General features: G+C 50.3%; 51 protein-coding genes (1 of these 51 running past the window's edge). 20 read left to right on the top strand and 31 right to left on the bottom strand.

Annotation, left to right across the window (positions count from 1 at the left end; all coding sequences use genetic code 11):
- Positions 1-951, top strand: the 3' portion of a protein-coding gene (locus Q9291_RS05200; RefSeq protein ID WP_306388966.1) for a sulfate/molybdate ABC transporter ATP-binding protein. Its footprint begins 27 nt before the window's first position; 951 of the gene's 978 nt are visible here — the last part of the coding sequence; the start codon falls outside the window, past its left edge; the stop codon is at positions 949-951.
- A gap of 67 nt (positions 952-1,018) precedes the next feature.
- Here the strand turns inward: Q9291_RS05200 and Q9291_RS05195 are convergent, their stop codons facing one another.
- The 4 genes from Q9291_RS05195 to ribA all read right to left on the bottom strand — a co-directional run bounded on the left by Q9291_RS05195 (position 1,019) and on the right by ribA (position 4,874).
- Positions 1,019-1,960: a hypothetical protein gene (locus Q9291_RS05195; RefSeq protein WP_306388965.1), complete on the bottom strand. Its 942-nt coding sequence runs from the start codon at positions 1,958-1,960 to the stop codon at positions 1,019-1,021.
- A gap of 3 nt (positions 1,961-1,963) precedes the next feature.
- Positions 1,964-2,602, bottom strand: a complete 639-nt coding sequence (locus Q9291_RS05190; RefSeq protein ID WP_370530741.1) for a Fe(II)-2OG oxygenase family protein — start codon at positions 2,600-2,602, stop codon at positions 1,964-1,966.
- 282 nt (positions 2,603-2,884) lie between these two features.
- On the bottom strand, positions 2,885-4,156 hold the full coding sequence (locus Q9291_RS05185; protein ID WP_306388963.1) for an O-acetylhomoserine aminocarboxypropyltransferase/cysteine synthase family protein: 1,272 nt from the start codon (positions 4,154-4,156) through the stop codon (positions 2,885-2,887).
- A gap of 118 nt (positions 4,157-4,274) precedes the next feature.
- Positions 4,275-4,874 carry a GTP cyclohydrolase II gene (gene ribA / locus Q9291_RS05180; protein WP_306388962.1) on the bottom strand — a complete coding sequence of 200 codons (600 nt, stop codon included), beginning with the start codon at positions 4,872-4,874 and terminating at the stop codon, positions 4,275-4,277.
- Positions 4,875-5,050: 176 nt separating this feature from the next.
- Here ribA and Q9291_RS05175 point away from each other — a divergent pair, with 176 nt between their 5' ends.
- From Q9291_RS05175 to Q9291_RS05165, 3 genes are read left to right on the top strand one after another with little or no spacing between them, the layout of a single operon-like run.
- Positions 5,051-5,377, top strand: coding sequence for a PepSY domain-containing protein (locus Q9291_RS05175; RefSeq protein ID WP_306389020.1), 327 nt, complete (start codon positions 5,051-5,053; stop codon positions 5,375-5,377).
- The gene (locus Q9291_RS05170; protein WP_306388961.1) at positions 5,377-6,042 is read left to right on the top strand and encodes a response regulator transcription factor; all 666 of its coding nucleotides are present in this window, start codon (positions 5,377-5,379) and stop codon (positions 6,040-6,042) included. The genes Q9291_RS05175 and Q9291_RS05170 overlap by 1 nt, the downstream gene beginning before the upstream one ends.
- The gene (locus Q9291_RS05165) at positions 6,039-7,364 is read left to right on the top strand and encodes a sensor histidine kinase (protein WP_306388960.1); all 1,326 of its coding nucleotides are present in this window, start codon (positions 6,039-6,041) and stop codon (positions 7,362-7,364) included. The genes Q9291_RS05170 and Q9291_RS05165 overlap by 4 nt, the downstream gene beginning before the upstream one ends.
- 25 nt (positions 7,365-7,389) lie before the next feature.
- Here Q9291_RS05165 and Q9291_RS05160 read toward each other — a convergent pair whose 3' ends face one another.
- Positions 7,390-7,725, bottom strand: a complete 336-nt coding sequence (locus Q9291_RS05160) for a PepSY domain-containing protein (RefSeq protein ID WP_306388959.1) — start codon at positions 7,723-7,725, stop codon at positions 7,390-7,392.
- Between the two features lie 210 nt (positions 7,726-7,935).
- Between Q9291_RS05160 and Q9291_RS05155 the strand changes: the two genes are divergently transcribed.
- A complete protein-coding gene (locus Q9291_RS05155; protein ID WP_306388958.1) occupies positions 7,936-8,208 on the top strand; it encodes a hypothetical protein in 273 nt (90 codons plus the stop codon).
- A gap of 10 nt (positions 8,209-8,218) precedes the next feature.
- Here the strand turns inward: Q9291_RS05155 and Q9291_RS05150 are convergent, their stop codons facing one another.
- The 3 genes from Q9291_RS05150 to Q9291_RS05140 are packed head-to-tail and all read right to left on the bottom strand — an operon-like array spanning position 8,219 to position 11,426.
- Positions 8,219-8,674 (bottom strand): response regulator, encoded by a 456-nt coding sequence (locus Q9291_RS05150; RefSeq protein ID WP_306388957.1) that lies wholly within the window; start codon positions 8,672-8,674, stop codon positions 8,219-8,221.
- Positions 8,671-10,653 carry a hybrid sensor histidine kinase/response regulator gene (locus Q9291_RS05145; RefSeq protein WP_306388956.1) on the bottom strand — a complete coding sequence of 661 codons (1,983 nt, stop codon included), beginning with the start codon at positions 10,651-10,653 and terminating at the stop codon, positions 8,671-8,673. The genes Q9291_RS05150 and Q9291_RS05145 overlap by 4 nt, the downstream gene beginning before the upstream one ends.
- 2 nt (positions 10,654-10,655) lie before the next feature.
- Positions 10,656-11,426: a response regulator transcription factor gene (locus Q9291_RS05140; protein WP_306388955.1), complete on the bottom strand. Its 771-nt coding sequence runs from the start codon at positions 11,424-11,426 to the stop codon at positions 10,656-10,658.
- Between the two features lie 148 nt (positions 11,427-11,574).
- Between Q9291_RS05140 and Q9291_RS05135 the strand changes: the two genes are divergently transcribed.
- From Q9291_RS05135 to Q9291_RS05125, 3 genes are all read left to right on the top strand, one after another.
- A complete protein-coding gene (locus tag Q9291_RS05135) occupies positions 11,575-11,862 on the top strand; it encodes a hypothetical protein (RefSeq protein ID WP_306388954.1) in 288 nt (95 codons plus the stop codon).
- A 132-nt stretch (positions 11,863-11,994) separates the two neighbouring features.
- Positions 11,995-13,584 carry a SulP family inorganic anion transporter gene (locus Q9291_RS05130; protein WP_306388953.1) on the top strand — a complete coding sequence of 530 codons (1,590 nt, stop codon included), beginning with the start codon at positions 11,995-11,997 and terminating at the stop codon, positions 13,582-13,584.
- A 32-nt stretch (positions 13,585-13,616) separates the two neighbouring features.
- Positions 13,617-14,261 carry a carbonic anhydrase gene (locus Q9291_RS05125; protein ID WP_306388952.1) on the top strand — a complete coding sequence of 215 codons (645 nt, stop codon included), beginning with the start codon at positions 13,617-13,619 and terminating at the stop codon, positions 14,259-14,261.
- 61 nt (positions 14,262-14,322) lie between these two features.
- Here Q9291_RS05125 and fdx read toward each other — a convergent pair whose 3' ends face one another.
- The 10 genes from fdx to Q9291_RS05075 form a co-directional block, all read right to left on the bottom strand.
- On the bottom strand, positions 14,323-14,664 hold the full coding sequence (gene fdx / locus Q9291_RS05120) for an ISC system 2Fe-2S type ferredoxin (RefSeq protein ID WP_306388951.1): 342 nt from the start codon (positions 14,662-14,664) through the stop codon (positions 14,323-14,325).
- 1 nt (position 14,665) lies between these two features.
- Positions 14,666-16,555 carry a Fe-S protein assembly chaperone HscA gene (hscA, locus tag Q9291_RS05115; protein ID WP_306388950.1) on the bottom strand — a complete coding sequence of 630 codons (1,890 nt, stop codon included), beginning with the start codon at positions 16,553-16,555 and terminating at the stop codon, positions 14,666-14,668.
- 34 nt (positions 16,556-16,589) lie between these two features.
- Positions 16,590-17,102, bottom strand: coding sequence for a Fe-S protein assembly co-chaperone HscB (gene hscB / locus Q9291_RS05110; RefSeq protein ID WP_306388949.1), 513 nt, complete (start codon positions 17,100-17,102; stop codon positions 16,590-16,592).
- A gap of 98 nt (positions 17,103-17,200) precedes the next feature.
- Positions 17,201-17,524 carry an iron-sulfur cluster assembly protein IscA gene (gene iscA / locus Q9291_RS05105; protein WP_306388948.1) on the bottom strand — a complete coding sequence of 108 codons (324 nt, stop codon included), beginning with the start codon at positions 17,522-17,524 and terminating at the stop codon, positions 17,201-17,203.
- A 1-nt stretch (position 17,525) separates the two neighbouring features.
- Positions 17,526-17,909: a Fe-S cluster assembly scaffold IscU gene (gene iscU, locus Q9291_RS05100; protein WP_306388947.1), complete on the bottom strand. Its 384-nt coding sequence runs from the start codon at positions 17,907-17,909 to the stop codon at positions 17,526-17,528.
- Positions 17,910-17,920: 11 nt separating this feature from the next.
- On the bottom strand, positions 17,921-19,138 hold the full coding sequence (locus Q9291_RS05095; RefSeq protein ID WP_306388946.1) for an IscS subfamily cysteine desulfurase: 1,218 nt from the start codon (positions 19,136-19,138) through the stop codon (positions 17,921-17,923).
- Positions 19,139-19,164: 26 nt separating this feature from the next.
- Positions 19,165-20,313, bottom strand: coding sequence for a cysteine desulfurase family protein (locus Q9291_RS05090; RefSeq protein ID WP_306388945.1), 1,149 nt, complete (start codon positions 20,311-20,313; stop codon positions 19,165-19,167).
- The gene (locus Q9291_RS05085) at positions 20,313-20,783 is read right to left on the bottom strand and encodes an Rrf2 family transcriptional regulator (RefSeq protein ID WP_306388944.1); all 471 of its coding nucleotides are present in this window, start codon (positions 20,781-20,783) and stop codon (positions 20,313-20,315) included. Before Q9291_RS05085 ends, Q9291_RS05090 begins: the two co-directional genes overlap by 1 nt.
- 141 nt (positions 20,784-20,924) lie before the next feature.
- Complete coding sequence (gene cysE, locus Q9291_RS05080) at positions 20,925-21,659, bottom strand: serine O-acetyltransferase (protein ID WP_306388943.1); 735 nt, start codon at positions 21,657-21,659, stop codon at positions 20,925-20,927.
- A 138-nt stretch (positions 21,660-21,797) separates the two neighbouring features.
- Positions 21,798-22,535, bottom strand: a complete 738-nt coding sequence (locus tag Q9291_RS05075) for an RNA methyltransferase (protein ID WP_306388942.1) — start codon at positions 22,533-22,535, stop codon at positions 21,798-21,800.
- 99 nt (positions 22,536-22,634) lie between these two features.
- On the opposite strand from Q9291_RS05075, the gene Q9291_RS05070 reads away from it, so the two are divergent.
- Positions 22,635-23,447: an inositol monophosphatase family protein gene (locus Q9291_RS05070; RefSeq protein WP_306388941.1), complete on the top strand. Its 813-nt coding sequence runs from the start codon at positions 22,635-22,637 to the stop codon at positions 23,445-23,447.
- 58 nt (positions 23,448-23,505) lie between these two features.
- On the opposite strand, the gene Q9291_RS05065 is transcribed toward Q9291_RS05070, so the two are convergent.
- Complete coding sequence (locus tag Q9291_RS05065) at positions 23,506-24,708, bottom strand: MBL fold metallo-hydrolase (protein WP_370530740.1); 1,203 nt, start codon at positions 24,706-24,708, stop codon at positions 23,506-23,508.
- A 246-nt stretch (positions 24,709-24,954) separates the two neighbouring features.
- Between Q9291_RS05065 and mutS the strand changes: the two genes are divergently transcribed.
- The 3 genes from mutS (at position 24,955) to Q9291_RS05050 (ending at position 28,577) form a co-directional block, all read left to right on the top strand.
- Positions 24,955-27,501 (top strand): DNA mismatch repair protein MutS, encoded by a 2,547-nt coding sequence (mutS, locus tag Q9291_RS05060; protein ID WP_306388940.1) that lies wholly within the window; start codon positions 24,955-24,957, stop codon positions 27,499-27,501.
- Between the two features lie 10 nt (positions 27,502-27,511).
- Positions 27,512-28,111 (top strand): nitroreductase family protein, encoded by a 600-nt coding sequence (locus tag Q9291_RS05055; RefSeq protein WP_306388939.1) that lies wholly within the window; start codon positions 27,512-27,514, stop codon positions 28,109-28,111.
- A gap of 97 nt (positions 28,112-28,208) precedes the next feature.
- On the top strand, positions 28,209-28,577 hold the full coding sequence (locus Q9291_RS05050; protein ID WP_306388938.1) for a thioredoxin family protein: 369 nt from the start codon (positions 28,209-28,211) through the stop codon (positions 28,575-28,577).
- Positions 28,578-29,536: 959 nt separating this feature from the next.
- On the opposite strand, the gene Q9291_RS05045 is transcribed toward Q9291_RS05050, so the two are convergent.
- Complete coding sequence (locus tag Q9291_RS05045) at positions 29,537-30,013, bottom strand: Lrp/AsnC family transcriptional regulator (RefSeq protein WP_306388937.1); 477 nt, start codon at positions 30,011-30,013, stop codon at positions 29,537-29,539.
- Between the two features lie 162 nt (positions 30,014-30,175).
- Here Q9291_RS05045 and leuA point away from each other — a divergent pair, with 162 nt between their 5' ends.
- On the top strand, positions 30,176-31,867 hold the full coding sequence (leuA, locus tag Q9291_RS05040; protein ID WP_306388936.1) for a 2-isopropylmalate synthase: 1,692 nt from the start codon (positions 30,176-30,178) through the stop codon (positions 31,865-31,867).
- A gap of 52 nt (positions 31,868-31,919) precedes the next feature.
- Here the strand turns inward: leuA and Q9291_RS05035 are convergent, their stop codons facing one another.
- The 11 genes from Q9291_RS05035 to purB form a co-directional block, all read right to left on the bottom strand.
- Entirely contained in the window at positions 31,920-32,267 is a 348-nt protein-coding gene (locus Q9291_RS05035) for a hypothetical protein (RefSeq protein WP_306388935.1), read from the bottom strand.
- A gap of 132 nt (positions 32,268-32,399) precedes the next feature.
- Complete coding sequence (locus Q9291_RS05030) at positions 32,400-33,278, bottom strand: peptidoglycan DD-metalloendopeptidase family protein (RefSeq protein ID WP_306388934.1); 879 nt, start codon at positions 33,276-33,278, stop codon at positions 32,400-32,402.
- Positions 33,275-33,910: a protein-L-isoaspartate(D-aspartate) O-methyltransferase gene (locus Q9291_RS05025; RefSeq protein ID WP_370530742.1), complete on the bottom strand. Its 636-nt coding sequence runs from the start codon at positions 33,908-33,910 to the stop codon at positions 33,275-33,277. Before Q9291_RS05025 ends, Q9291_RS05030 begins: the two co-directional genes overlap by 4 nt.
- 47 nt (positions 33,911-33,957) lie before the next feature.
- The gene (surE, locus tag Q9291_RS05020) at positions 33,958-34,707 is read right to left on the bottom strand and encodes a 5'/3'-nucleotidase SurE (protein WP_306388932.1); all 750 of its coding nucleotides are present in this window, start codon (positions 34,705-34,707) and stop codon (positions 33,958-33,960) included.
- Positions 34,708-34,788: 81 nt separating this feature from the next.
- The gene (locus tag Q9291_RS05015) at positions 34,789-35,163 is read right to left on the bottom strand and encodes a DUF2069 domain-containing protein (protein ID WP_370530739.1); all 375 of its coding nucleotides are present in this window, start codon (positions 35,161-35,163) and stop codon (positions 34,789-34,791) included.
- Entirely contained in the window at positions 35,160-35,885 is a 726-nt protein-coding gene (locus Q9291_RS05010) for a HugZ family pyridoxamine 5'-phosphate oxidase (protein ID WP_306388931.1), read from the bottom strand. Before Q9291_RS05010 ends, Q9291_RS05015 begins: the two co-directional genes overlap by 4 nt.
- Before the next feature lie 36 nt (positions 35,886-35,921).
- On the bottom strand, positions 35,922-36,512 hold the full coding sequence (gene wrbA, locus Q9291_RS05005) for an NAD(P)H:quinone oxidoreductase (RefSeq protein WP_306388930.1): 591 nt from the start codon (positions 36,510-36,512) through the stop codon (positions 35,922-35,924).
- The gene (locus Q9291_RS05000; protein WP_306388929.1) at positions 36,509-37,333 is read right to left on the bottom strand and encodes an NYN domain-containing protein; all 825 of its coding nucleotides are present in this window, start codon (positions 37,331-37,333) and stop codon (positions 36,509-36,511) included. Before Q9291_RS05000 ends, wrbA begins: the two co-directional genes overlap by 4 nt.
- A gap of 15 nt (positions 37,334-37,348) precedes the next feature.
- Entirely contained in the window at positions 37,349-40,624 is a 3,276-nt protein-coding gene (locus Q9291_RS04995; RefSeq protein ID WP_306388928.1) for a translocation/assembly module TamB domain-containing protein, read from the bottom strand.
- A 53-nt stretch (positions 40,625-40,677) separates the two neighbouring features.
- Entirely contained in the window at positions 40,678-42,438 is a 1,761-nt protein-coding gene (locus Q9291_RS04990) for an autotransporter assembly complex protein TamA (RefSeq protein WP_306388927.1), read from the bottom strand.
- 129 nt (positions 42,439-42,567) lie between these two features.
- The gene (purB, locus tag Q9291_RS04985) at positions 42,568-43,941 is read right to left on the bottom strand and encodes an adenylosuccinate lyase (RefSeq protein WP_306388926.1); all 1,374 of its coding nucleotides are present in this window, start codon (positions 43,939-43,941) and stop codon (positions 42,568-42,570) included.
- Between the two features lie 207 nt (positions 43,942-44,148).
- Here purB and Q9291_RS04980 point away from each other — a divergent pair, with 207 nt between their 5' ends.
- The 7 genes from Q9291_RS04980 to Q9291_RS04950 form a co-directional block, all read left to right on the top strand.
- Complete coding sequence (locus Q9291_RS04980; protein WP_306388925.1) at positions 44,149-44,823, top strand: transglutaminase-like cysteine peptidase; 675 nt, start codon at positions 44,149-44,151, stop codon at positions 44,821-44,823.
- A gap of 119 nt (positions 44,824-44,942) precedes the next feature.
- Positions 44,943-46,871, top strand: coding sequence for a bifunctional diguanylate cyclase/phosphodiesterase (locus Q9291_RS04975; protein WP_306388924.1), 1,929 nt, complete (start codon positions 44,943-44,945; stop codon positions 46,869-46,871).
- A gap of 134 nt (positions 46,872-47,005) precedes the next feature.
- A complete protein-coding gene (locus Q9291_RS04970; RefSeq protein ID WP_306388923.1) occupies positions 47,006-49,150 on the top strand; it encodes a type I secretion system permease/ATPase in 2,145 nt (714 codons plus the stop codon).
- Positions 49,151-49,157: 7 nt separating this feature from the next.
- The gene (locus Q9291_RS04965) at positions 49,158-50,570 is read left to right on the top strand and encodes an HlyD family type I secretion periplasmic adaptor subunit (protein ID WP_306388922.1); all 1,413 of its coding nucleotides are present in this window, start codon (positions 49,158-49,160) and stop codon (positions 50,568-50,570) included.
- Positions 50,571-50,575: 5 nt separating this feature from the next.
- Positions 50,576-51,256, top strand: a complete 681-nt coding sequence (locus tag Q9291_RS04960; protein ID WP_306388921.1) for a LuxR family transcriptional regulator — start codon at positions 50,576-50,578, stop codon at positions 51,254-51,256.
- Between the two features lie 217 nt (positions 51,257-51,473).
- Positions 51,474-53,279, top strand: a complete 1,806-nt coding sequence (locus Q9291_RS04955; protein WP_306388920.1) for a TolC family outer membrane protein — start codon at positions 51,474-51,476, stop codon at positions 53,277-53,279.
- 222 nt (positions 53,280-53,501) lie between these two features.
- Positions 53,502-57,671 (top strand): beta strand repeat-containing protein (locus Q9291_RS04950; protein WP_306388919.1); only part of this gene is annotated, 4,170 nt, incomplete at its 3' end.

Below are 57,671 nucleotides of genomic sequence, written 5' to 3'. Positions count from 1 at the left end.
AAAGGTTTCGGCCAGTTTAGCGCCTTGCGCGATATCAACCTGCAAGTGCCTTCAGGGGAGCTGGTGGCGTTGCTAGGGCCATCAGGTTGCGGTAAAACGACCTTGCTACGGATCATCGCTGGCCTGGAAACCCCTGACGGCGGCCAGGTGCTGTTTGATGGCCAGGACACCACACATACCGATGTCCGCGAGCGTCAGGTCGGCTTTGTGTTCCAGCACTATGCGTTGTTCCGCCATATGACCGTCTTTGAAAATGTGGCATTTGGTTTACGCGTGCGGCCCAAAGCCACGCGCCCCAGCGAGGCCGAGATCAAAAAACGCGTACATGATTTGTTAAGCCTGGTGCAGCTGGATTGGCTGGCAGACCGTTATCCACCACAATTGTCCGGTGGTCAGCGGCAACGGATTGCGCTGGCCCGCGCGCTGGCGGTTGAGCCTAAAGTCTTGTTGCTCGATGAGCCTTTCGGTGCACTGGATGCCAAAGTGCGTAAAGACCTACGCCGCTGGCTACGCCGCTTGCATGATGAGTTGCATGTGACCAGCGTGTTTGTCACGCACGACCAGGAAGAAGCGTTGGAAGTGGCTGATACCATTGTCGTCATGAACCATGGTCAGGTAGAGCAGGTGGGTTCGCCACAAGCGGTTTACGATAATCCAGCCACGCCGTTTGTGTATGAGTTTTTAGGCAACGTAAACGCTTTTGAGACCCCACAAGGCAAAGGCTTTGTGCGACCTTATGAAATCGCCGTCAGCCGCGAGCCTCAGGAAAACAGCATTGCTGGCGCACTGACCTATGTGCATTCGGTGGGCTCTCTTGTCAGGCTGGAGATCAAGCGTGCTGACAACGCGCAGTATGTGGATGTTGAACTGGGACGCGAACAGTTTAACCAGTTGAATTTTCAGCAGGGTGAGACGGTGTACCTGAAACCGTCACAGTTGCGGGTGTTTTAGCTCCACCTCAACAGCAGAAACTTTATTGATTAGGCCATTTCCATACGGGAATGGTTTTATTGGCTTATCAATACTCGTTGTTATCATCTGCCATCATATCTCGAATATGATCATCGAGATCGACATCAAAATACTCTAGCGCATCATAGTGAGATGTGGAGATATACGTATTCCCTAAATCGGCAGCTCTTAGTTTCGAGTACCCATTTATCTTTAGACCACACGCAACGCATTGAAAAGTTTCTGGTCGCATCACTTGTCTTTCGATAATGCCGTCATCAGTAACTTCTTTCTTAGCTTCGCCAGCTGACTTTCCCTGTAATAAAGCGATGCTGTTGCATGCTGGGCAATTCACACGATGGCCATAATGCCGAAGAGAGACGGTCTCTGCTTGCTTTCGAGCTTGCTCCTGCTCTTCGAGGTTTTTATCATTCCAAACAGTTTTATGAGCATTAATAGTGTCATTAACTGTATTGGCAGTATCGTCTTTAAATGCAGATATTTCCTCTTTAGCTTGTTCAGCCACAGTGTTTCCGAACAGTGATTCAAGTGACTCGCCAATTTCGTTAGCAAGTATTTGAGAAACGGTGAAGAAGTTAGGAAGCCATGAGGCTGTTCCTAAGTTTTCAAAAGGCATATTTCCAGAGTGAACTTCACTATTCCTTCGCGCTACTTGGTTTGCACAGAAATTTGAATGCTCTCTTGTAAATCCGTCAATTAAGTCTTCAACTCTTTGTATCAGTTCTGTTATTGACGCAGATTTTGCGACGAATTTTTGCTTTTTGGTTGGTCTATCCAAAGCGTGGAGTAGGTTATTCCAATCTTTGCTATCAGCAAGTAATACTGGAGATACGTTTGCAATTGCGGCACGGACTAGCATTTCAAGCACAAAGGCTGACCACAAACCAAATTGCCAATTACTGTCTTGATTTTCAAACATTACTTCAGCGTAAAGTTGTGCTTTTGCGAACAAAGACTCTTTTGACCATTCATGACTTGTTTGCTTCATTAATTAACCTTTAAGTCCAGATAAGTAGAGCCGTTCAAGTTTTCTATTCATACCTTCAGAAGTAACGGCAGATCGCGCATGGAAGGTTTGCCAATTATCGATCAGAAGACATTGGTTAGAATAACCTAAAACTATCGCTTCGTAGTTTGCATTTGCTAGCCGATCTATAATCCTTGAACGCAACGATACTCCTAGTTTATTTATTGGTTCAATATAAAGAGAATCCCATCGGTAAAAGTCACCTTCAAATAGTCGAAGATGGGATAAACGCCCATTAAGTCTTCGCCGGGGTCTGAATAATGCTCGGCGCAAATCATTTGTTTCTTCTCCTTCAAAAATCTGTTCTGATTTCACTATTCGTGTTTCTACAGAAATTGCAGGTACCCGGCAGCAAAGTAGCAAATATCTTGGCGGTTGAAACCAATGGGCCATATCACTATGAAAAGGAAACTCTTCTAGACCATAGTTGCCGCTATAACTACTTGCTTCCAATGAAGCTCTATTTGAGGGTGTCAATTCTTGAACTGTTTTTATGATAGGTAGAGTGATCACCATCCCGATGTTCGTGCCAATCTCCATAGTGCTATTGCCAAAAGGCTGACCATCAAACTGAACATAGCCATATTCTGTTAGTTTCTGCAAGAAAGGGCTCATTTGTCGGGGGCTTAATAACACTAATTTAATTCAAGTAGGGTGGACAACTAGTTACCAAATATAACAATACCAAAATTAAGCATTGAAAGTACGTTGATTCGATAACAACGAATTTAACTCGTTGACAAGATGTTGCCCAACTAGTTAGTTGGACAGAAGTTTGAAACTCCTGCGGATATGACTCGACTATAGATGAAAAAGCGCAGCATCGCTGCTGCGCTCGCATAGTTTTCTTTAGCAGAAAAACCGACATGGCCGGTTTTGGCAGTCTTAAACGTTAGCCAACGCCTGCTCCAAATCTGCAATCAAGTCATCGATATGCTCAATCCCGACCGATAACCTGACCATATCCGCCCTCACGCCAGCGCGTGCCAGTTCTTCGGCATTGAGTTGACGGTGGGTGGTGGTGGCCGGGTGGCAGGCGAGGCTTTTGGCATCGCCAATGTTGACCAGGCGCGTAAAGAGTTGCAAGGCATCAATAAAACGCGTGCCGCCCTCACGCCCATCTTGCACGCCAAAGGACAGGATGCCAGAGGCGTGACCATTCAGGTATTTTTTGACCAGTGCATGGTCGGGATGGTCTTCAAGCCCAGCGTATCTGACCCATTTCACTTTCGGATGATGTTTCAGGTAGTTGGCGACTGCCAGGGCGTTGTTGCTGTGTCGCTCAATTCTCAGTGCTAGCGTTTCCAGGCCTTGCAGGATGAGAAAGCTGTTAAATGGGCTGATGGCGGCACCGGTGTTACGCAACGGTACAACACGGGCACGGGCGATGTAGGCGGCGGGCCCCAGGGCTTCTACATAATTCACGCCATGGTAGCTGGGGTCCGGGGTGTTGAGACTGGGGAAGCGGGCTGCATGTTCGCCCCAGGGGAATTTGCCGCTATCGACGATGATGCCGCCTATCGAGTTGCCGTGACCGCCTATGTATTTGGTCAGCGAGTGCACCACAATATCCACACCGTGCTCGAATGGACGAGACAGAATCGGTGTGGCGACTGTGTTGTCAACAATCACCGGTACACCATGTTTGTGGGCGGCAGCACTGATGGCGCCCAGATCAACCACATTGCCCAGCGGGTTGCCTATGGTTTCGGCGAAGACCAGTTTGGTGCGACTGTCGATCAGTTTTTCCAGTGAGGCCGGATCGCGATAATCAAAAAAACGGACTTCAATGCCTTGCTTGGGCAGGGTATGTGCAAAAAAGTTATAGGTGCCGCCATACAGCGTCGAGACAGAAACGATATTATCGCCTGCCTCGGCAATGGTCTGAATCGCATAGGTAATTGCGGCCATGCCAGAAGCCAGTGCCAGCGCGCCAATACCGCCTTCCAGTTGTGCCAGGCGCTCTTCGAGCACGGCGGTGGTCGGGTTCATGATACGGGTGTAAATATTGCCTTGGACTTTGAGGTCAAACAGGTCTGCACCATGCTGGGTATTGTCAAACGCGTAAGAGGTCGTTTGGTAAATGGGCACCGCAACCGCCTTGGTGGTGGGGTCCGGGTGATAGCCGCCATGGATCGATAGGGTCTCTTGCTTCATCTCGTCGCTCTCCTGCTTATGATTATTGGAAAAAGCAGTATAAACCCGAAGCAAGCAGGGGGTTATAACATTTGGTATGCGGCTTATAACCGTTATTTATGAGCGAAAAGGCAGCAAATCACAGGTCTGGAATCAAATGCCCAAGCTTGACCGACTTGGTTTTCAAGTACTTAAGATTTTCTGTAGTAGGGGTGGTTAGCAAAGGCACTTGCTGATGGATGGTAATACCTAACGTTTGCAGGGCAGTGCGTTTTTCCTGGTTGTTGGAAAGCAGGCGTATGCTGTTGATTGCAAAGTAGCGCAGCATGTCTGCCGCACTTTCATAGGTGCGTGCATCGACTGGCAGACCAAGGGCGATATTGGCTTCTACGGTATCCATGCCGTGGTCTTGCAGGGCATAGGCACGCATTTTATTGGCGAGGCCTATGCCACGCCCTTCATGATTTTTTAAATACAAAATCAAGCCCTGGCCAGTTTCCTGAATCAGGCGTTGCGCATGATGCAGCTGTTCACCACAATCACAGCGTGTCGAGCCAAACACATCGCCTGTCAGGCATTCCGAATGTACTCTCACCAGCGGGTCGTTCGCGCCTTGCACATCCCCATAGGCTAGCGCGACATGCTCCACGCCATTGCGGCTGTCAGTGAATACGTGGATATCAAACTCACCAAACTGCGTGGGTAATCTGGCACTGGAGGTATGGGATAGAAATTGCATGTCAGCGGGGTGATTAAAGGCTCAGTTTTATATTGTAGCGGTTGCAAGGTTTTTAAAGTATCCCTGCTTAATTAATCTGAACTTTTGATGCTGATGGCGGCTTGCCTTTAAGCTTGGTTTAAGATGAATGCTGTTAAACTTTGGACATCTCTACCATTTTCAGGAGCTTGATGTACATGTTTTGGACCAAACGCCGTGTATGGATGGGCTGGTTTGCCTTACTGGTTTTGCTGGCAACACTGTCTTTATTAGCGTGTGCCGATTCGGGTGAAAGTGCGGCCAACGCTGGCCGCTTATCTGCCAAAGGTGAAATTCTGAGCCTGGAAAAAATCTCGCAAAAAGCCAAATCCTATAAAGCTGGTGAAATTCTTGAGGTGGAGCTTGAGAAAAAGCATGGGCGTTATGTGTATGAGATAGACATACTGGATGCCAGTAGCCAGGTGTGGGAGCTGAAGCTGGATGCCAAAACCGGACAGTTGCTGAAAATGGAGCAGGACGACTGATGCGTTTGCTGTTGGTGGAAGATGATGCCTTGCTTGGCACGCAGACCCAGCAGGCGCTCAAGGTAGCGGGGTATGCGTGCGACTGGTTGCAGGAGGGTATTGAAGCTGGCATTCAAGGCGCATTGGAGCCGTACGATTTGGTCATACTCGATTTGGGTCTGCCGGGGCGTCCTGGGCTGGAAGTTCTGGCTGAATGGCGAACCAAAGGGCTGGCGATGCCGGTGATCGTACTGACGGCACGCAGCAGTTGGCAGGAGAAAGTCGAAGCCTTTAATCTGGGTGCGGATGATTATGTGACCAAGCCTTTTCATATGGAGGAGTTACTGGCGCGGATCAGTGCTGTGCATAAACGCACGGTTGGGGTTGTCAGTGGCGGTCTGGTGGTTGAAGATTTAAAGCTTGATGAGCATACGCAAACGGTATGGCAGGGCGAAGCGGCGCATGTGTTGACCGGCACCGAGTTCAGGCTGTTGCGTTACCTGATGCTGCACCCTGGTCGCATTTTCTCTAAAACCGAGCTCACCGAGCATGTGTATGCCTATGATGCCGATAAGGACAGCAATGTGATCGAGGTCTATGTGAACCGCCTGCGGCAGAAAATAGGGGCGGATAGGATACTGACCAAGCGCGGTCAGGGGTATGTGCTGGTGAGTGCAACAGCATGAAGTCGTTGCGTAAGCAATTATCGCTGGGGTTGACGCTCAGCCTGGTCGGACTGCTGACGCTGCAATGGGCGGTGGTGACTTTTACCATAGACCACATGATCCAGTCGCAGATGGCGGCACGCATGCAACAGGAAGCCGAAGGCATACTCGCTGGCGTCACTGTGAATGGGCGCGGGCAACTGGTGTTGGCGCCGCATGTGATGACGCCTTCATACCAGCGTCCTTTTTCTGGACGCTATTTCATTGTGATGCTAGGCACGCAAAAAGCCCAGTCACGCTCGTGGTGGGATGTGGAATTGCCGGTCAGCGCGCTCAACGTGGGTGAAGAGCAGGTCACGCATGTGACAGGCCCTGAATCCCAGCCACTGTTGCTGTTGGGGCATGGTTATCGCAAGCAGCAGCAAACCGTTACGATTTATATCGCTGAAAGCCTGGTCGAAATGCAGCAAAGTTTGCGCATGTTTCACTGGCTGTATGGGGTGTTTTCCTTACTAGGCTTGCTGGCGCTGCTCGTCTTGCAGCGTTGGATCGTGGTGAATACGCTGAACCCATTACAGCAAATCAAGGAAAACCTGGCAAAAGTGGCGAGCGGCGAGCTACAGCAGATTCATGCCAGCGGACCCGCCGAGGTGATGCCGCTGGTGAATGAGTTTAACCGTATTCTCAAAAGTGCCAGCCATAAAACCCGGCGCTCGCGGTTGGCCATTGGCAATCTGGCCCATGGGCTCAAAACCCGTCTCGCCCAGCTACAGTTATTGTCTGCGGATGCCACGGCAGAAAGTGATGCCCAGTTACGGCAAATGGTACAAAGTTGTAGCGCTGATATTTATCAAGATGTGGAGCGCGAATTAAAACGTGCACGCTTGATGGGGGATGTGTATAGCAGTCAAACGACGGATCTGGAAGTAGAGCTACCTAAGCTGGTGGCGACACTGCAAAAAATTTACAGTGAAAAGACCGTGGCTTTTGCCTGGCAGCACGACGGCCAGGCGCGCGTGATGGTAGACCGTGAGGATATGTTGGAGCTACTCGGAAACGTGCTTGATAACGCGTTTAAATGGTGCCGCAGCCAGGTGCAATTAACGATTTCCGTCCACAGCGCCATACACATTACCGTAGAGGACGACGGCCCTGGTAGCCATGCGCCAGCGCTAGAAACCTTGCTGCAGCGTGGCATGCGGATGGACGAATCCAAACCAGGTAGTGGCCTGGGGCTGGCGATTGTGCAGGACATTGTGCAACATTACCAAGGCAATGTTGTACTCACGCATTCCGAACGTTTGCGCGGCTTGCGTGTACAACTCACATTGATGCCTGCCTGAGGCAGGCATCTTGCTTAAGCGCGCATTAGAACCAGTCACGGTTGACGCTGTTGACCTTGCCAGTCTTGGCGTCAATCAGCACTTCCCACTCCTTGCCATCGGCGTCCACAATTTCAAATTCGTAATCCCAGCCGGATTTGAATTTTCTGTTCTCCAACTCCGCTTCCTTGACCATGCCCGGTTTGGCGGCCAGGGCTTTCTTCTGGGCATCTTCCAGTGAAATCAGGCCAAAGGTTTTTGCCATTTCGGCGATTTTGGCCGGGTCATCGTCATCATCAGCCCAGGCTGGTTGACTCATCATCAAACCACATAGCAGGCTGAGGATGAACAGGCTGGCAGGTTTGCGAATAGATATGCTCATCGTGATCTCCGTATTAATGTATTGAGTTTTCACAATACAGAGCGTGTCTTAATTCAAGCTGAAAAAAACGAAGGGATCTGTGAGAAGGTCTGTTCAGCTTGGTGAAAGGGTTTTGAAAGACTCGTGTAAGACATGTGCGCTACATTGAACATCATAAAATCCGTCTCAAAAAGGCGGCAACAACGAAGTCTCAATTACAAGGAGCGTGCGATGAAAACAGTAACAATGTATGGCGTCATGAGTTTGGCTGCAATGATGTTTGCCGGGTCCGCCCTGGCAGATCAGGCGGCAGGTAATCAGAATATTGCAAAGCGACCTTTGGTTGGTCAGGCGGCAAATCAGGCCTGGGAAGGCGCCAGCTTGCAAATAGACAAGCAACCTGCGGCACATCAGGTGGCCGAGCAAAAAGAGCAGTTTCGTAAACAGCTCAATCTGCAATATGCGAGCAAGCGCCCCTACGTGAAGCCTGACAGCGCCGAGTAGGCCTGCCGGACTATGACGAATAACCTGGTAATTGCAGGTTAGGCTGGTGTTGTTTGAGTTGCGTAAATAACCAGCGTGTCTCCAGCAGTATCCAGACGCGCAGCATGGCCTCCATCGGGTCAAAAGGCTTGGTTAAAAAGTCTTTTGCACCCAAGGCCAGCGCTTTGCGACGCGTTGCAATGGTAGCATCTGCTGTGAGGACCAGCACGGGCAGGTATTCGTTGGCGCCAACATGGTGGGAGAGTTGATCGAGTACGGCAAACCCATCCAGCACCGGCATCATTAAATCCAGCAGAATCAGATCTGGCTGGAAGGCATTGACCAGGTCCATGGTTTTGGTGGGGTCGGCGGTACTGATGACCTGCTCAAACCCCTCTTTGGTTAACAGCTCTTCGAGCAGCCGAAGGTTGGCTTCGGCATCATCAATAATCAGGATTTTTGAAGCGCGTAGTTGATCGATATTCATCTGGTGGACTCTAACAGTAAGTGTTGCAAATGCTGGTTAAATGCGGCGACATTGACCGGCTTGGTAAAGTATTGAGAAATCCCCATCTGTTGTACCCGTGTGATGGTTTCCGGCAGGGCATCTGCGCTCAATACGATAATGGGCACCTGTTGCATGTCCGATCTGGATTTGACATGCTCAATCAGTTGCTCGCCCGAGCCATCTGGCAGGTTCAAATCAACCATTAATACATCCGGGGTCATGTCCCGTAACCAGATCATGCTTTCCTGCATGCTGTTTGCCAGATGCAGTTTGATCCCTTTGTGCCTGCTCATGATGGCTTCCATCAGCGCACGATTGCTGGCGTGGTCTTCAACATACAGCACATGCTTTTTCTGGTGAGCCTGCGAGGCGGCTGGTGGTGGCATCAATGCTTTTTCTGTGGAGGCGGGCGCCAATGCCGGTGCAGTTGAACCGTCAGCAGTGCATGCCGGCAAGCTAATCCAGAACATGCTTTGCGTGTCGGCCACACCTATTTCGCCACCCATGGCATCCATCAACTGCTTGCTGAGAACCAGCCCCAGTCCGGTGCCTTCTGTCATGGTGCGCTCCGCACCCAGACGGTCAAACGGGGTAAACAAACGCGAGCGCAGTTCAGTGGGAATCCCGTTTCCGCCATCCATCACCTCAATGCGAATATGGTCGCCAGCGAGATAGGCGTTAAAAGAAACTGTGGTGTTTTCAGGGCCGTATTTGAGGGCATTGGCCAGTAAATTGAGAATCACTTGTAGCAGACGCTGGCGGTCTGCGCGCACATAGAGATGCTCTGCGAACTGCGTTTTAATCTGCATGTCGCGCACTCTGCCTAGCGGTTTGATATAGTGAGTCGCTTCCTCCAGTAAGGGGTTGAGTGCCATGACTTCCAGTGACATGGCAATGTCACCACTTTCAATGCGCGAAATATCCAGCACTTCATTAATGAGCTTCAGCAAGTGTTGCCCTGCGTTGTAAATCAGAGTAGCACTGTCTTTCTGCCTGCCCTCTGGCAAATCATTCTCAAGAATCTGAGCAAAGCCCAGAATGGCATTGAGTGGCGTGCGCAGCTCATGACTGGTTCGCGATAAAAAGTTGCTTTTGGCAGCACTGGCCTCTTCGGCTTCAACTCTCGCCTGGTGCGCTTCCTGAGTGCTTTGGGCAAGCAATTGCGAGGCATGGTCCAACTCTTCCGTTAACTCTCCCAGTTCATCCCGGCTGATTCTTGGCAGTGCCAGCGGTTCGCCTTTCACCAGATGGTTGGCGCTGTCACGGATGGTTCTGACCCTGGCAACAATGGTGTTGGAAAAAATCCACACGCCGATCAAAGAGCCCAGAACTCCTGCGATGACTGCCATGATGGTAATTTGAAAGTTGCGCTGCCGTTCGTGTATCACGTCCTGTTTGTCTTTTGTGACTAGGCTGGCTTCCCGGTCACTCATGCTTTGCAGATCCTCTCGCAGCCGGTTCAGGGCGTCGCTCTGAGATAAAAACTTGCGAATGAGTTGCTCATTGGCCTCATGTGAGGTATTGCTAGCGAGGGTGGCCAGATCGTCGAGGTTTTTTTGCAGTAATGGATGTATCACATGCAGCAGTTGCTGTTGTGCTTCATCGTCGAGCTTCTGCTCCAATGTGTCCAACAGGCGTGGCATGGTCAGTTTTGCATGCTGGTAGCCAGATAAAAATTGCCGATTGCCTGTGAGTAAAAAGTCCCTGACACCGGTGGAGGCCTCGAGGAGCTGGGTTTGCAGAGTTTGAATGTCCTGCTGAATCTGCAATGCATTTTGTACGCGCATTTCCAGCAATGCTGATTGCTGTTCACTTTTGAAAATTAAAGCGAGAGAGGCCAGCAAGACTGTTAAAGGCAGCGCGTTGAGCACAATGCCTTTAATCGTCAGTGGTAGATCCTGCCATTGACGCCTGAGTGGCTCGCTTAACTGCAAATAGGCATCCCGCAATTTAGGCATGGCTACAGACCTTCGCTTTTGAATCCAGCCTCGACTGCTTTGACTGCCGCTTGCGTACGGTCATTTAAATTTAGCTTGCTCAAAATACGTTCAATGTGAATTTTAACGGTGCCTGGGGATATTCCCAGTTTAATCGCAAGTGTGGCATTGCTGGCACCCGATGGCAGTAATGCGAAGACCTCTCGTTCTCTTGGCGTGAGCTTTTGCAGATAAGTATCATCAATTTTGGATGCAGCCTGGGGTTGGCCGTAGAGGGCAAATCCGAGCAATCCGCAAAAGCTGTATAGCGTGTTCAACTGGCTTTGGTTGAGCGGCGTGCCAGAGAGCAAAGCCAGCAGCCCCACAGCCCGTTGCTGGTAAGCGATCGGCAAATGTACACAATACATGCCATGATCGCCCTGATTCGCGGTTAACGTCCACAGGCTGGGCACATATTGTGTGCGTGGTTCAAAGCGCAGGGGTTCTTTCAGCCACATGGCCAGCGCCCCCAGCATGGGAATGCGTGCGCCCACCGGATAGGACTTGCCGCGCTGCGCCATGATTTTTAAGGCACCTGCATGTTGCTGCGCGATCAGCCCATGTTGCGCACCATATTGCATGCAAAGCGCGTCCAGTAGCCACTGGCACAATTCTTCTGACCAACCCGTGTTGAACAGTTGCTGACCAAGGTGTTCAAATAAACGGTCCTGAGCCACTTGTGATTGGGTTTGCTTGAGTGCATTGCGTAACGCAAACGCACTCTCGGCTTGCTGTGGTGTGCTGTCATTTGGCATATGCCATTTAGTATATACCGATCTACCTATAATGGGAGACTTTTTATTGGAGCGTGCACGGGATAATGACAACCATAGTCAGTAGTTTGAAACGCTTTATCAGATGCACGCCAGTTCTGGAGATGCGCGGTGAAGCATAAGGAGCGAGATGATGCGTAAATTGTTAGTTGCAGTATTGGTTTATATGGGGCTGATAGTCGTGGCACATGCAGCAGAGGTGGCAGAGCAGGGCACGAATATCCACAATATTCATAAACAAAATTTTCATGGTCAGCGTGCTTATAGTAAAGAGCCAGTTGCACAAAAAGAAGGCGCTGATGCCAAGTGGGAGGGGGCTGGTATTGTGACCGATCAGGCGCCTGAAGACAAAGGCTTTGACAAGCATCAGCAGTTAAGATTACATTTTATTGGTAAGCGTCCATATACAGCAGAGTAACGCTGTATCCATTTGAAATAGACGCTTCTTCTCCCTGTTGGGGTGTCTATTTTGTACCATGGCCGTATTTCCAATCTTGGGCGCAGCGCATAATCCTAAAGGCTGCGTCTTTTTTTGTCTCCCGGAGTATTAATGACACCTTTAAACACTACAAAGTCTAATCACATCGGATTATTCCAATATTTTAATCGCGATTTTCCTGCATCGATTGTTGTCTTTTTTGTCGCATTACCCCTCTGTCTGGGCATTGCGCTGGCATCGGGCGCACCGCTGTTTTCCGGAGTGATTGCCGGCATCATTGGTGGTGTTGTGGTTGGCTTGGCCAGTGGCTCACAACTCGGCGTAAGTGGTCCAGCAGCCGGTTTGGCTGTGATTGTGCTGGCCGCCATCAGCAGTCTTGGCTCTTATGAGGTCTTTTTGTCCGCAGTAGTGCTTGCTGGTATTTTTCAGTTTTTGCTTGGTCAATTTAAGGCGGGCTTTATTGCCTACTTCATTCCCACTTCTGTGATCAAAGGCATGTTGACCGGGATTGGCTTGTTGATTATCTTGAAGCAAATTCCACATGCGTTGGGGTACGATGCTGATTTCGAAGGCGATGAAGCGTTTGAAGAGCACGGCGGTCATAATACCTTTAGTGATATTTTACAGTCGTGGGATTTGTTAACCCCAGGTGCTGTGCTGATTGCTGTTATTTCGTTTGCAATTTTGATTTTGTGGGACTCTGTGTTAACTGAAAAACACAGGATTTTCCAAATACTGCAGGGGCCCATTGTTGTGGTGCTTGTCGGTATTGCATTGAATTGGGCATTTATACACGATTGGTTACAGTTTAAATTGCAGGCAGACCAAATTGTACGATTGCCGGTTGCCAGCAGCTTGAGTGACTTTGCAAGCTTTTTCACCTATCCTGATTTTAGTAAGATAATGCAGCCGATGGTGATTAAAACCGCACTGGTGATGGCGATCATAGCCAGTCTGGAAACCTTGCTCTGCGTGGAGGCGACTGACAAGCTTGATCCGCTTAAACGTGTCACACCTACTAACCGTGAGCTCAAGGCGCAAGGTTTGGGCAATATTGTTTCAGGTATGATAGGCGGTTTGCCAATTACACAGGTGATTGTGCGCAGTAGTGCCAATATTACCTTTGGTGCACAGAGTAAACTCTCGGCTGTTCTGCATGGTTTCTGGTTATTATTGAGCGCCATGACCATTGCCAGTTTCCTGAATATGATCCCGCTGGCAAGTCTAGCTGCAATTTTGATTATGGTAGGTTACAAGTTGGCGAAGCCTAGCTTGTTTAAGCAAATGTATGATCTGGGTTGGGAACAGTTTGTACCGTTTATCATCACCATTGTGGCGATTGTACTGACTGACTTATTGACAGGGATCGGCCTGGGTTTGGTAGCCGCAGTGTTTTACACATTACATCACAGCTACCGCAACTCGCACTATGTCAAAAAAATACATTCGAATGAAGAGGGGCGTGCGGTTCATCATCTGGTCTTGGCCGAAGAAGTCTCGTTCTTTAACAAAGCCAGCATTTTAGAGGTATTGGAAAATATTCCGGCTAACAGCAAAGTCATTATTGATTGCACCCATAGCAAAGCGATTGCTTACGATGTGGTGGAGTTTATTCATGATTACCAGCTGCACGCCAAACTTAAAAATATTGAAGTAGAAACCATACAGTTCAACCCACCCAAGCATTTGCTTGGGCATTAATTAGTCTTACCGATTTAACAAAGGCATACAATATGTACAAACATCCTTTACTTGACCGTGACAAAATGTCTCCTCTTGAGGCACTGCAAATTTTAAAAGAGGGCAATCAACGTTTTACCTCAGACCGTGAAGAAGATAAAGATTTCAAATCACTGATTCAAATCACCAAAGACAAGCAACATCCGTTTGCCTCATTCCTGAGTTGCAGTGATTCGCGTGCGCCGGTGGAGCTTTTGTTTGATCAGGCCTTGGGCGATATTTTCAGTGTACGTCTGGCGGGTAATATTGCTTCCGATAAAGCGATAGGCAGCCTGGAGTTTGCCAGCAAATATCTGGGCAGCAAGCTGATTGTGGTGATGGGGCATACCTCGTGTGGTGCGGTTAAAGCAGCCTGCGATGACTTTAAGGATGGGCATATTGGTGAAATCATTAACCTGATCAAGCCTTCCATTCGTCATGAAAAATCGATTACTGACCCGGCACAGCGCACCTCAAAAAATAGTGACTTTGTCGAGAAGATCTGTGCGTTGAACGTGAAGTATCAAATTGACACCATTATCCGTTGCAGCGATATTGTCGATGATATGCTCAACAGTCAGGAAATTGGTATTGTGGGTGCGGTATATGATATTGCCAACGGAAAAGTCAACTTTCTTCAAGAAACCTTTGTCGGGTGATCGCAATGCTTATCAAAAAGCCGGCGTATGTGCCGGCTTTTTTTGTGTGCGTGAAGGCTTCCTAGCGATGGCCTTCCTTGGCCATATTGATGCTGTATTTGGGGATTTCGACCACCAGATCAGTGTCTTGCACAATGGCCTGGCATGACAGGCGCGAAAGCGGTTCCAGCCCCCAGGCCTTATCCAGCATGTCTTCTTCGTCCTCGTTCATCTCGTTTAGACTGCGAAAGCCCTCTCTGACGATCACATGACAGGTGGTGCAGGCGCAGACGCGGTCGCAAGCATGGTCAATATCGATATCATGCTTCAGCAAAGCATCGCAGACAGAGCTGCCTGTTTCGGCCTGTATCACTGTCCCTTCCGGGCAAAGCTCAACGTGTGGGAGAACAATAATCTGTGGCATATTACATTTCCAATGAATTCAGGTTTTTACCCGCCAGCGCCTTTTGCACCGAGGCGTCCATACGGCGGGCAGCAAAGTGTTCTGTTGCCTGGTTAAGTGCTTCTGTGGCTTGTTTCACCGCCTGGCTGTCGCTGCCCTGGCAAAGTGTGTTTAGCATCGTCACATGCTGCGCAATCGTATCGCGCTCTTCCTTGCTCAGCAAGGTTTCACCATCCTGAGCCAGTGCTGCCTGAATGGCTTCGATCAAACGCTGTGCATCTACTACGGCTTCGCGCAACATGCGCGCCTGCTTGTCGGTTTCTGCGGCACCATACGAGGCTTTTAGCGTGGCAGTGATCTCTTCTTCGTTCAAGCCGTACGAAGGTTTTACAATAATATTAGATTCGGCACCGCTGGTTTGTTCACGTGCGCTGACTGAGAGCAGGCCGTCGGCATCCACCTGAAAAGTCACCCGAATGCGCGCTGCACCTGCCGCCATCGGCGGAATGCCGCGCAGTTCAAAACGCGCCAGCGAACGGCAGTCAGAAACCAGCTCGCGCTCGCCCTGGACTACATGAATTGCCATTGCAGTCTGACCATCTTTGTACGTGGTAAAGTCCTGTGCACGTGCGATCGGCAGGGTGCTGTTGCGTGGAATGACTTTTTCTACCAGTCCGCCCATGGTTTCCAGACCCAGCGACAGAGGCGTGACATCCAGCAGCAGCAGAGCATCGTCCTGACGGTTGCCTGCCAGTATATTCGCCTGTATCGCCGCACCCAGTGCCACCACTTTGTCGGGATCGAGGTTAGTCAGCGGTTCCTGTTTGAAGTGCGCCTGCACGGCATGACGAATATGCGGCATACGCGTTGCGCCGCCTACCAGCACCACGCCGTTAATATCAGTAATACTTAAGCCCGCATCACGCATGGCTTTGCGCATCGGCCCCAGTGTTTTGCTGACCAGTGTTTCGGTGAGGCTGACAAATTGTTGCACCGTCAGGGTTTCATCCACCAGCGTGCCATTGCTCAGTTTGCACAGGAGATTAGCTTCATGATTGTCAGTCAGCCATTCTTTGGCCTGACGGGCCTTGGTCAGCAATAAACGCGTATCTTCTTCTGTAAGCGGGCTGAAATTTGGTGTTTTGCTGCGGACCTGGTCTAGCACCCAGCAATAAATGCGATGATCAAAATCGTCACCACCGAGTGCTGAGTCGCCATTCGTCGCCAGCACTTCAAACACGCCTTTGCTCAGGCGCAGGATGGAAATGTCAAAAGTCCCGCCGCCGAGGTCATAAATCACATAAATGCCTTCTGAGGCATTATCCAGGCCGTAAGCTACCGCCGCAGCCGTGGGTTCATTGAGCAGGCGTAGCACATGCAGTCCGGCCAATCTGGCCGCATCCTTGGTCGCCTGACGTTGGGCGTCATCAAAATAGGCGGGCACCGTGATTACCGCACCGGTCAGTTCGCCGCCCAGTGCTTTTTCAGCGCGGGCTTTCAGAGTCTTTAAAATTTCGGCAGAGATTTCTATCGGGCTTTTCAGGCCGGCACGTGTCTTCAGTTCGAGCACACCATGCGAAGCATCGTTTTCCACAAAGTGGTAGGGGATATGCGCGCGGTCAGTAATATCATGCAAGGCCCGACCCATAAAGCGCTTCACCGAAATAATGGTGTTTACCGGATCCATGCTTTGTGCGGCCTGCGCTTCGTGACCGACTATGACCGCATTTTCAAGATAGCGTACGACAGAAGGCAGCAGAGCGTGACCATGTTCGTCATGCAAGACGGTACTCATGCCGCTGCGTACCGTCGCGACCAGGGAGTTAGTAGTGCCCAAGTCTATTCCCACCGCCAGCTTGTGCTGGTGCGGCGCGGGAGACATCCCGGGTTCTGAAATCTGTAATAAAGCCATTAAAAATCAGTCTTCCAGGTCAATCTTGACCCAATCAATCTTCAAGGGTTGCAATGAGCTGGTTAACATCCTCACTCACCTTGTCTATGAATCTTAGTTTCCTTACCGTCAGTGCGGCGCGTGCGGGTTCGTTTGCCAGCGCTGTTGCCAGTGTTTGCTGCAAGTCTCTGGCCTGGGCACGCATGTCTGCCAGTAATTGATCCAGTGCGTTCACATCTTTTGCATGTCTGGCATCTTCCATGGCTTCGCGCCATTCCATCTGCGCCATCAGAAAATCAGCAGGCATCGCCGTATTGTTTTCCTCTTCAGTCTCCACCCCTTGTAATTGCAGCAGGTAGCGTGCACGTGCCGTCGGGTGTTTCAAGGTTTGATAGGCCTCGTTTGCCAGTGTGGCCATTTGCATGGAACGCATGCGCTCGGCAGGGGAAGCATTCACAAACTTATCCGGATGCACCTCTGCCTGCAGTGAGCGATAGTGCGACTCCAGTTGCGACAGGTCGAGTGTGAATGTTTGTGGTAACTGGAACAGCTCGAAATGGTTTTGCATGGTCAATAAGACTCGTACGTGCTCAATGTGAAGACGAACGGGTGATGACGCATGCAGAGAACTGCTTCACCCACCCGCCAGTTTCACCGTGCCACAGATTAAACAGTAAACGACTCACCACAACCACACTCATCCTTGACATTCGGGTTGTTGAACTTGAAGCCTTCATTCAGGCCTTCTTTGGTGAAGTCGAGTTCTGTGCCGTCGATATAAACCAGGCTTTTCGGATCTACAATGACTTTCACGCCAAAGCTCTCAAAAGTGACGTCATCCGCTTGCAGATCGTCCACGAACTCGAGTGTATACGCCATGCCCGAACAGCCCGTGGTTTTGACGCCCAGTCGCAGGCCTACGCCCTTGCCACGGTTAGCTAAAAACTTTTCTACACGCTGCGCTGCGGTTTCGGTCAGGGTAATTGCCATCTTATTTTGCCTGTTTGGATTTTAAATCGGCAATCGCTGATTTGATTGCATCTTCGGCCAGTACTGAGCAATGAATCTTCACAGGAGGCAAGGCCAACTCCTCGGCAATCGCCGAGTTTTTGATTTCCTGTGCCTGATCCAGTGTTTTGCCTTTCAGCCATTCGGTGACCAGTGAGCTGGATGCAATGGCTGAACCGCAACCATAAGTCTTGAATTTGGCATCTTCAATCATGCCTGCATCATTGACCCTGATTTGCAGCTTCATCACGTCACCACATGCAGGTGCACCGACCATGCCGGTGCCTACATTAGGATCATTTTTGTCCAGTGAACCCACATTACGCGGATTTTCGTAGTGGTCTAATACTTTATCAGAATATGCCATGATAGAACTCCTTAGTGTTCGGCCCATTCAACCTTGGACAGGTCGATGCCGTCTTGAAACATTTCCCATAGTGGGGATAATTCACGCAATTTGCCAATTTTGTTTTTCAACAGGTCAATCGTGTAGTCAACATCGGCCTCAGTGGTAAAGCGACCAATGCTGAAGCGAATGGAACTATGGGCCAGCTCATCAGACCGGCCAAGTGCACGCAACACGTAGCTGGGCTCCAGGCTGGCAGAGGTACAGGCCGAGCCGGAAGAGACGGCAATGTCTTTGATTGCCATGATCAGCGATTCGCCTTCAACAAAGTTAAAGCTGATGTTCAGGTTATGCGGTACCCGGTGGTCGAGGTCGCCATTGACATAAGTTTCTTCAATGTGTAACAGGCCATTGAGCAGGCGGTCGCGCAACATGCGGATACGCTCGTTTTCTGCCGCCATTTCCTCACGTGCGATCCTGAATGCTTCACCCATACCCACAATTTGGTGGGTGGCCAGTGTGCCTGAACGCATGCCGCGCTCGTGACCACCACCATGCATTTGTGCTTCAATGCGGATACGTGGTTTGCGGCGCACATATAAGGCACCAATGCCTTTGGGGCCGTAGGTCTTATGCGCAGAAAAACTCATCAGGTCTACCGGCAGTTTTTCCAGGTCAATCACCACTTTGCCAGTGGCTTGTGCGGCATCCACATGAAAAATGATGTTATTGGCACGGCATACATTGCCCAGCGCAGTGATGTCCTGAACCACACCAATTTCATTGTTAACCAGCATGACAGACGCCAGCACGGTATCCGGACGAATAGCCGCCTTGAATTTTTCAATGTCAACCAGGCCGTCAGGCTCAGGTTGCAAATAGGTCGCTTCATAGCCCTCACGCTCTAGTTCGCGCACGGTATCCAGTACTGCTTTATGCTCGGTGGACACTGTGATGATGTGTTTGCCTTTGCCCCCTGCATAAAAATGGGCGGCGCCTTTAATGGCGAGGTTGTTGGATTCTGTCGCCCCGGAAGTCCAGACAATTTCACGGGGATCGGCATTGACCAGTTTGGCCACTTCTTCTCGCGCTGTTTCTACCGCTTGCTCCGCAGTCCAGCCGAACGGATGGCTACGAGAGGCCGGGTTGCCAAAATCCTCGGTCAGAAACGGAATCATTTTCTGGGCCACGCGCGGGTCTACCGGTGTGGTTGCAGAGTAATCTAGATAAATCGGTTTTCTATCGGACATATGTCATGCTCTTTCAAAAAATACAGTTATGCCGCAACGGCATGTAATCCTTTTAATCGCTGCACTTCCTGCTTCAGTGCCGCTAAAAATCCTGCAATCTGTGCTGCGGTGTTATGTTCACCGAGGCTGACGCGGACAGCGCCACGCGCCAGATCCGCTTCCACCCCCATCGCCAGTAATACATGGCTGGGCTCTGTGCTGTCACTGGAACAGGCCGATCCACTAGCCACGGCATAGCCCGCTTTGTCGAGGGCGATGACCAAGGTTTCGCCATCAATATTCGCCACAGCAAAAAAACTGGTGTTCGGCAATCGTTGCGCCTGCTGAGCAAATACAGATACACCCAGCGCGCGCAGTCCTGTTTCCAGCTGGTCGCGAAGTCCGGACAAATACTCGCTGCGCGTTGCCACGGTTTCAACCGCCAGTTGACAGGCTTTGGCAAACCCGACAATGCCTGCCACATTCTCTGTACCGCTGCGTAGCCCGCGCTCTTGACCGCCACCGTGCAGCAGCGGGGCAATATCCACGCGTTTGTCGAGCACCAGGGCACCTATACCAATCGGGCCGCCAATTTTATGGCTGGAAATGGTCATGGCATGAACACCCAGGGCCGTAAAATCCAGCGAAATTTTTCCCAGTGCCTGCACTGCATCTGTATGCACCAGCGCCTTGTGGGCTTTTGCCAGTGCGGCGAGTTCTGCAATGGGCTGAATCGCGCCGGTTTCATTGTTCGCCAGCATGACCGAAATCAGGCCGGTTTTTTGGGCCTGTAATTGTGCAGTTGCATCTGCCATGTCCAGTACCCCTTGCGCATTGACTTCCAGGGTGCTGATTTGCCAGTCATGCCAGGCCAGTGCAGCAGCAGCACGCGAAACACACGGGTGTTCAATTGCGCTGACTAATACCTGTGAGGCGGCAAGGTTGGCTGTGATGCCTTTCAGCGCAAAATTGTTGGCTTCCGTACCGCCGGAAGTAAATACAATTTGCGAAGCCTGTACGCCGACAGATGTTGCAACCTGTTTTCTGGCTGTTTCAACCGCTTCACGTCCCAGTCGTCCAAACACGTGGCGGCTGGTCGCGTTGCCATGTTGACCTTGCAGCCAAGGCAGCATGGCATCCAGCACTGCAGGGTTCAGTGCTGTGGTGCTGTTGTGGTCAAAATAAACCGTATTCATCAGGCTGCGATAGTAGTTTCAGGCTCTGTTTTACGCGAAGCAAACACCACCGTGTTGCTGCCTTTTTTATGTTGCAGTTCTACCATGTCAGCCAAGCTGATGCCGGACAAATACTCCAGAATTTTGCCATTCAGCGCTGCCCACAGGTCATGCGTCATGCAGCGACCTTCTTCGTGGCAGTTTTCATGGCCACCGCATTGTGTCGCATCAATTTGTTCATCAACAGCTGTGATAATGTCGGAAACCGAAATTTCGTGATGCGATTTAGCAATGCGATATCCGCCGCCGGGCCCACGCACGCTCGACACCAGGCCTTGTTTACGCAGGCGGCTGAACAATTGTTCCAGATAAGACAGAGAGATACTCTGGCGCTCGCTGATACCTGCGAGTGTCACTGGCTTGTCTGCTTCAAAAAGCGCAATATCCAGCATTGCCGTGACTGCAAAACGTCCTTTGGTAGTTAAGCGCATGGGGTCAAAACCTTATTAAACAGCATTGAATTCTATAATAACCTACTGTTTTAGTCAATTATTATTAGCTAAAAGTTCAATGTGTTAAGGGTGCCTCCATTGAGCGCGCGAAGACTGCTTGCTGTGGCCGGTTTAAACCACTTATTCGCTTTTTTTGGCGAATGCCTCACCTACGCCGGATTCGGTTTCGGCATCACTCAGTTTTGATAGTCTGGATTTGAGCTCAGTGATTTCGAGATCCTGTTTGTGTGCGTGGTCAAGCAGGCTGTTAATGGCTTTAATCATGGGATCATTTTCGTCATTGCCAACTGCGTAGGCACTGAATCCCATATTTTCAGCCGATGCCTGGCGTTTTTTGGCTTTTTCCTCTTCCAGAATGCGCGCCGGAATACCAACAGCCGTCGCACCCTCTGGCACATCTTTGACCACGACGGCATTCGACCCTATTTTTGCATTCTTTCCAATCGTAATGGGCCCCAGTACTTTTGCACCGGCGCCAATCACGACGCCGCTTTCCAGTGTGGGATGCCGCTTGCCTTTATTCCAGCTGGTGCCACCCAGGGTGACGCCGTGATATAACGTGCAATCATCGCCAATGATAGCGGTTTCGCCAATCACCACCCCCATGCCATGGTCAATAAATACGCGCCGACCGATGGTCGCGCCGGGATGAATTTCGATGCCGGTAATCCAGCGGCCAAAGTGAGACAGCAAACGCCCCAGCCAATACAAACGAAGCGACCAGAGCCAGTGGCTGAAGCGGTGGATAATCAGTGCGTGGACACCAGGGTAAGTGGTGAGAATTTCAAAGTGTGTACGCGCTGCCGGATCACGGTCAAATACAATCGAAATGTCTTCTTTAAGGTGCTTGAACATATTTATATTATGCCATAAGTTGGTGGGGCCGCAGCGGGGCAGGAGTCGGGGGTAGAAAGCAGTTGATCTGTTGATGCAGGGGGGGGGGGGCTCCACGCTGCACTGTAAATGCACCATCACTAATGGTAAGAATTGCTTTCAGTACTTGCTGTGCTTTTTAGGGCTCACCGTCAGCGTCAAAATCCCGCGGAGCAGATTGACCTCTTCTTTCTCCAGGCGGGTACGGCCATATAACCGGCGCAGCCGTTCAAACAGCTTTTTGGGTGCGCGCGGATTGATATAGCCAATATGTTCAAGCACTTCGCGCATGTGTTCATAAAGGCGCTCCAGATCCTCTTGCGTCGCCAGTTCCACAGGTTTCTCGCTGTAATGCAATTCGCCGGTGGTCAGTGCCATGCGCACTTCGTAAGCCATGATTTGTACTGCCTGTGCCAGGTTCAGTGAGGTGTATTCAGGATTGGCCGGAATCGTCGCCAGCACATGGCAGCGGTCAGCTTCGGCATTGCTGAGCCCGCTCATTTCTGTGCCAAATACCAGGGCTACCTGGCTGTGGCTGGCCATGGTTTTGACTTCCTGGGCGGCTTCGCGCACCGTCATCACCTGTTGCGAGAGCGAGCGTTCCTTGCCACTCACTCCTATCACGAACTGGCAGTCGGCCAAGGCCTGCTCCAGTGAGTCAGTGACCATCGCGTGCTCAAGTACATCACTGGCATTCACGGCCAGCGAGGTCGCTTGCGCATCAGGAAAAAATTTGGGATTGACCAGATACAAGCGGTGTAATCCCATGGTTTTCATGGCGCGTGCGGTCGAGCCGATATTGCCCGGGTGGCTGGTATGGCAGAGTACAACGCGGATATTGTCAAAAAGTGAGGTCATGGTGGTGGTTGACGCAATTCACAAAACGCGTAATTCATTTTGTGAACGCCTGATAAAACGTTAAAATGCTATTTTATCAGTTGAAACCTCAATCACAGCATGCATCCAATCTTAAATGTTGCCATCAAAGCCGCGCGTGAAGCTGGCAAAATCATCAATCGTGCTTCACTTGATATCGGTGCGCTCAAAATCGAACACAAAGACACTAACGACTTTGTCAGTGAAGTCGACCGTGGTGCCGAGCAAGCCATTATCAATGTGCTGAAAGATGCCTACCCCAATCATGGTTTTTTTGGGGAAGAAAGCGGCAAAACCAATGCAGAAGCAGATAGCATCTGGATCATCGACCCACTGGATGGCACCACCAACTTCCTGCATGGTTTTCCTGCGTACTGTATTTCGATTGCCTTGCAGGAAAAAGGCGTATTGACCCAGGCGGTGATTTACGACCCGGTGCGCAACGATCTGTTTACGGCTACCAAAGGTAGCGGTGCCTTTTTGAATGACAGACGCATCCGCGTGACCCAGCGCAGCAAACTGCAGGAGGCGCTGATTTCAACCGGCTTCCCGTTTAAAGACTTCAGCTATTTTGAAACCTATATCGATATCTTCCGCGATATGGCGAAAAAAACGTCCGGTTTGCGCCGTCCTGGCTCAGCGGCGCTCGACCTGGCTTATGTGGCGGCTGGTTTCAGCGACGGTTTTTTCGAAATCAACCTGTCTCCTTGGGATATCGCTGCCGGTGCCTTGCTGGTGCAAGAGGCAGGCGGCATCGTCGGTGACTTTGAAGGTAACGAAACCTGGCTGCGCAGTGGCAATATTGTCGCCGGCAACCCAAAAGTGTTCGGACAGATGCTGCAAGTTATCGCGCCGCATCTCACCGAGCGCTTAAAGTCTGCAAACGCACAGTAAGCGCTAGTCCAGGGCCACGGTCTGTAAATACTCAGGGACCGTGACATTCCAGTGCAGCTTATCTTTGATCTGCATGTGCGGATAAATTTGAAATGTATTCCACGTGTGCCCGCACTGGCACATATTCTCCATGAATTTTGATCGTACTGGCGCCATCGAGCATCGCATAACCTCGGGTGCCAGCTGCCTGAAAGCCAACAAATAAAACAGTATTATTTGGGTTGGGGGCAAGCGCCTTCAAATGGTGGACGACGCGTCCGCCAGAAGCCATGCCGCTGGCCGACAGGATGATCATCGGGCCGTTTAAATTATTGAGTCTTTTGGATTCTTCAATCGAGCTGACCATGTGCGCCGTATGGAGCAGTACCTCGGTTTCAGCATGGTTTAAGCGATGCAATTGATGGTGGCGCTGATAGAGATGTGTGGCTTCAACCGCCATGGGGCTGTTCAAGTACACCGGAATGTCAGCGGGTATTTCACCTGATGCTTTAAGTAGATGGATGTAATACAGCAGTTCCTGTGCGCGGCCAACAGCAAATACAGGCACAATCATCGCGCCATGGCGGCGGACCGTCTCATTGATGATCCGTTTCAGTTTCTGTTTTGGGTCCTCCGGGGTGTGGGTGCGGTTACCATAGGTGGATTCCAGAATCAGGTAATCGGCCCGTTTGATCTGCGCGGGTGGATACATCAGCAGATCGTTGGGGCGGCCAATATCGCCGGAGAATACAATGGTTTTGTGCTGATGCCGCAATTGCACAAACGCTGAGCCCAGAATATGGCCATTAGGATAAAGCGTCAGCGATAAATCTTCATCCAGCATGACTTCCTGATTGAATGCGACTGGATAAAGCAGTTTCAGGGCAGTTTCTGCATCCTCTTGCGTATAGAGCGGCAATGCCGGTTTGTGTTTGGAAAATCCGCGCTTGTTGGCATACGCCGCTTCCTCTTCCTGCAGGTGCGCCGAGTCAGGCAGGAGTATTTTGCATAAATCCATGGTAGCGGCACTGCAAAACACTTTTCCCGAGAAACCGTTCTTTACCAGTAAAGGCAGGTAGCCGGTATGGTCGATATGAGCATGTGTCAGAATCACCATATCCAACTGCTTTGGGTCGACAGGCAAGGCTTCCCAGTTTTTCTGCCGTAATTGTTTGACGCCCTGAAATAACCCGCAATCAATCAGAATGTTTTTTTGAGAGGTTGAAAGGTAATATTTTGAGCCGGTGACTGTGCCGGTTGCCCCGAGAAATTGTAATTTCATCCCTTGCTCCTCATCGCATGCATCGTTTACGCTATAGGGACTAAAACCCAGCACATACGTGCAATAAAAGTGATCCCAGTATGTGCGTATATCAGGGGTAACATATTGATATAACGCATAAGCTGCATACTTTATGCTTTTTTTCAATTTGAGCAAGAATGCTCAGGAGAACTGCATTTGTTGTATGATGCACAAGCGCGTGGCGCTGCTGCACAGGCTTAAATAACACTCATTTAGAACGCTCTCATGTCTTTCGAAAACCACACCCCCATGATGCGCCAATACCTCGGCCTCAAAGCACAGCATCCCGATATGTTGCTGTTTTACCGCATGGGCGATTTTTATGAACTGTTTTTTGAGGATGCCGAAAAAGCGTCACGTTTGCTCGGCATCACGCTGACCCGTCGCGGTGCCAGCAATGGCGAGCCGATAAAAATGGCCGGGGTGCCTTACCATGCGGCAGAGCAGTATCTGGCCAAGCTGGCCAAAATGGGCGAGGCCGTGGCGATTTGCGAGCAGGTGGGTGACCCGGCTACTGCCAAGGGGCCGGTGGCGCGTGAAGTCACCCGTATCCTCACGCCAGGCACACTGACTGATGCGGCCTTGCTGGATGAAACCCGTGATAACACCTTGCTATGTGTGGCAAAAGGCGAGGGCGTTCTCGGTCTGGCGCGGCTTAATCTGGCCTCCGGCACGTTCGTATTAAGTGAAATCGCTCCCGGACATTTGTTGCAGGAGCTCGAGCGTATTCATCCGGCCGAGCTGGTGTTCGCTGACGACCATGTGGCCGAGAGCTTGTTGCAGGCACGCTGTGCTAAAAAGCGTCTGGCTCCCTGGCAGTTTGACCTCGACAGTGCACAGCGCAGTCTGACCCAGCAGTTCAGCACCCACGATCTTGCAGGCTTTGGCTGTGCCGACATGCCGGCTGCTGTGGCAGCGGCTGGCGCCTTGCTTGACTATGTCAAGCATACCCAGCGCAGTGCTTTGCCACATATTATCGGATTGCGCGTCGAGCAAACCAGCCATTATTTACAGCTGGATGCTGCCACGCGGCGCAATCTGGAAATCGATTTGACCATCCGCGGCGAGTCGCAGCCAACATTGTATTCCCTGCTCAACACCACCCAAACCGCGATGGGCGCTCGCTTGTTGCGGCACTGGCTGCACCATCCGCTGCGCCAGCAAGCGGCGATTGCCCAGCGTCACGTGGCCGTGGCAGAGCTGGTGGAAACCTTCACTGACAGTACCTTGCAGCAAGCCTTGCACCCGATCGGCGATATTGAGCGCATGACAGCGCGTGTGGCGTTGAAGTCAGCACGGCCGCGTGACTTGTCTGGCCTGCGTGATAGTTTGCTGCAATTGCCCACATTGCTGGGCGCCGTCGCTGCGCCGCAAGCCTTCCTGTTACAAACCCTGCTGGCCGAGCTACAGACGCCATCCGAAGCGCTGGCGGTGTTGATGCATGCCATCCAGCCTGAACCTTCAGCCATTTTGCGCGAGGGTGGAGTGATTGCTCCTGGTTTTGACGCCGAGCTGGATGAGTTACGTGCCCTGCAAACCAACCATGGTGACTTTTTACTGCAATATGAAGCCGCCGAAAAAACCCGTACTGGCCTGGCTAACCTCAAGGTTGAATTTAACAGTGTGCACGGGTTTTATATTGAAATCAGTCGCGCCCAGGCCGAAAGCGCGCCGGCGGAATATCGCCGCCGCCAGACCCTGAAAAACGTCGAGCGCTTTATCACGCCCGAACTGAAAGCCTTTGAAGATAAAGTGCTGAGTGCAAACGAGCGTGCGCTGGCGCGAGAAAAAATGCTGTATGAGCAGGTGCTGGACGCCTTGTTGCCTCATATTGCCGCTTTGCAGCGGATTGCCAGCGCAGTCGCCAGTCTGGATGTGCTGGCTTGCTTTGCCGAACGTGCACGTGCCCTCAATTATGTGCAGCCGCAATTCAAGGTTGATATTGGACTGGAGATACTTAACGGTCGCCATCCGGTGGTTGAAAGCATCGCCCAGCCCTATGTTGCCAATGATGTGACGCTCAACCCCTATCGCCAGTTATTGTTGATTACCGGTCCCAATATGGGCGGTAAGTCCACTTTTATGCGGCAGACTGCACTCATTGTGCTGCTGGCCTATTGCGGCAGTTTTGTACCCGCGCACTCTGCCGTGATTGGTGAAGTTGACCGCATCTTCACCCGCATTGGGGCCTCGGATGATCTGGCAGGTGGCCGTTCCACGTTTATGGTGGAAATGACGGAAACCGCCAACATTTTGAATAATGCCACGGCGAACAGTCTGGTCCTGCTCGATGAAATTGGACGCGGTACCAGTACGTTTGACGGCCTCAGCCTGGCGTGGGCGGTGGCCAAACAGTTGCTGGAAAAAAACAAGGCGCTGACCCTGTTTGCCACCCATTATTTTGAGTTGACCCGTATTGTCGATGAGGCCAAGCAGGCCGCCAATGTCCATCTGGACGCGGTTGAGCATGGCAATGGCATTGTGTTCCTGCACAAGGTGGAAGAGGGTGCCGCGACCATGAGTTACGGCATCCAGGTGGCACAACTGGCCGGAATTCCAAAATCGGTATTGCAACTGGCCAAACGCAAGCTGCAGCAACTTGAGAGTCAGTCTGTGACCACCACCCCCCAAACTGATCTATTTTCTGCACAGGTGGAACCCGAGCCCCCGGCCGAGCATCCTATTGTGACAGCACTGGAACGGATACAACCAGATGACCTGACGCCCAAGCAAGCGCTAGAACTCTTGTATGCATTAAAAAAACAATTTTGAGGACATCATTATGCAAAAGCCTGCGACTACAGAACAACCCATCCATGAACTGCTTGCCAATCGTTGGAGTGGTCGTGCTTACGATGCCAGCAAGTCGGTCAGCTCTACACAAGTCATCAGTTTGCTAGAAGCTGCGCGCTGGGCGCCCTCCTGCTTTGGTGACCAGCCATGGCGGTATGTGGTGTGTAACAAAGCCGAGAATATGCAGGCCTGGCAGGCCGCGTTTGATTGTCTGGTGGCGGCCAATCAAAGCTGGGCAGTCAATGCGCCAGTACTCTTGCTGATTTGTACAGATACCCTGTTCAGCCATAATCAAAAGGCGAACAAATGGGGACCATACGATACAGGCGCTGCGACAGAAAATCTGTGTCTGCAAGCGACCGCACTGGGTCTGATGGCCCATCAAATGGGTGGCTTTGATGCTGATAAGGCACGCGTGGCTTTTAAAGTCCCCGAGCGCTACCAGATATTACCGATGGTCGCTGTGGGCTATCAGGCGCCTGTAGACACACTGACTGACGAGCTGAAAGAGCGTGAAGTCGCGCCACGCAGCCGTAAAACATTGGGTGAGCTGTTCTTTAATGGCACATGGGACAATCCCATCGCATAAGGTTGTTCAGGCCCTCGCACAGAAAGCTTTTTAGCCGCAGAGTGACCTCTGCTACAATATCGCCACAAAATTATTATTGATTGGGACAGGAATTATCATGGCAGTTGTGACGCTCACCAAAGCAAATTTTAAAGAAATCATTGAAAAAAATGCATTTGTAATCGTGGATTTCTGGGCACAGTGGTGTGATCCATGTGTGGCTTTTACGCCGACTTTTGAGGCGGCTGCCGCAAACAATCCGGATATCGTGTTTGGTATGGTCAATACCGAAACAGATCCTGAAATTTCAGACTACTTCGAAGTGAAGCAGATTCCTGGCTTGCTGGTGATTCGTGAACGTGCTGGTATTCATGCGCAGGTGGGTGAGATCGGTGCACCGGCACTGGATGAGATTATCAAATGGGCACGCGAGTTTGATATGACGCCGGTGCGTGAGTTTTACAAGGCGGAAGACGCCAAGCATTAATTGCTGATGTTTGTTTGAAAAAAGCCATGCCATGCATGGCTTTTTGCTTTTTTGGTTGGCTTTATGTGAGTGGTTTTAAGTGAAGTGTTGTTTCAGCTTTAAGCTGGTCAGTTTTTTGATTGGACAAAACTGAAGACCATTCTTAGTGAGAGATTGATTGGTTGTTTGGGGCGTTCTGTTTCGCCTCTCAGCGAGTAACTTTTCTTTGCTTGCACAAAGAACAAGTCACCAAAAGAAAGTGCACCCCAACTTCCGCTTCACCCTTGCGCTACTCGGTTTGCCGGGTGTCCATCGAAATTGGCTACGGCCACTTCGTTTAACATTGCTGCGCAATGTTAGCCTGCGCCGCAACACTACGTTAGTTGTCGCCCTGGCGGCTTGCACAAGACGCAAGCCACTGCGGAACTCAAACAGCCGATGGCCGAAGACTCCCGTCAACCCTGCGTTGCTCGGCGCGGCAGATGGGCCCCCCGGAATGGATGCGTGCGAGATTTGCATTTTACAAGCAGCTTATCAATTTATACTGTTGTGGTGAGTTGTTTTAATCAAACCTACAACGTCTAATTCTCTCCCTCTCCTGGCAGGAGAGGGCCGGGGTGAGGTGGTGGGGTCCCCATCTGCCGCGCCGAGTAGCGCAGGCAAAATAAGGTGAAGCGAGCGGTTGTTTGAATCCCGCGGTGGGCTGCGGTGTGTGCAGCCCGCTAGGATGAGTTTCGCGAGCGCTTATTTTGGCGAGCAACGCAGGAAACAAGCGGAAGCTGGGGTGCACTTTCTTTTGGTTACTTTATCTTTGGGCAAGCAAAGAAAAGTTACTCGCCTAAGGGCGAAAAGCAACCCCAAATGACCAATACCTGCATTTATTATATTACCCCACGCCTGAATTCCGGCCTGCGCCAGAATGACACCAACAGGCTTAGCTCCCTATAAAAAATTAAACGAATGACTTTTATGTGCATATCTCAGTCCACGCGTACTTTCGCCCGTGCCACCACATTCCTCAATACAAAGCTGGTATGCACGCCCGTCACCCCGACAATCTTGGTGATTTTATGCAGCAGTAAATGCTGATAGTCATCCATGTCTTTCACCACGACTTTAAGCAGGTAATCCGATTGTTGGCCGGTAATCAGCAGGCATTCCAGCACTTCAGGGATAGTGATGATACTGCTTTCAAAGTTGGCAAACCGTTCTGGTGTGTGCTGGTCCATGGATATGCCGATTAATGCCATCAGGCTTAAGCCCAGTTTTTTGGCATCGACCAGTGCCTGGTAGCCAGTAATCAGGCCGGCTTGTTCCAGCGCTTTTACTCTTCGTAAACACGGTGCAGGGGAGAGGCCGATACGCTCCGCCAGGTCCTGATTGCTGATGTGGCCGTCGGATTGCAAAATGTCCAGAATGACTTTGTCATAGCGGTCTATTTTCATGAGTATTTTCATGAGTATTTTAATGGTTAATTTAATATTGAAATATTATTACAAAAAAATATATTAAATTGAAATTAAATTTTTTATTTATTCAACTAATTGAATAATTAGCAATCTTATTTTTTGTGAAATCTTTATCATGTCTCTTGTCATCACAAGGTTAAGGAAAACGACATGCAAGCCCAACCCGCACAAAAATATCAGGCATTTCCGCCCGTGCAACTGACTGATCGCCAATGGCCGAACGCAGTGATCAGCCAGCCACCGATCTGGATGAGTACCGATTTGCGTGATGGTAACCAGTCGCTGTTTGAACCGATGGATGCTGACAAGAAGATGCGCATGTTCAAGATGCTGTGCCAGATTGGGTTTAAAGAGATTGAGGTGGCGTTTCCTTCGGCGTCGCAAACCGATTTTAACTTTGTACGCACGCTGATTGAAGCGCAGCATATTCCGGAGGATGTCACCATCGAAGTGTTGACGCAGGCGCGCGAACATCTGATACGTCGCACCATGGAGGCGGTGCGCGGGGCGCGCCGGGTGATTGTGCATATCTATAATGCGACTTCCCCGACGTTTCGTGAAGTCGTGTTTGGCATGAGTAAAGAACAAGTGAAAGCGATGGTGGTCGAGGCGGTAACACTGGTGAAGCAGCTGGCGGCTGACATGCCTGAAACCGAGGTGGTGCTGCAATACAGTCCGGAAACCTTTACCGCGACCGAACTCACTTTTGCCAAGGAAATATGTGACAGGGTCACGGAAGTGTGGGGTGCAACGCCTGCGCGCAAGGTCATCATTAATTGCCCGGCAACCGTAGAAGTGGCGACGCCCAATGTTTATGCTGACCAGATTGAGTGGATGCACAGGCACCTTGCACGACGAGATAGCGTGATTTTGAGCCTGCACCCACACAATGACCGCGGCACGGCGGTGGCGGCGACCGAGCTGGCCATGATGGCTGGCGCGGATCGCGTTGAGGGCTGCCTGTTTGGTCATGGTGAGCGTACCGGTAACGTGGATCTGGTGACTGTGGCACTTAATATGTACACACAGGGCATTCACCCAGGGCTGGATTTTTCCGATATCAACGCGATTGGCCGCACGGTGGAAGCGTGTACGCAGATCGATATCCATCCGCGTCATCCGTATGCGGGTGACCTGGTATTCACGGCGTTTTCCGGTTCGCATCAGGATGCGATCAAGAAAGGGTTTGCAGCACAGGCCAGTGAGGGTACATGGAATGTGCCGTATCTGCCGATAGATCCGCGAGATCTGGGCCGTAGTTATGATTCGATTATTCGCGTCAATAGCCAGTCTGGTAAAGGCGGCGTTGCCTACCTGCTGGAGAGCCAGTACGGGATTGTGATGCCGCGTCGCCTGCAAGTGGAGTTTTCTGGTGTTGTACAGCAATATACGGATAGCCATGGCAGCGAAATGTCAGCAGCAGATATCTGGCAACTGTTCCAGCAAACCTATATGGAAGCGACAACGCCAGTCCGCTATCGCGAATATCACCTTCAGGAAGGCGGGACAGGACAGTCGATCCGGATGCATGTGGATGTCGACGGCATGTCTACCCTGCTAAAGGGAGAGGGTAATGGCCCGATTGATGCAGCAGTACATGCGCTGCAGGGGCTGGGTATTGAGGTGCAGGTGCGCAGTTTTGAGGAGCGCTCTACTGGCGCCAGCCACTCGGGAGGCGAAGCCTTGGCATGTGCCTTTGTCGAAGTGGTTTGTCAGGGCAGCGTATGCTACGGTGTGGGGCTGGACAGCAATATCGTGACCGCGTCCATCAAGGCTGTGTTCAGCGGGATTAACCGTTGCGGCGTGGTCTGCGTCAGCCCGGCGGCAGTTGCCGAGGCGTGATGTTTCAACATGACATTGCCATGCTTGCATGCATGGCAATGTGCCCGCCGAATTACCAGTGGCCAGTCGTGATCAGTCTGACAATGAAAAACAGTCCCATCAGCATCATGAAATATACCGGCAGGTTGCTGGCTGACTGGTGCCGGGCGTCGCTGATGGTGGTCACGTAACGGTGAAAAAGGTAAAGTAGAATGGCGCCCAGCAGAATAAGTACTGCATTGATGGCCGAGCTTTTGATCCAGTTCACAGCATCCAGTAGCTTGAAATGCCGGTTAAATACATGGATGGCAATCCCGGTCAGACCGCACAGGATCAGTGCCAGTGATAGCAGTGACTGCAATATTTTCCACTTGCTGTCGGGGCGTATGTTACGTTGTTTGGCGTAGCGATCAGGGTTCATACAAACACCTTTCCATCAGCCTGCATTTACTTAAGTCACTGTGTTAACAGCATACTGTATCTTGCATCTTAATCAATGGATTTTAATTGTGCGCAAACAGTACACACAAAAGTGGATACTCATAAAAGCGGATTAAGTGTTGCTGCCCGGCAGGTAGCTTGCCGGGTCAACCGGTTTGCCTTTCTGGCGAATTTCAAAATGCAGGGTCGTCGCCTGCGCTGCCCCTGATGACGGCAGGTTGGCCAGTTTGTCACCTTGCGAGACATAGCTACCTTCTTTAACCAGTGAGCTGCCCTGGTGTGCATACACAGACAGCAGGTTACTGTTGTGTTTGACGATAATCAGCTTGCCATAGCCGCGCACATCCATGCCGCTGTAAATCACTTTTCCGGCACCTGCTGCCGCTACTGGCTGGCCTGGTGCACCGGTGATGTTCAATCCCTTGTTGGTTTGCGGATCAAAGCTCGTGCTGATTTTGCCATTGAGCGGCCATTGCCATTGAATCGCAGTATCGGCGATATTCTCTATGTCCAGCGGTGTAGTGGTTTTTGCTGCGTCAGTGGCCGGTTTGGCAACCGCTGTCTCTACGGCAGGGCTGGTGGCATCTCCCGATATCGCGATCTCGGGCTGGCTGATCGGCGCTGTGACGACTTCCGCATCTTCTGCAGAAGCGTTAGTCGACTCACTGCTTGGTCGCGTGGCACTCGTGTTGCCTGATTTGCCACTCAGATTGAGTACCTGGCCCACATGAATCGGATAGGGCACCGTTAACTGGTTAATTTCGGCCAACTTCAGGTAAGAAATGCCGAGTTTTTTGCCTATGTTGTAGAGCGTGTCACCTTTTTGCACCAGATATTGGTTGTTGCCTAATGTTACTGGCACAGGCGGTGATGGTTTGTGATCTGTTGACGGGCTGCTGCTTACCGGTGCGGGTGGCATGGGAGAGTTCATGACACACGCGGCCAGTGCGCAGCTTGCAGCCAGCGTGAGCGTAACAGCACGTAATTTCATGATAAAGCAGTGCCTCCGAGCAAGGGGACAAATTTTACAGGTTCCAGCGCAGTTTGCTGAACGCCTTGTGTAGTACGCTGAATCAGGTGCAATACCTGCTCAGTGGTACCGACAGGAATCACCATGCGCCCGCCGACGGCCAGTTGTTCTACCAGTTCTTGCGGTACATGGCTGGCAGCGGCGGTGACGATAATGCCGTCAAACGGACCATACCCTTTTAATCCCAGACTGCCATCAGCATGGTCCAGTTTTACATTGGTACATTTTAACGTACGCAAATGGTTACGTGCTTTCATAACCAGTGGCCGGATGCGCTCCAGAGAGTAGACCTCTTTGCACACGCGAGACAATACCGATGTTTGATAGCCGCAACCGGTGCCGATTTCCAGCACCTTGCCCGGCGTCACGCCATTGCGCAAAATCTGGGTCATTTTGGCCACAATATACGGTTGCGAAATGGTTTGGCCGTAGCCTATCGGTAATGACACATCTTCGTAAGCGCGGATAGACAGCGCTTCATCGACAAAAATATGGCGCGGAATATCGGCCATGGCGGCAATCACCACTTCATCCTGAATGCCTTGTTCGCGCAGGCGTGACAGCATGCGGTCGCGCGTGCGCGACGAGGTCATGCCGATGCCGGTTTTGTGGGTAGTTCGGGTTGGAATCGCCATAACACTTATTGATTGGCTTGCAACCAGTGTTGCAGGGTTCCGATTTGAGCGTGTTTGGTCAGGTCTACCTGAATGGGCGAGATCGAAACATAGCCTTGGGCCACCGCGTAAAAGTCTGTACCTTCGCCACCATCATTCGGTTGTCCGGCAGCACCCACCCAATAGACGGTTTCTCCGCGAGGTGTTTTTAACTGAATCACCGGTTCAGCTTTGTGGCGTTTGCCCAAGCGGGTGATTTGCTGGCCTTTGATTGCTTGGAGGGGAATGTCTGGCACATTAATGTTTAACAAAGTCGGTTCGAGAATTTCACTGTGATTGAATTTCTTGACCAGTTCCACGATCACTTTGGCGGCGGTTTCAAAGTGGGTGGGTTGATGCTGCGACATAGAAACCGCAAACGAAGGGATACCAAGCAAGTAGCCTTCAGTCGCGGCAGCCACGGTGCCGGAATAAATCGTGTCATCGCCCATGTTGGCACCATCATTGATGCCACTGATGACCATGTCGGGCATTTCCTGCATCAAGCCAGTCAGTGCAATATGCACACAGTCGGTGGGCGTGCCATTGACGTAGAAAAAACCATTCGACGCCTGTTTAACGCTCAGGGGCCGATCCAGCGTCAGTGAGTTACTGGCGCCGCTACGGTTACGCTCCGGCGCCACCACCGTGATATCGGCAATCTTGCGCAGGTGTTTTGCCAATATATTCAGGCCCGGTGCCAGATAGCCGTCGTCATTCGATAACAAAATTTTCATGCACGTTATTATATAAGGTTTGTCTGGCTTGTTAGCGTCTGCGTACTAAAGAATTTATGCGGTGATTTTTAAAAGGAATTGTCATGCCACATTGGCCGATTGATAGCGTTGCGCTGTATATTTGGCATAAGTAATCGTGCAAGCAAAAAACAGCACACTCAATGCTACCTCGGTGGCCGCCAGCACCTGCCCCAGGCCCGTTTCAGACCATGTGCGGACAACGCCTTCGGTAAAGTACAGCAAGATCAGCATGCCGGCCCACTGGTAGGTATAGCGTTTGCCGCGCAAGATGCCAAACAGTGGCGATAATAATGGCAATGCTTTCAAAAACAGCAGGCTGCCGCCCGCACGTAATGGTGATAAAAATATTTCCCAGCCCAGGCATAATAAAATCAGTGCCAGTAAGCTGCCACTCGCGCCCAGACGACTCAATTGCAACAAGCTACGCTGCATCATGATTTGCATGCCTGAGACAAAGCCACCAACGCTTTGCGGGCTGCTTGCGCGTTGAGAACCGGTTGTTCAAACACAAATCTTAACTGGCCCTGTATTTCTTCACCCTGGTGATAGCGCACATCAAAGCCTTCAGCATCCATGCCTATCATTTCTGCATTGTCGGCGGTCACGTTGTGTACATGCTGGCAATACTGCAGAAGACTATCCTGGTGATCCGCATTCATATGCGTGAGAATCCCTTGTTCGTGCTCCACCAGCTCGGTGCTGGCAATATCCGCATTGAGTGCGTTGCCTTCAAACCAGCCCATGCGGCCAAAGCCTGCGATATAACGCACATGGTCAATGCGAATGCGGTAAAAGTTAAAGTCATGCATATCAAAATAACTGGCCGCTTGCGGTAAGTAGCGTAAATAACGGGCCCGCAGGTCAGCATCCTGTTTGTCACAGGGAATCGCCTCACCCATCAGGGTCAGGCGGGCATTGGCCTGTAAATCTTCGGCACCGGAAAACACCAGTAAAGACACTTTGGCATGTTGCTGGATGTTTTTGGTGTGCTCGGCAATGTCACTGATCAGAATCACCGGTTCAGCCTGCTGGTTGCAGACAAAGGGCGCGACAGACCCAAATGGATACTCTGGGTATTTCACCGAGTGCGTGGACAAAATGGCATGGCGGGTGCCAAATAAAAACTGGCGGGCTTCGCGGGCAAGAGCGGCAGACATACATGTTTCCTTGAAAACGAAAAAATTCTAATGAGGCTACTGCAATTTGAGCGCAGTTTCGGCCAAACGTTTCCCCAATGCCAGACACAGCTTTTTCTCGTCATCCGAAATTGGCTGGTCATCCATGGCACCGCCGACATGGCTGGCACCGTAAGGCGTACCGCCTGTTTTGGTCACGCCCAACTGCGGCTCTGAATAAGGCAGACCAAGCAGCAGCATGCCATGATGCATGAGTGGAATCATCATGGTCAGCAAGGTGGTTTCGTTGCCACCGTGCATGGAGCCGCTGGAGGTAAATACAGCCGCCGGTTTACCAATCAACGCCCCCTTCAGCCAGAGGCCAGAGGTGCCGTCGAGGAAATACTTCATGGGCGCCGCCATATTTCCAAAGCGGGTAGGGCTGCCCATTGCCAGTCCGGCACATTGTTGCAGATCCTGCAAGCTAGCATAAGGCGCGCCTGTGGTCGGCAGGTCCGGTTCTGTCGCTTCACAGTTGGCCGAGACTTTGGGCACGGTGCGCAGACGCGCCTGCGCGCCAGCCACACTCTCCACTCCACGTGCGATGAGTTGCGCCATTTCTTTGACCGCCCCCCCCTGGGAGTAATACAGCACCAGAATTTCTGTCATTTTTTTCGTTTATCTTTCACCCGTTGTTTTTTTGTATCAAGCTCAAACAACCCTATGGTTTGTATCAGTTCACTAAACTTGGCATAACCATAGTTTCTGGAATCAAATGCTGAATAGTTTTTAATGATATGTTTTTTGACTTCACTCAGGTTGGCAAAACTATCGTCGTCAGACAGCGCTTCAATCGCCGAGCGAATCAGTGACACCAGCTTTGCATCCATCGCCAGTTGTTGGGAGGTTTTTTTAACCACAGGACTCAGTGTCACCAGTTCAGGCGTTGCCGTACTTTTTGCTGACGTTTCAGACTTGTCTGCCACGATTTTATCGTGATGCGGCACTATTGCCGTTTCCTCTGCTTCGGCTTTTTTGTCCTGTGACAGAATCTCGATGAAGACAAACTGGTTACAGGCGGCACGCAGCGACTCAGGGGTTTTGGCTTCGCCAAAGCCATACACCCATTTGCCCGATTCACGGAAGCGTATGGCCAGGCGCGTGAAGTCACTGTCGCTGGATACAATGCATACGCCGTCTAGGGGTGCAGTGTACAACAAGTCCATGGCATCAATGATCAGGGCACTGTCAGTGGCATTTTTGCCTTTGGTGTTGGCATATTGCTGCATGGGTTGTATGGCGTGTTTGGGCAGTACCTCTTTCCAGCGGCTCAACTGGTGTTGCGTCCAATCCCCATAGATCCGTCGGATACTGGCATCACCAAACTTGGAGATTTCTTCAAACAGGGCATCAATGATGGGAATGACGTTAAATGTGTTGTCGGCGTCGATCAGCACAGCCAGTCGGGGATTGGTCTTATCGGTACTCATGCGGTGAAGGCTCCATTAGTCAAAGCTGAAGCTGTAAAACACATCCAGCGCGTTATCCGAACCCGTGCGTGTTTCAATCACAATACGTTTGGTCAGTTGATAGGTGAGTTTACCAACATTTAGCAGGCCGACAATGCTTTTTTCGTATCCGACCACCAGATTTTTATTGATGCGTTTACCCACACTGACCGCATAATTGGTGCTGCTCGAGCCACGCACATCAATACTGTCCAGCCCGATAGTTTGTGCGATTTTGGTTTGCAGCGAGACGGAGTCACCTTGTGACAACAAGGCACCTGCCGCCACGGACAGCATGGCCATATCACTACTGCCCACTGCAGATATAGGTTGACCTAGCACCAGCAGTGATATTTTATTTTCATTGGTGGTTTCAGGCGTGGCCACCAGTTTCAGTTGCGGGGTTTGCAGGCTGCCATTGATCTGGATGCCTACCTTGGTGCTTTCGACCTGGCGGGTTGCTAGGATATCAAGGCCGATATTCGGGATTTTTCCGCTAAAGATCAGGCGACCGGTTTCAATATTGAGGGATTGTCCATAAGCCAGGTAGGTGCCGGTGATGTCAAGTGTGCCGGCTGCTGACAGTTGGTCCAGTTCACCGTTCAGGCGCATCTGGCCGCTCAGCGCGCCATTTAGTCCTTGTCCGCGTAGCATAAACTGCTCAGACTCTTTAAATGGAGGGCTTGGCTTGCTCCCAAAATCCAGTTCAAAATCCTGAAATGATAATCTGGAGGCAGGCTTGACCGAGACGGTCTCACTCGACGCGATGACCACATCTTCGCTCAATTGAGGCCTGTCTGCTTTTGGCAACTCGAACAAGCCTTTGTGTATGTTGAGTTTGCCTTGTATCTGGGTCTGCTCTGGCGTGATTTGTAATTGCGACCTGCCACTGAGTTCGACCCAGCGATCAACGCGAGACAGTGCTTGCAGGTGGTCCATGCTGAGTCCGAGATCGAGCTGCCAATATGCCTGATCAAATGTCAGCAGGCCGGTGCCTGTGAGTTGGCCGCTTTTACCAGAAAACTGCATCTGATTGAGGCGCATCTGCTCACCTTGTAAGCCAATATTCAGCATGCCCTGTTGTAGCCACAGCCCTTGCGAGGGAATGCTGAGGGCGAGGCCGCTGCCGGTAATGCTGCCTTGTAACTGCGGATGCGCCAGGGTGCCGTTGGCACGCACGTCCAATGTGAGCGCACCTGCAGGCTGAATGTCAGGCAATAGTTTGCCCAGCCAGTCTATGTGGCTCAGATGTCCATTCAGCCGGGCAGTGAGCGGGGCTGTCTTTTTTAGTACAAACCCATTTGACGTCGGGCTTATTTCTGTGTCTGCTTGCACGGCCAGGGTGCCTGTCTGTGCAGTTTCAATCGTGGTGGCAAGCGTGATACGGTTGTTGGTGGCCTGTAATCCGGCGCTCAGTTTTTGTAATTGCAGTGCATGCCATTGCGTGTTGATTGTGTCATATACCAGCCAGTCACCACTGGCTTTTTGTAACTGGAATGTGCCGTTGAATGTCTGATCCAGGTTCAGGTTCCAGTCGGCATCCAGGCGTAAATGTTGTGCTGGTAACGGTGCCTGAATGGTCGGGTTTGCCCACGCGAGTAGCGCTTGTAGCGGAAACTGCTTCAGGCCCCCTTGACTGTGCAGTTGCATTGCGGTGGCGACTGTTCCACTAGATGCATTGTCCGCAGGACGATAGGCAAGTTGCTTCATCAGCAATTGTCCACCAATCACGCGTATGTCCAGGTCTTGCAGTTCAAACCCCTGTTGTGGATGCCAATTCAGTGCCGCAGCATGCGCAAGCTGGAAAACCTTGCCGGTTTCATCCTCGAGCTGAGTCAGTTGGCCGTGCCAGCCCCGATCATCCGACATGCCTGCTATTTGTGCGTTGACCGTGCGGTGCAACTGGGGGTCACTGTCTTGTACATGCAGTGCCAGCTGGTGTTGTGCCAGGCTGCCCTGCAATGTGAGTGATGCATCAATAGGTGGACTGTTGTTGCCTTGTATATCTTGTTGTGTCAGGCCCTTTAATTGTACTGAAAGCTTCAACGGTGCTTGTGCATGGCTGGATATCTGCCCGGAGGCCTGAAGTGTGGGTAGCGTCAGACCTTGTGGCAACTGTAGTTGCTGCCCCTGCAACTCAAAATGCGCACTCTGCTGTTCTGACCCATGGCGCAGGCTACCTTGTCCACGCAGCTGGCCGGCAAACCCCGGCATGAACTGCTCCAGATTGGGCAGGCTGACTTGCCACTGCAGTTGTGTGGTGGCAGGGGATGAGGTATCTGCGGCCCCTTGTAGCCTGAGCGTGTTTTGATCCAGTTGCGCCAGGATATCCATGGCCAATAACTGCGTGCCTGATAACGAGGCCGTGCCACGCACGGTGAATGCCTGTTGCTGGAGATGACTATCACCTGCATCTACGGTGATACGCATGACGCCGTGCTCGGCAAGGCTGCCGTCTGCCAGGATTTGCAAGTCCATCTTCCCTGCCAGTTGCGGATGCAGATGACTTGCCTGCAGGTTTTTCAGGTGAAAGTTAAGCTGGCTAGAACGCGCCGCATCCAGACCAATCGAGGCATCCAGTTGTACGACATCTTGAATCTGATCACCTTCTGTTTGGCTGTTGACCGGGACAATGGCATAAGGCTTGGCACCGGGTTGATAGTGATGTGCGGAAGTGATCTGCAAGCGGCTCAAATCACCATGTAATTCTGTGCGTAAATAGTAGGCCATTTCACCCTGAGCCTGTTTCAGTGCCAGCCAGCCGTTGACAGAAAAGGGAGCACTGTTTTGCATGTCAAACGTGGTCTGTATATTTCCCCAGGGGCTGCTCGCCTCCATGATCCTGAACTGCAAATGTGCGCTGTCTGCATGCAGGTCAAACTGGATATGTTCAATGTGGGTAATGCTGATCCCCTGTTTGATGGTGAGCCGCTCGATTGTGCCCGATTGCAGTTGAAAGGGCAGGGGAATATGGATGTGTGACGGCATGGGTGCTGCCACTTTTTTGTCGGAAGGAGGCGGATTCGCTTTAAATTGCAGGGTGACCTGCCGGGCATTGAATTGTGAAACGGTGAGTTCGCCACGCGGTGTCACACCCAGACGCATGCGCGAGTCTATGCCGTCAACGGTCAGGATGGCGTTGCCCAGATCGGTTTCAATATGGGTGAGGCTGCCCATGATCATCACATTCGCAGCCCAAATGATCTGAGGCGTGATGATCAGTGACAGGCAGAGCCATCCCACCAGCAAAAAGCGCAGGAGGGATTTAAACATGGCGCACCACAATGGTTTGCGAAGACTTTGCGTGATGCAATGGCTCTTCGGATTCAAAAGTTAACTCCCAGATTAAAATGCAGCCGGTATTCTTTGGTTTGCTCGCCATAGGCAATATCCACGCCGACCGGCCCGATGGGGCTGCGCCAGCGCACGCCCAAGCCATAGCCAAGCGCAGGGTCGTAATCCTGCCATCGATTGGCAGCGTTACCAAAGTCTACAAACACGGCTGCACCCCATGCATGCGTCAGCCATTGCACAATTTCACTGCTACCCGTGAGCAGGACGCGGCCGCCGGTAATGGCATCGCCCTCTTTGACGCCCAGGGACTGGAAAGCATACCCGCGCACTGACTGGTCGCCCCCCGCACGGAATAAATAAGTGGCCGGCACACTGGTGGAGCCAGAGATTATCCCGACTTCGAGCCGTCCCAGCCATTGGGTATTGGTCGCCAGTGGATAAAAAGCCTGCACGCGTGCCTGGGATTGCAAAAAACGTCCGTCAGACAGCCGGTCAAAAGGCGCCAGCTGAAATTGTGTATTGAGTATCCAGCCTTTGGTGGGCGCCAGCGCAAAATCCAGCTGGCGCATATTGATGCCATAAGCGACAGTCGCGGCCTTGTTGAATTGTGAGGACTCACCGTCCACCGTTAAAAACTCGTAGAGCAGATTGGCACCGACAAATTGCTCAAACCGGGAGGGTTGTCCCCAATAGCGCCTGACCCCGTTTTGCAAGGCGGTGGTGATCTGTCCCTCCAGATCGGTACGCGTCACACTGTTTTGTATGCTGTCCCGGTAACCTTGTTTATCCGTGAGAAAAGTGACGTTGGAGATCGCTGCCTGCAGCCGCTGCTCCAGCCGGATGCTGCTGTCCCACAACAGGCCACGGTCAAACAAATTGCGATCCGTATAATTAAACACCATGCGTGCCCCAGTGTTGGTGCTGGCCCCTACCCCTATGCGTACATTTTTCTGATCCTGTTCGTGCACGGTGACATCAATGTCGGCTGTCTGGTCGGGGTTAAGCTGGCGGGTGTTGGCGACCACATCGACCTGACTGAATTTACCGCTTGCCATCAGTGCGTTTTGCAACGAGAGCAATTCTGATGGCTGATAGGGGGTGCCGGGATGGATGTTCATCAGCGGCTCAAACATGTGTGCATGATAATGTTTCAGGCCGTGCAGAGTGACTTTGCCAAAGCGGACGGCGGGGCCTGAGTCTACCTTGATCGATATGGTGACCAGATGGCTTTGCGGATGAATCAGTGCACGTGATTCAGTGAGCTTGGCATTGGGGAATTCGGCGCGCAACAGCGTGCCAAGCAGGGCGCGTTTGGCGGAGGTCCATGCCTCCTGCGTAAAGGGGTGTTGCGGTTGCAGTGCCCAAGTTTGCCGACATTGCGCGAGTGACAGGCTGTGTTTGCCCGGCTGACTGGCGATGTCACCCGTAAAATCGATGCTGACGCTCTGGATGCTGGCTTGTTCGGGAAGGTCAATGTTAAATACGACAGTGTGTGGAGATTCCTGAGCTATGGTGGTGCGCGCTTTGAAATAGCCTTGCGTGGCTAGTAAATCGGAAATTTCCTGGGGTGTTTTCTGAATCATGCGGCGCCATTCAGCATCATTCATGCGTGGATTGCGCATGGCATCGTGGATGGACAGGTGCTGTTCAAGCAGCGTTTTTAAGGGGGCTTTGTCAGTGTTTTCAGACGCACTGCTTACACTGAAACGGGTTTGATAAGCACCGCCTTGTTTGACTTCAAACCAGTCAGATGACTGCGCACAAGCCAGTGAGGCCAGGCAAAAGTGCAGCATAGCAAAGCACTTGGCCCCAGCCCGTTTGGCGGTTGAAATCGGATGAACAATCGATTTCTTGAGTTTTCCTGGCGTCGAGACTAAAACGTAAGCGTCCTCAAAAAACGAAAAAAATATGCGATGTGTTGGCTATGTGATGTGCTTTACTAACTGACCGGCTTTGCCGGTATAAGTTGCAGGCGTCAATGCCAGCAGATATTGTTTGGCTTCTACAGGAATCTGCAGCGTTTCGATAAAGGTATGCAGGGATGGCTGGTTGATGCCACCTTTGCCACGTGTCAGCTCTTTGAGTTGCTCATAGGGATTTTCAATACCATAACGGCGCATCACAGTCTGGATAGGTTCTGCCAGGACTTCCCAACTGTTATTGAGGTCTTCCTGCAGGCGTTGCGGATTAATTTCGAGTTTGTTCAGGCCGCGCAGGCAGGAATCATAACCCAGCAAGGCATAGCCCAGCGCGACGCCCATATTGCGCAATACGGTGGAGTCTGTCAGGTCACGCTGCCAGCGTGAAATCGGCAGCTTTTCTGCCAGGTGTCGCAAGACCGCGTTTGCCAGCCCCAGATTGCCTTCGGAATTTTCAAAGTCAATTGGATTGACTTTATGCGGCATAGTGGATGACCCAATTTCACCTGCCTTGACCTTTTGTTTGAAGTAACCCACCGAAATGTAGCCCCAGATATCCCGATTCAGGTCAATTAAAATGGTATTGATGCGCGACAGGGTGTCATACAGCTCGGCCATATAGTCATGCGGCTCAATCTGGATGGTCATCGGGTTGTAGGTCAGTCCCAGTGACTCTACAAATTGCTTGGCAAAGTTTTCCCAGTCAAAGTCGGGGTAGGCAGATAAATGTGCATTGAAGTTACCCACGGCACCATTGATTTTGCCTAATATCTCATTGCCCTGCAGTTGTACGATCTGGCGTTGCAAGCGATAAACCACGTTGGCCAGCTCTTTGCCCATGGTGGTCGGGCTGGCAGTTTGTCCATGGGTGCGGGAGAGCATGGCCTGGTCAGCCAGGTCTTTGGACAAATCGGTCAGGCGCGTGATGACTTGCTGCAAAAATGGCAGCATCACGGCATCGCGTGCCGCCTTTAGCATCAGGGCGTGCGACAAGTTGTTAATGTCTTCAGAGGTACAGGCAAAGTGAATAAACTCGCTGGCTTTCTTGATTTCAGGATTGCCGTCAAACTTCTCTTTCAACCAGTACTCGAGCGCTTTGACGTCGTGGTTGGTGCGCATTTCAATCGCTTTGACCTGTGCTGCATCCTCTTCACTGAATCCGCTGATCGCAGCATCGAGCTCTGCAATGGTTTCAGGGCTGAATGCAGCAATTTCACTTAATGCGCTGGCGGCACTGAGTGCTTTGAGCCACTCCACTTCCACCAGTGCGCGGTGCTTGATCAGCGCGAATTCGCTGAAATAGGGCCGCAAAGGATCCAGTTTTGATTGGTAGCGGCCATCCAGGGGTGAGAGTGCGTTAAGCGTGGTCAAAGACATAATTGGGTATGCGTGTTGTGTTTCAAAAGTGCTATTTTACCCAATACGCTCCGGCTTGTCTTTGCTTAAAGGTATTTGCCTGATCTATTCGCATAGGCAGGCAAGCGGCCGCAGAGGATTGAATTTATCGGTGAAACCCTTGTTGTTTTTGCATTTGCGGGGGTATGCTGCATGCCATAATCCATGGCTGGAAATCTTTTAATTTACATGAAACGCCACGCCTCCATATCATTTTCAAGCATTGCGACCGGCCTCACACTGTTGCTGTGTTTGTGCTGGCCGCTGACTTATGCGGACGACTATGTCTTGGTGATGCTGGAGAAAATCCGTCAGCGATACAGCGAAGAGGCTTATCAGAATGTCATGCGTTTGCGTGAGTTGACTGTGCAGTTGGCGGGTGTCAGCGAAATGACCAAGATCGGCATGGTGAACGATTTTACCAATCAGCATGTACTCTTCGTCGATGATATTGACCTGTGGGGCATAGATGATTATTGGGCCACCCCCCTGGAAACCTTTGGTAAAGGGGCTGGCGACTGTGAGGATTTCAGTATTGCCAAGTATATGTTGCTTAAAAAGCTCGGGGTCTCCAGTGATAAGTTGCGATTGACTTATGTACGGGCCCGCATGCCGAGCGGGGCTATCCGGCCGCATATGGTGTTGGCCTATTATGCAACGCCAGCCAGCGATCCGTTGATTCTGGATAATTTATCTTTTGAGTTGCTGCCGGCTTCCAGACGTGGGGATTTGTATCCGGTCTTCAGCTTTAATGACAAAGGCCTGTTTGTGGCCAATAACCCGAATGTGCGTGCCGGTTCTGCCACCAATATATCCAAATGGCGGGATGTGGTGACACGTATGCGACAGGATGGGCTGGAATGAGAAAAAAACAGTTGAAAAGATGGTTATTGTCCGTGGTTGGTGCTAGGCTTGAAGTCAGATGCCTACAACACATACGGGTTGTTGCTGGATATACCCCAACATAAAAAGAGGGCCTCCAAATGTCACTGATAAAACAAATACGCATAGCAATTTCGGTCATTATTTTGATGGTGGCTGCCGGTTGCCTTTTTTTGGCTGTTTACGATGATCATCGTTACATGGCCGAGCAATTACAGAAGAAAAACAACGATAACGCAAATGGTCTGGCAATTACGCTGTCGAATATTCCTAAAGATAATGTCACTGTTGAACTGATTTTAAGTGCACAGTTTGATATGGGCCATTACCGCAGAATTGCAATCATGTCGCCTGATAACAAAGTCATGATCGAGCGTCGTAACCAACTGGCAAAATCCACTGCGCCAACTTGGTTTCAATCCATTTTTCCAATCCATATTCAGCCAGGCATGGCGAATATCCAGTCAGGCTGGCAGCAATATGGCACGCTGGTGATGGAAAGTGAGCCTTCGCTGGCTTACGACCAGTTATGGGAAACCTCGCGCCACGCCCTGATGTGGACATTTATTGTGGCCCTGTTGAGTTATATCGTCTCTGGCGTATGGCTCAAACGGATATTGTCGCCACTGGATCAGGTGATTGCGCAGGCAGAGGCATTGGGTGAACGTGAATACATCACGATTGAAGAGCCTGAAACGCTGGAGTTCAAGAAACTGGTACGCACCATGAATAGCTTGTCCGAGCGTATCAAACAAATTGTGACCGAAGAGTCGCAGCGTCTGAATGAACTGAACCAGCAAATTAATTACGATGAAGTGACTGGTTTGATGAACCAGTCGCACTTTGCCAATACCGCTTCAGTCGCCTTGAAAAGCGATAATTATGTGGAAGGTATGTTGACTCTGGTGCAGCTGCGCAACCTGTCTGATATTGATAGGCAACTCGGCTATAGTGTGACCAATCAACTGATTAAAAAAGTGGGAGATGTGATCAAGGCGCATGTTGAGCACTACCCGCATGTGTTCTGCGGGCGCTTGGCAGGGGGGCTGTTTGGTATATTCAGTCGACAGCCACTGGATGACTTCGCTGTTACATCAGAACTGAAGCTGGTGTTGGAGAAGCTGAATGCCGCACAGCAGTTGGTGCAATTCCAATTTGTGCTGGCGCATGCCAAAACAAAAAAATCTGATGATTATGCGGATATCTTCAGAGTGATGCAGTTTATTCTTGAGTTGTCGGGTGATCAGGCACCGTTGCCTGTGCGGGTAATGAATGCCAACAGTATTGTGACTTCAAGGAAAAATTACCTCAGTCAGTGGAAACAACAATTTTTGCAGGCTATTGAGCAAAAACAAATCAAGTTGGCGCGCTACCCGGTCATGCTGCGTGACCAACAAGTGCTGCATTACGAATGTCCGCTACGGTTGCACATAGATGAAGGAGACCAGTGGCTGGCAGCGGGCGCATTTATCGATTGGGCCAGTCAGTTGGATATGATAAAAACGCTGGATGGCCTGGCGCTTGAATGCGCCGTAGAGATGTTGCGTAAAGATAATGTAGCACTCAGTGTCAATGTATCTTCTGCAGCCATGCGTAGTGAGGATTATCGTGACAAGTTGCAGGCGTTAATACTCACGGTCAGTGCGCCCTCCAGAATGGGGTTCGAAATTTCTGAAGAGTCTGCCTTTAGTGATCCGGTTGCGTTCAGGCAGTTTGCGCAGTTAGTGAAGTCTCTAGGCTGTCAGATTGGTATCGAACATGTGGCTTCGCGCTTGGGGCAGTTAGGTGATTTACATGAGTTGGGCCTGGACTTCATCAAGTTTGACGCCTCATTGATTCGAGATGTGCATTTGCGACCCCAACAACAATCGCTGTTGCGAGGTCTTTGCATGATGGTCCGCACGATGGGGATTATGCCGATTGCCGAAGGGGTGCAAGACCAGCAGGAACTGGATAGTCTGAATGCTATCGGTATTGAGGCGGTCACAGGGCCCTATGTGCAGGAAGATGTAAACTTTAGTCAATTCTGATTAGCTCAAATCTGACAATTGGCCGACGTTATGCCATATACTCAAAGGTTTGACACGCTGCGTAAACGCATATCATTTAACTTGCATTAGCCATGTTGCGTGTTGATGATAAGGATAATAATAAGCTGAGTGCTATGGAAACAACACACTATTTTAATAAAAGTAATGCGGACTCTCTGTTAGAGTGTTTGCTCTATATTTGTCGCCATAATCGTTTAGCGACCACCCGCGATGCGTTGATCTCCGGCCTGCCGTTGGAAGATGGTAAGTTAACGCCTGAGTTATTCAAGCGCTCTGCAGAGCGCTTGCGATTGTCTGTCGAGGTTAAACAGGCAGCGATCTCTACTCTATATCAGCCTCAGGCTGATATCACCTTATTGCTCAGCAATGACCGCGCTTGCCAGGTGTTGCAGGTAGATTCAAGTCAGCATTTTGCGCAAGTCGTCTTCCCTGACCTCTCGATGGAGCCTGTCACCATGAGTATGGCAGATCTGGCCGCACAATATACAGGCTATGCGCTGGTAACCAAGCAAAACTTCATTTTCGATGCCAGAACGCCCGAAGTGGGCCGGGTAACCGTGCGCCACTGGTTCTGGGGTGCATTAACTGAAAATAAAGGGATCTATCGTGACGTTATGATGGCTGCTTTTGTAATTAATCTGTTTGCACTGGCAATGCCGCTATTCACCATGAATGTCTATGACCGGGTGGTGCCTAACAAAGCCGTAGAAACGTTGTGGGTGCTGGGGATAGGGGTTTCATTGATTGTAATAGGTGATTTGCTGTTGCGTTCTATGCGCTCCCATTTTCTGGATTGGGCCAGCTCCCGAATTGATGTGAAGCTCAGCGCTAAAATCATGGAGAAGGTATTGGGCACCCGCTACGATGCACGTCCCAATTCCGTAGGATCATTTGCTTCCAATTTGCGGTCATTTGAGAGTGTGCGGGATTTTATTACCTCGGCCACCGTAGTGACCATGATTGACCTCCCTTTTGGCATCATTTTCCTGATTGTGATTGCCTGGATCAGCCCATTAATGGTGTTGCCAGCCCTGGTGGGCGGTTTGATCGTATTGGTTTATTCATTGAGCGTGCAGGCTAAAATGCATGATCTGTCTGAAACGATGTATCGTGCAAGTGCGCAACGCAATGCCTCGCTGATTGAAAGTCTGGTCGGACTGGAAACAGTGAAGTCTATGGGTATCGAAGGCATCATGCAAAACAAGTGGGAGCGCAGCGCCTTGTTTTTGTCTGAAGTAGGCAGCAAGATGAAGCTGCTATCCTCCTCTATTACCAATGGTTCGTATGCTTTGCAGCAAATTATCAGTGTGGTGATTATCATTGTCGGGGTTTACCTGATTTCAAACGGCGACCTCACCATGGGGGGGCTCATTGCTTGTTCACAGCTTACCAGTAGAGGGTTGGCGCCGATCTCACAGATTGCCAATCTTTTTACCCAATACCATACCGCGGCAACTTCATTAAAGTCTCTGGATGAAATCATGAGCAAGCCTGTTGAGCGCAATGCAGGCGTCAATTTCTTGTCTCGCCCGGCGTTTAAAGGGGATATTGAATTCAAAAACGTTTCCTTCAAATATCCAGGAAGCGATGAATTTGCCTTGCATCGTGTCTCTTTCCGGATTCAGGCAGGAGAGCATGTGGGCCTGATTGGAAGGATGGGGTCAGGTAAAACGACGATCAATAAATTAATTCTCGGCTTATATCAACCTACAGAAGGAGCGATTCTGATCGATGGTATTGATGCGCGTCAGATCGACCCGGCAGAGTTGCGCCGCAGTATCGGCTACGTACAGCAAGACAGTCATTTGTTTTACGGTTCTTTGCGCGACAACATTACATTGAGACAGCCGCATGCGGATGATCAGGCAGTACTGGAAGCTGCGCAAGTTGGAGGGATTGCAGATTTTGTGAATGCACACCCCAAAGGATTTGATCTCGAAGTGGGGGAGCGCGGCGATACCTTGTCAGGCGGACAGCGACAAGGGGTGGGCATTGCACGTGCTTTCGTTACGCGCCCACAAATTATCCTGCTGGATGAGCCCACCAGTGCCATGGACCATTCTGGTGAGGATGTTGTGAAACGCCGTATTGGCGAAGCCGCGCAGAATAAAACCCTGATCGTGATCAGCCATCGGAATGCTATGTTGGAAATTGCAGATCGCCTGCTGGTGCTTGATGCTGGTCAGGTAGTTGCTGATGGATCAAAAGAAGATGTCACCGCGGCATTGCGTGCTGGCAAAGTTGGCAAGGCAAGGTAGGCGCGTTATGGCAAAAAAATTATTCGAAAAGTTTGGCAACATTACCGAGCGTGAAAGTTTTTGGGGGCGTTTGGGCAAACCTGTCACTATGTTGGTAGATAAGCTGGTTAAAACAGAAACCGCAGAAAATCGTAACTGGACTGAACAAGCCCATGACCTGATGGTGGCCCAGAGTATGCTGCATGCCAAAGTGGTGATTTACACCATGATTGGCATTATGCTGGTATTGCTGGTATGGGCAAATTTTGCCAAAGTGGATGAAGTCACCCGCGGTGAAGGCCGTGTGATTCCTTCCCGGCAAATACAGGTAGTGCAGTCATTAGATGGTGGTATTGTCACTGATATTATGGTTAAGCTGGGTGATACGGTTAAGAGGGGGCAGCCCTTGATCAAAATTGATGAAACTCGAGCAATTTCATCTCTTAAGGAAAATGAGAGCCAATTCTTGTCGCTCAAGGCAAAAGAGGCCCGGTTGAAAGCACTTGCAAACGGTGATAGCTTCAATCCGCCTGACGAGGTGCAACAAAAAGTCCCCGAAACTTACTTGCAGGAATTGCAGTTGTTTAACAATGGCCGTGAAGAATTAAATTCGCAGGTTAACATTGCTCGAGATCAACTGTCGCAACGTGAGCGTGAGTTGTCCGAAGTGCAGTTCAAAAAGGAAGTGGCGATTAAAACTTATGAGTCAAATATGAAAGAGTTGGCAGCCAACCGTCCCTTGTTGAGTAGTGGCGCTGTTTCAGAGATAGAGATCCTGCGTTTGGAGCGCGAGGCGAATCGAGCTAAGGGAGATATCGATCAGGCATCGGCACAATTGGGTCGTTTGACCTCAGCCATTTCAGAAGCTAGACGTAAAATATCTGAAGCACAACAGTCTTTCTTAAGCAAGGTGCGGACAGATTTAAACGAAACCACTGCAAAAATTAATAGCTTGTCGCAATCCAGTTTGGCATTGTCCGATAAGGTCAAGCAGTCGACACTGCTGTCCCCGGTGAACGGTAAAATCAGCAAGCTCTACTTCAACACGGTGGGGGGGGTCATTCAACCAGGCAAGGAAGTCATGGAAGTTGTGCCTTCAGATGACAGCTTGGTCATTGAAGCAAAAGTCCAGACTAAAGATATTGCGTTTATCCGACCTCAACAGCCTGCAATTATTAAATTGACGGCCTATGATTACACTATTTATGGCAGTCTTGATGGCGTTGTGGAAGATATTGCAGCTGATTCCACAATTGACGATAAAGGAAATGCATTTTATGTCGTTAAAATAAAAACAGTTAAGAATAATCTGGGAGAGCATTTGCCGATTATTCCTGGGATGGTGGCACAGGTGGATGTGTTGACCGGTAAGAAAACGGTATTGTCTTATCTGCTAAAACCAGTACTTAAAGCAAAATCATATGCATTAACCGAGCGCTAATTACTATGAAACATTTATTTATTACATCATTACAGCAACCTATAGAGTCATGGAAAATCGCTTTTCCTGAGATGATGGTCGCGGGTAGTGACCAATCTTTAAAGGTATCCGAGAATGGTGTTGTCTGGGTACATGTTCTACATGAGCAGAATGTAGCCTGGAAGGCGCTGGTGCAAACTGTTTTGAGTCGCTCGCCGCATGCAAAAGTAATCGTGCTGTCAAATAGTCCTGAGGAAGCTGAGGCAATGCAGGCGTTGGCTTTGGGCGCTGTGGGTTATTTGCATGCGTATGCGCATCCTAAGGTGCTTAAGGAGGTTTCCAGTGTAGTCGCCCATGGCGGGGTATGGTTGGGAAGAGACTTGCTGAAGCATTTAATTGCAATCACTACCCAACCAGTGCATCAAAGTGCGCTACAGCAAGAAGAGATATTGGAGGCGCTCACCAAGCGTGAACGTGAGGTTGCACTTGAAGCCGCCAAAGGACTCAGTAATAAAGAAATTGCCCGCGTACTCTCTATTTCTGAGCGAACTGTTAAAGCGCATTTAACCTCGGTATTTGAGACGTTGAATGTAAAGGACCGTTTACACCTTGCGCTGGTGTTACAGGGAAAGGCTTCTGAAAACTCTTTTTTTTCGGTAAGTAGCCTCCAAAAAAAAGGGGTGAATAAAATGCCCTTGAATTCTTGATGTGTTTTATTTGTTTATTTTTTACAGATAATGTAATTTTTTGTTTTATCTGGAATCTTTTGACTAAAAAAACACTCTTTTTTGCAAATTTGACAATTCCCGCTTTAAAACGCCTAAGGACTATGCTGTCACTAGGCCTATTCCCCTTGTGCCTTAACAATTGAGTCGCTATACTGAAGTATTGACTCAATCTTTATAACTTGTTAAGAGCCTGCACATGAAACTAAAAAAAATCGCTTCGACAATTCTAATGGGTGTATTTTCGTATTCCGTTAACGTATGGGCCAATAGCCCCGATACCCTGGAAAAGATGATTGAAAAAGCCGTCTCTGAAAACCCTGAGGTACAAGCGCGCTTCCATGCGTTTAAAGCCGCAGAGTTTGATGAGTCTGCGGCAAAAGGACGGTATCTGCCTAATCTGACGATTGATCAAACGTTCAGAAATCAAGAGCGATTGACGCCTAACGTTAACAACACATTCACGCCAAATCAGCAATCTACTTTGACTCTTCGTCAGATGATTTTTGATGGTCTGGCAACCCCATCCGAAGTCGGACGTCTTGACCATGTTGCCAAAGCAAGGTTTTACGAATTGCAAGCGCAAATGCAAAACGTAGCACTTGATACTGCCGCTGCCTACTTTGATCTTCTGAGGTATCGTCGTTTGGTGTCATATGCGCAAGACAATTTTGTTGTGCATAAACAGGTTTTTGACAAGATTAAGTCCCGTGTAGATGCTGGTGTGGGCAAGAAAGTCGATCTTGAGCAAGCCACAGGTCGTTTGGCGTTAGCAGAAGCTAACTTGTTGACTGAAACAACGAATTTGTATGATGTCTCTGCACGCTTTCAGCGCTTGGTTGGTGAGTTGCCGTCTGATAGCGTCGTTGAAGTGATGATGTCTGATGAAGGTTTGGCAGCCACTCCTGAACAGGCATTGGAATTGGCATATAAACAAAACCCTAATGTTCTGGCATCCATTGAAAACATTATTGCGGTTGAAAAGTCTGTTTCTGGTAAAAAAGCACCATTTATGCCACGCGTGGATTTGCAAGGCCGTAAAGTGCTTGATGTGAATGGCGCTAGCCAGAACAGTACGCTTGCTGCAGATACATTGGAAGTAACAGCAAGCTGGAACATTTTTAATGGATTCACAGATAAGTCCAATCTGGACTCCGCTGTTGAAAATTTAAATCAGTCACACGATTTGCGTGATAAGGCTTGTATTGATGCACGTCAGCAAGTTTCGATTGCTTACAACAGCATCAAACAGCTTAAAGAGCAGGTCGCCTATCGTCAGCAACATCAGGATTCGATCGAAAAAGCGCGTTTGGCCTATCGTAAGCAATATGATATTGGTCAGCGGACATTGCTTGATTTACTTGATACCGAAAACGAATACTTCCAGTCGCGCCGAAATTTCACTAGTGCTGAAATGGATATGAACACGGCCTATGCCAGAACCTATGCTGGTCAGGGGTTGTTGTTAAGTAAATTGGGCGTGACTCGTGCAGATGTTGGTGAGTATGCGCGCGAAGAGTATATGGATCGCGAGAATGTATGTAAAGCTGTCGCTGCAACACAGGTTGTCCCCGATAAAGCTGCCTTGCTTGCAAACGCAAAACCTTGGGATGGTGGTGCTTTCCAGCCAAAAACCCAGGAAAAAGCAACCATGAAGTTTACGCCGCGTATTCTTTTCCAAGCCAACAGTGCCATTATATTGCCTGAGTCTTATGCTGACTTGGATATTGTGTATGACGTTGTCAAGGAGTGGGGAACTGACCGTGTGGAAATCGCAGGTCACACTGACAAACGCAATACTTCCAAAGAGAAATATAATTTGTTGCTTTCAGAAAAGCGTGCAAAAGCAGTTTCTGACTATCTGATTAAAAAAGGTATGGATCCGAAGCGCCTGATAGTTAAAGGCTATGGCTTTTCAAAACCTCTTGAAGAAAATGATCCGGTCAATGGTAATGATGCGAACCGCCGTGTTGAGGTGATTCGTTACCAGCAAGTGGCTGAATAAAAAATATTAATCTGGTACTGGCGGTAGCCGTCAGACAACTCAAACGGGGTCACGTATGTGACCCCGTTTTTATTTAGCTTTTATGAGTTGGCAGAAAGCCTATAAAAAGGTATTGGAAGAAAACTCCAAATACTGTACTTCAGTACAATAGATTTATGGTTTGCAATTGCGTCTAATAACGATCAACGTGACTTTGGTCTCAATTTTTTTGTGAGGATAAAAATGGCTACAGTAATTGGCACTGTTTCAAAAGTTGAAGGTATGGCAATTGTCGTTGACGATAAAGGTAATCGTCATATGCTCAAAGCTGGAGAGGTGTTGCATGCAGGTGATAAGGTTATCACTGCGTCTGGCGCGACCGTTGTTGTAAAGCTTGCTAATGGTGAAACAGTAAATTTTGCTGAAGCACAAACCGTTAAAATTACTGAGAACTTGGCACAAGCCGATGTTTCTGATGTGACTGAAAATGCAGTTAATCAGGCAATTTTTGATGCTGTACTGACTGCATTAAATGAAGGTCGTGATGTGACTGACGTGTTGGACGATCCTGCTGCTGGCGGTTTAAGCAGTGATGGTAACTCAACATTTGTTAACTTGGAAAGAATCCAAACTGCCGATGCTAACGCTAATAATTTCAATGGCGGTAGCGGGCTAGGTACCAACGCCACATTGGGTGGGATTGCTCCGAACTATGTTTACTTTGCGGAGGCTACTGACTCCCCGACTGTGACACTCGTTGATGATCAAGCACCAGAAGGTTTTCTGAATGCCAACGAAGTGGTAAATGGTTTAACGACTGCCCGTATTGGACTGCCGATTGGGGTTGAGCCAGGTGATGTAGTTAATATCACTCACAATACTGGTGCAATTGCTGTCACCCTCACTGCCGCAAACATTGCAGTTGGGTTTGTTAATGTCGATATCCCTGTCCCAGCAAGTCTGGAAGGCACCACATTAGTGGTCACTGCCTCGGTGACAAACCAGTCAGGTCAAGTTTCACCCTCTGCATCAGATTCCGCGTTTGTTGACACAACTCCACCTGATTTAACGAAGATCAGTGGTCAACTGCCAGAAACATTGGTGGATGATACTGGTGCAAGTCAAACAGATAATATTACAAACAATCGTACACCAACTCTCACTGGTACAACAGAAAGCGTGACCGATAAAGTAGAAGTTACGGTCAATGGAACAACCTACACAGCTACAGTTTCTGCTGGCCCAAATGGTACTGCTGTGTGGACTGTGCCTTTAACTGGTGCAGCTCTGACAAGTGGTACTTACACACCAAAAATTACAGTGACTGACGTTGCTGGTAATGTAAGCACGAAAGATAGTGAGACCTTCACGGTTGATATCAAGGCACCTGAAGTCACAATTACGCTGGACTCCAATGTGGCAGGTGATGGTGTTGTTAATCTGGTTGAGTCGCAATCTGCGGGTATTCCAGTAACAGGGAAAGTGACTGGTGAGTTCAAAGCCGGTGATGTAGTCACTATCACTGTGAATAACAAGGACTTTACAGGCACTGTAACTGCGGGCGGTACATTTACAATCAATGTACCTGGTGCAGATTTGGCAGCTGATCCTGACCGTACCATTGATGCGCGTGTGACTGTCACTGACACTGCAGGTAACTCCACGACTGCAACTGACACACAAACCTACAGCGTCGACACCACCCCACCGGATTTAACGAAGATCAGTGGTCAATTGCCTGAGACCTTGGTTGATGATACTGGTGCAAGTCAAACAGATAACATCACCAAAAACCCGGCGCCAACCTTAATCGGGACGACAGAAAATGTGACCGATAAAGTAGTGATCACTGTTAATGGCAAAGATTATACAGCCACAGTATCCGCCGGGCCGAATGGAACAGCGGTATGGACTGTGCCTTTAACAGGCGCTGGTCTGACAAGCGGTACCTATACACCACAAATCACAGTGACTGACCTTGCTGGCAACCAAAGCACTAAAGGTAGCGAGACCTTCACTGTTGATGTGACCGCGCCAATAGTGACTATCACCTTGGATTCTAATGTTGCTGGTGATGGCGTTGTTAACCTGGTTGAGTCTCAGTCTGCCGGTATTCCCGTGACAGGTAAAGTTACTGGTGAGTTCAAAGCCGGTGATGTGGTCACTATCACTGTGAATAACAATGACTTTACGGGCACAGTGACTGCTGCCGGTACATTCTCAATCAATGTGCCGGGTGCAGATTTGGCTGCAGATGCTAACCGTACCATTGATGCGCGTATTACTGTGACTGATACTGCAGGCAACTCAAGTACCGCGACTGACTCACAAACATATGGTGTGGATGTTGATCCGCCAGCATTGGCGATCAGCCTGGATGCGAACGTCGCTGGTGATGGTATTGTGAACGTTGCGGAGTCAACCGCAGCAGCGATTCCTGTCACAGGTACCGTGAGTGGTCAGTTTAAGGTTGGCGACATTGTCACCCTGAGCATCAACAACAAAACCTTTACGGGTGCTGTACTGGCTGGCGGTAAATTCTCCATTGACGTTCCAGGTGCAGATTTGGCTTCGGATGCAGATCGCACAATCGAAGCAAGCGTGACGACTACTGATGTTGCAGGTAACAGCACAACAGCGATCGATACTCAAACTTATACAGTGAACCTGTTGCCCCCTGCCTTGGCGATCAGTCTGGATGCGAACGTTGCTGGTGATGGCATTGTGAACGTTGCCGAGTCAACGGCGGCAGCGATTCCAGTCACCGGTACTGTGAGCGGCCAGTTTAAGGCTGGCGACATTGTGACAGTGACTGTGAATGGTAAAGACTTTACCGGTGCAGTGGCGACGGATGGTACGTTCTCGATCAATGTGCCAGGAGCGGACTTGGCGAAAGACCCTGATGCCACAGTATTTGCAAGTGTCACGACTACCAACGCAGCGGGTAATAGCGCAACAGCGACCGACACGCAAACTTACACAGTGAACCTGTTGCCACCAGCTTTGGCGATCAGCCTGGATGCGAATGTGGCTGGTGACGGTATTGTGAACGTTGCCGAGTCAACCGCGGCATCAATTCCTGTGACTGGTACAGTCAGTGGCCAGTTCAAGGTGGGTGATGTTGTCACTTTGACAATTAACAACAAGCCATTTACTGGCACAGTGCTGGATGGTGGCAAATTCTCGATCAATGTGCCTGGTGCCGATCTGGCAGCGGATTCTGATGCGACAATTTTTGCGAGTGTGACGACGACCAATGCAGCGGGTAACAGCGCAACAGCGACCGATACACAGACTTACACAGTCAACACAGCGCCACCAGCAGTAGCGATCAGTCTGGATGCGAACGTTGCTGGTGATGGCATTGTGAACGTTGCCGAGTCAACGGCGGCAGCGATTCCTGTCACCGGTACTGTGAGCGGCCAGTTTAAGGCTGGTGACATTGTGACCGTGACTGTGAATGGTAAAGACTTTACTGGTGCAGTGGCGACGGATGGTACGTTCTCGATCAATGTGCCAGGAGCAGACTTGGCGAAAGACCCTGATGCCACAGTGTTTGCAAGTGTCACGACTACCAACGCAGCGGGTAATAGCGCAACAGCGACCGACACGCAAACTTACACAGTGAACCTGTTGCCACCAGCTTTGGCGATCAGCCTGGATGCGAATGTGGCTGGTGATGGGATTGTGAACGTTGCCGAGTCAACCGCGGCCTCAATTCCTGTGACTGGTACAGTCAGTGGCCAGTTCAAGGTGGGTGATGTTGTCACTTTGACAATTAACAACAAGCCATTTACTGGCACAGTGCTGGATGGTGGCAAATTCTCGATCAATGTACCTGGTGCCGATTTGGCAGCAGATTCCGACAGTACAATCTTTGCTAGCGTGACCACAACGAACGCGGCGGGTAATAGTGCAACAGCGACCGATACACAAGATTACAAACTGGCAATTAACCCGAACCTGTTTGCAACGATTGCATTGGACGCAAACTTTGCAGGCGACGGTATTATCAATATTGAGGAAGCCAAAGCGACAACAACGATTGCAGTGACTGGCACGGTGGGTGGTGATGCTGAAGTTGGCGATCCCGTGCTTGTGACTATCAACGGCAAGGACTACGCAACAACCGTGGTGACGCGTGCGGATGGCAAACTGGGTTTCAGTGTCAATGTAGCGGGTAACGAATTGGCTGCTGATCCTGATAAAACAATTGATGCCAAGGTGACTGTCAGCGATAACGCTGGCAATTCATTGAGTCAATCTACGCAACTTACCTACACTGTTGATCTGACACCACCGAAAGCCGAGATTGCGCTGGATGCCAACTTTGGCGGTGACGGTATTATCAACATAGAAGAAGCGAAAGCGACTTCGACAACACCAGTGACAGGTACAGTAGGTGGTGACGCG

Source organism: Methylophilus aquaticus, from assembly GCF_030769565.1.
GTDB lineage: Bacteria > Pseudomonadota > Gammaproteobacteria > Burkholderiales > Methylophilaceae > Methylophilus > Methylophilus aquaticus.
The sequence above is the reverse complement of the archived record's forward strand: the minus strand, read 5'-3'. Positions and strand labels throughout refer to the sequence as shown.

Excerpts from the sequence above, each read along its gene's own strand:
- Q9291_RS05035 (WP_306388935.1), bottom strand. The coding sequence starts at position 32,267 with ATGAACCCTGATCGCTACGCCAAACAACGTAACATACGCCCCGACAGC.
- cysE (WP_306388943.1), bottom strand. The coding sequence starts at position 21,659 with ATGTTCAAGCACCTTAAAGAAGACATTTCGATTGTATTTGACCGTGAT.
- Q9291_RS04955 (WP_306388920.1), top strand. The coding sequence starts at position 51,474 with ATGAAACTAAAAAAAATCGCTTCGACAATTCTAATGGGTGTATTTTCG.
- Q9291_RS05010 (WP_306388931.1), bottom strand. The coding sequence starts at position 35,885 with ATGTCTGCCGCTCTTGCCCGCGAAGCCCGCCAGTTTTTATTTGGCACC.
- Q9291_RS04990 (WP_306388927.1), bottom strand. The coding sequence starts at position 42,438 with ATGCTGCACTTTTGCCTGGCCTCACTGGCTTGTGCGCAGTCATCTGAC.
- Q9291_RS05095 (WP_306388946.1), bottom strand. The coding sequence starts at position 19,138 with ATGTCCGATAGAAAACCGATTTATCTAGATTACTCTGCAACCACACCG.
- Q9291_RS05165 (WP_306388960.1), top strand. The coding sequence starts at position 6,039 with ATGAAGTCGTTGCGTAAGCAATTATCGCTGGGGTTGACGCTCAGCCTG.
- leuA (WP_306388936.1), top strand. The coding sequence starts at position 30,176 with ATGCAAGCCCAACCCGCACAAAAATATCAGGCATTTCCGCCCGTGCAA.
- Q9291_RS05090 (WP_306388945.1), bottom strand. The coding sequence starts at position 20,313 with ATGAATACGGTTTATTTTGACCACAACAGCACCACAGCACTGAACCCT.
- Q9291_RS04965 (WP_306388922.1), top strand. The coding sequence starts at position 49,158 with ATGGCAAAAAAATTATTCGAAAAGTTTGGCAACATTACCGAGCGTGAA.
- Q9291_RS04960 (WP_306388921.1), top strand. The coding sequence starts at position 50,576 with ATGAAACATTTATTTATTACATCATTACAGCAACCTATAGAGTCATGG.
- surE (WP_306388932.1), bottom strand. The coding sequence starts at position 34,707 with ATGAAAATTTTGTTATCGAATGACGACGGCTATCTGGCACCGGGCCTG.
- Q9291_RS04975 (WP_306388924.1), top strand. The coding sequence starts at position 44,943 with ATGTCACTGATAAAACAAATACGCATAGCAATTTCGGTCATTATTTTG.
- mutS (WP_306388940.1), top strand. The coding sequence starts at position 24,955 with ATGTCTTTCGAAAACCACACCCCCATGATGCGCCAATACCTCGGCCTC.
- Q9291_RS04970 (WP_306388923.1), top strand. The coding sequence starts at position 47,006 with ATGGAAACAACACACTATTTTAATAAAAGTAATGCGGACTCTCTGTTA.
- iscA (WP_306388948.1), bottom strand. The coding sequence starts at position 17,524 with ATGGCAATTACCCTGACCGAAACCGCAGCGCAGCGTGTAGAAAAGTTT.
- Q9291_RS05140 (WP_306388955.1), bottom strand. The coding sequence starts at position 11,426 with ATGCCAAATGACAGCACACCACAGCAAGCCGAGAGTGCGTTTGCGTTA.
- Q9291_RS05030 (WP_306388934.1), bottom strand. The coding sequence starts at position 33,278 with ATGAAATTACGTGCTGTTACGCTCACGCTGGCTGCAAGCTGCGCACTG.
- Q9291_RS05175 (WP_306389020.1), top strand. The coding sequence starts at position 5,051 with ATGTTTTGGACCAAACGCCGTGTATGGATGGGCTGGTTTGCCTTACTG.
- Q9291_RS05070 (WP_306388941.1), top strand. The coding sequence starts at position 22,635 with ATGCATCCAATCTTAAATGTTGCCATCAAAGCCGCGCGTGAAGCTGGC.
- hscA (WP_306388950.1), bottom strand. The coding sequence starts at position 16,555 with ATGGCTTTATTACAGATTTCAGAACCCGGGATGTCTCCCGCGCCGCAC.
- Q9291_RS05170 (WP_306388961.1), top strand. The coding sequence starts at position 5,377 with ATGCGTTTGCTGTTGGTGGAAGATGATGCCTTGCTTGGCACGCAGACC.
- ribA (WP_306388962.1), bottom strand. The coding sequence starts at position 4,874 with ATGCAATTTCTATCCCATACCTCCAGTGCCAGATTACCCACGCAGTTT.
- Q9291_RS05015 (WP_370530739.1), bottom strand. The coding sequence starts at position 35,163 with ATGATGCAGCGTAGCTTGTTGCAATTGAGTCGTCTGGGCGCGAGTGGC.
- Q9291_RS05185 (WP_306388963.1), bottom strand. The coding sequence starts at position 4,156 with ATGAAGCAAGAGACCCTATCGATCCATGGCGGCTATCACCCGGACCCC.
- Q9291_RS05045 (WP_306388937.1), bottom strand. The coding sequence starts at position 30,013 with ATGAAAATACTCATGAAAATAGACCGCTATGACAAAGTCATTCTGGAC.
- hscB (WP_306388949.1), bottom strand. The coding sequence starts at position 17,102 with ATGCAAAACCATTTCGAGCTGTTCCAGTTACCACAAACATTCACACTC.
- wrbA (WP_306388930.1), bottom strand. The coding sequence starts at position 36,512 with ATGACAGAAATTCTGGTGCTGTATTACTCCCAGGGGGGGGCGGTCAAA.
- Q9291_RS05000 (WP_306388929.1), bottom strand. The coding sequence starts at position 37,333 with ATGAGTACCGATAAGACCAATCCCCGACTGGCTGTGCTGATCGACGCC.
- Q9291_RS05160 (WP_306388959.1), bottom strand. The coding sequence starts at position 7,725 with ATGAGCATATCTATTCGCAAACCTGCCAGCCTGTTCATCCTCAGCCTG.
- fdx (WP_306388951.1), bottom strand. The coding sequence starts at position 14,664 with ATGCCACAGATTATTGTTCTCCCACACGTTGAGCTTTGCCCGGAAGGG.
- Q9291_RS05125 (WP_306388952.1), top strand. The coding sequence starts at position 13,617 with ATGTACAAACATCCTTTACTTGACCGTGACAAAATGTCTCCTCTTGAG.
- Q9291_RS05050 (WP_306388938.1), top strand. The coding sequence starts at position 28,209 with ATGGCAGTTGTGACGCTCACCAAAGCAAATTTTAAAGAAATCATTGAA.
- Q9291_RS05085 (WP_306388944.1), bottom strand. The coding sequence starts at position 20,783 with ATGCGCTTAACTACCAAAGGACGTTTTGCAGTCACGGCAATGCTGGAT.
- Q9291_RS04980 (WP_306388925.1), top strand. The coding sequence starts at position 44,149 with ATGAAACGCCACGCCTCCATATCATTTTCAAGCATTGCGACCGGCCTC.
- Q9291_RS05145 (WP_306388956.1), bottom strand. The coding sequence starts at position 10,653 with ATGCCTAAATTGCGGGATGCCTATTTGCAGTTAAGCGAGCCACTCAGG.
- iscU (WP_306388947.1), bottom strand. The coding sequence starts at position 17,909 with ATGGCATATTCTGATAAAGTATTAGACCACTACGAAAATCCGCGTAAT.
- Q9291_RS04995 (WP_306388928.1), bottom strand. The coding sequence starts at position 40,624 with ATGTTTAAATCCCTCCTGCGCTTTTTGCTGGTGGGATGGCTCTGCCTG.
- Q9291_RS05150 (WP_306388957.1), bottom strand. The coding sequence starts at position 8,674 with ATGAATATCGATCAACTACGCGCTTCAAAAATCCTGATTATTGATGAT.
- Q9291_RS05055 (WP_306388939.1), top strand. The coding sequence starts at position 27,512 with ATGCAAAAGCCTGCGACTACAGAACAACCCATCCATGAACTGCTTGCC.
- purB (WP_306388926.1), bottom strand. The coding sequence starts at position 43,941 with ATGTCTTTGACCACGCTTAACGCACTCTCACCCCTGGATGGCCGCTAC.
- Q9291_RS05130 (WP_306388953.1), top strand. The coding sequence starts at position 11,995 with ATGACACCTTTAAACACTACAAAGTCTAATCACATCGGATTATTCCAA.
- Q9291_RS05065 (WP_370530740.1), bottom strand. The coding sequence starts at position 24,708 with ATGAAATTACAATTTCTCGGGGCAACCGGCACAGTCACCGGCTCAAAA.
- Q9291_RS05135 (WP_306388954.1), top strand. The coding sequence starts at position 11,575 with ATGATGCGTAAATTGTTAGTTGCAGTATTGGTTTATATGGGGCTGATA.
- Q9291_RS05195 (WP_306388965.1), bottom strand. The coding sequence starts at position 1,960 with ATGAAGCAAACAAGTCATGAATGGTCAAAAGAGTCTTTGTTCGCAAAA.
- Q9291_RS05075 (WP_306388942.1), bottom strand. The coding sequence starts at position 22,535 with ATGACCTCACTTTTTGACAATATCCGCGTTGTACTCTGCCATACCAGC.
- Q9291_RS05025 (WP_370530742.1), bottom strand. The coding sequence starts at position 33,910 with ATGACCTCGTCGCGCACGCGCGACCGCATGCTGTCACGCCTGCGCGAA.
- Q9291_RS05155 (WP_306388958.1), top strand. The coding sequence starts at position 7,936 with ATGAAAACAGTAACAATGTATGGCGTCATGAGTTTGGCTGCAATGATG.